Origin of the sequence: Citrobacter sp. Igbk 14 (genome assembly GCF_028069825.1) — a bacterium.
GTDB lineage: Bacteria > Pseudomonadota > Gammaproteobacteria > Enterobacterales > Enterobacteriaceae > Citrobacter.
Genome location: NZ_JANEWM010000025.1, coordinates 1 through 57,671 on the forward strand (window position 1 = coordinate 1; position 57,671 = coordinate 57,671).

General features: G+C 52.3%; 52 protein-coding genes and 1 pseudogene (1 of these 53 running past the window's edge). 35 read left to right on the top strand and 18 right to left on the bottom strand.

Annotated elements, in window-relative coordinates; all coding sequences use genetic code 11:
• Positions 1-224: 224 nt before the first annotated feature.
• A complete protein-coding gene (locus NNN64_RS11675) occupies positions 225-824 on the bottom strand; it encodes a HutD/Ves family protein (protein WP_271441491.1) in 600 nt (199 codons plus the stop codon).
• Entirely contained in the window at positions 821-1,552 is a 732-nt protein-coding gene (gene hutC / locus NNN64_RS11680; protein WP_416348263.1) for a histidine utilization repressor, read from the bottom strand. The genes NNN64_RS11675 and hutC overlap by 4 nt, the downstream gene beginning before the upstream one ends.
• A gap of 330 nt (positions 1,553-1,882) precedes the next feature.
• Here hutC and NNN64_RS11685 point away from each other — a divergent pair, with 330 nt between their 5' ends.
• From NNN64_RS11685 to NNN64_RS11765, 17 genes are all read left to right on the top strand, one after another.
• The gene (locus NNN64_RS11685) at positions 1,883-2,413 is read left to right on the top strand and encodes a Csu type fimbrial protein (protein ID WP_271441493.1); all 531 of its coding nucleotides are present in this window, start codon (positions 1,883-1,885) and stop codon (positions 2,411-2,413) included.
• Between the two features lie 14 nt (positions 2,414-2,427).
• Entirely contained in the window at positions 2,428-3,150 is a 723-nt protein-coding gene (locus NNN64_RS11690; protein ID WP_271441494.1) for a fimbrial biogenesis chaperone, read from the top strand.
• 55 nt (positions 3,151-3,205) lie between these two features.
• On the top strand, positions 3,206-5,491 hold the full coding sequence (locus tag NNN64_RS11695) for a fimbria/pilus outer membrane usher protein (RefSeq protein ID WP_271441495.1): 2,286 nt from the start codon (positions 3,206-3,208) through the stop codon (positions 5,489-5,491).
• 13 nt (positions 5,492-5,504) lie between these two features.
• Positions 5,505-6,473 (top strand): Csu type fimbrial protein, encoded by a 969-nt coding sequence (locus NNN64_RS11700; RefSeq protein ID WP_271441496.1) that lies wholly within the window; start codon positions 5,505-5,507, stop codon positions 6,471-6,473.
• 322 nt (positions 6,474-6,795) lie between these two features.
• A complete protein-coding gene (locus NNN64_RS11705; RefSeq protein WP_005122303.1) occupies positions 6,796-8,070 on the top strand; it encodes a Glu/Leu/Phe/Val family dehydrogenase in 1,275 nt (424 codons plus the stop codon).
• A gap of 396 nt (positions 8,071-8,466) precedes the next feature.
• Positions 8,467-10,329: an STY4199 family HEPN domain-containing protein gene (locus NNN64_RS11710; RefSeq protein WP_271441497.1), complete on the top strand. Its 1,863-nt coding sequence runs from the start codon at positions 8,467-8,469 to the stop codon at positions 10,327-10,329.
• 38 nt (positions 10,330-10,367) lie between these two features.
• Positions 10,368-12,479, top strand: a complete 2,112-nt coding sequence (locus NNN64_RS11715) for a hypothetical protein (RefSeq protein ID WP_271441498.1) — start codon at positions 10,368-10,370, stop codon at positions 12,477-12,479.
• Between the two features lie 275 nt (positions 12,480-12,754).
• A complete protein-coding gene (gene dhaK / locus NNN64_RS11720) occupies positions 12,755-13,825 on the top strand; it encodes a dihydroxyacetone kinase subunit DhaK (protein WP_271441499.1) in 1,071 nt (356 codons plus the stop codon).
• 11 nt (positions 13,826-13,836) lie between these two features.
• Positions 13,837-14,469, top strand: coding sequence for a dihydroxyacetone kinase subunit DhaL (dhaL, locus tag NNN64_RS11725; RefSeq protein ID WP_271441500.1), 633 nt, complete (start codon positions 13,837-13,839; stop codon positions 14,467-14,469).
• Between the two features lie 10 nt (positions 14,470-14,479).
• Positions 14,480-15,910: a dihydroxyacetone kinase phosphoryl donor subunit DhaM gene (gene dhaM, locus NNN64_RS11730; protein ID WP_271441501.1), complete on the top strand. Its 1,431-nt coding sequence runs from the start codon at positions 14,480-14,482 to the stop codon at positions 15,908-15,910.
• A 172-nt stretch (positions 15,911-16,082) separates the two neighbouring features.
• Complete coding sequence (locus NNN64_RS11735; protein WP_271441502.1) at positions 16,083-17,795, top strand: alpha,alpha-trehalase; 1,713 nt, start codon at positions 16,083-16,085, stop codon at positions 17,793-17,795.
• A 207-nt stretch (positions 17,796-18,002) separates the two neighbouring features.
• Complete coding sequence (locus NNN64_RS11740; RefSeq protein WP_271441503.1) at positions 18,003-19,025, top strand: ABC transporter substrate-binding protein; 1,023 nt, start codon at positions 18,003-18,005, stop codon at positions 19,023-19,025.
• A gap of 5 nt (positions 19,026-19,030) precedes the next feature.
• Positions 19,031-20,011: a FecCD family ABC transporter permease gene (locus tag NNN64_RS11745; protein ID WP_442870704.1), complete on the top strand. Its 981-nt coding sequence runs from the start codon at positions 19,031-19,033 to the stop codon at positions 20,009-20,011.
• Positions 20,008-20,769, top strand: coding sequence for an ABC transporter ATP-binding protein (locus tag NNN64_RS11750; RefSeq protein WP_271441505.1), 762 nt, complete (start codon positions 20,008-20,010; stop codon positions 20,767-20,769). The genes NNN64_RS11745 and NNN64_RS11750 overlap by 4 nt, the downstream gene beginning before the upstream one ends.
• Positions 20,770-20,778: 9 nt before the next feature.
• Entirely contained in the window at positions 20,779-21,591 is an 813-nt protein-coding gene (locus tag NNN64_RS11755; RefSeq protein WP_271441506.1) for a class I SAM-dependent methyltransferase, read from the top strand.
• Entirely contained in the window at positions 21,588-22,445 is an 858-nt protein-coding gene (gene modD / locus NNN64_RS11760; RefSeq protein ID WP_271441507.1) for a ModD protein, read from the top strand. The genes NNN64_RS11755 and modD overlap by 4 nt, the downstream gene beginning before the upstream one ends.
• A 23-nt stretch (positions 22,446-22,468) precedes the next feature.
• Positions 22,469-24,439, top strand: a complete 1,971-nt coding sequence (locus NNN64_RS11765) for a TonB-dependent receptor plug domain-containing protein (protein WP_271441508.1) — start codon at positions 22,469-22,471, stop codon at positions 24,437-24,439.
• A 382-nt stretch (positions 24,440-24,821) separates the two neighbouring features.
• Here the strand turns inward: NNN64_RS11765 and NNN64_RS11770 are convergent, their stop codons facing one another.
• Positions 24,822-25,076: a GlsB/YeaQ/YmgE family stress response membrane protein gene (locus NNN64_RS11770; RefSeq protein WP_048212573.1), complete on the bottom strand. Its 255-nt coding sequence runs from the start codon at positions 25,074-25,076 to the stop codon at positions 24,822-24,824.
• A 201-nt stretch (positions 25,077-25,277) separates the two neighbouring features.
• On the opposite strand from NNN64_RS11770, the gene ycgR reads away from it, so the two are divergent.
• Complete coding sequence (gene ycgR, locus NNN64_RS11775; protein ID WP_271441509.1) at positions 25,278-26,012, top strand: flagellar brake protein YcgR; 735 nt, start codon at positions 25,278-25,280, stop codon at positions 26,010-26,012.
• Positions 26,013-26,023: 11 nt separating this feature from the next.
• Here the strand turns inward: ycgR and emtA are convergent, their stop codons facing one another.
• On the bottom strand, positions 26,024-26,635 hold the full coding sequence (emtA, locus tag NNN64_RS11780) for a membrane-bound lytic murein transglycosylase EmtA (RefSeq protein ID WP_040232326.1): 612 nt from the start codon (positions 26,633-26,635) through the stop codon (positions 26,024-26,026).
• A 98-nt stretch (positions 26,636-26,733) separates the two neighbouring features.
• Between emtA and ldcA the strand changes: the two genes are divergently transcribed.
• Both ldcA and NNN64_RS11790 read left to right on the top strand, forming a co-directional pair.
• A complete protein-coding gene (gene ldcA / locus NNN64_RS11785) occupies positions 26,734-27,648 on the top strand; it encodes a muramoyltetrapeptide carboxypeptidase (RefSeq protein ID WP_271441510.1) in 915 nt (304 codons plus the stop codon).
• A gap of 97 nt (positions 27,649-27,745) precedes the next feature.
• Positions 27,746-29,479: a potassium/proton antiporter gene (locus NNN64_RS11790; RefSeq protein WP_271441511.1), complete on the top strand. Its 1,734-nt coding sequence runs from the start codon at positions 27,746-27,748 to the stop codon at positions 29,477-29,479.
• On the opposite strand, the pseudogene NNN64_RS23345 reads toward NNN64_RS11790, so the two are convergent.
• The 3 genes and pseudogenes from NNN64_RS23345 to NNN64_RS11800 all read right to left on the bottom strand — a co-directional run.
• Positions 29,414-29,566, bottom strand: a pseudogene (locus NNN64_RS23345) (hypothetical protein); the annotation flags it as partial. The gene NNN64_RS11790 and the pseudogene NNN64_RS23345 overlap by 66 nt on opposite strands.
• A gap of 15 nt (positions 29,567-29,581) precedes the next feature.
• Entirely contained in the window at positions 29,582-30,652 is a 1,071-nt protein-coding gene (gene dadX, locus NNN64_RS11795) for a catabolic alanine racemase DadX (RefSeq protein WP_271441512.1), read from the bottom strand.
• 12 nt (positions 30,653-30,664) lie between these two features.
• Entirely contained in the window at positions 30,665-31,963 is a 1,299-nt protein-coding gene (locus tag NNN64_RS11800) for a D-amino acid dehydrogenase (protein WP_271441513.1), read from the bottom strand.
• Positions 31,964-32,285: 322 nt separating this feature from the next.
• Between NNN64_RS11800 and NNN64_RS11805 the strand changes: the two genes are divergently transcribed.
• Complete coding sequence (locus tag NNN64_RS11805; protein WP_271441514.1) at positions 32,286-33,818, top strand: SpoVR family protein; 1,533 nt, start codon at positions 32,286-32,288, stop codon at positions 33,816-33,818.
• A gap of 110 nt (positions 33,819-33,928) precedes the next feature.
• On the opposite strand, the gene fadR is transcribed toward NNN64_RS11805, so the two are convergent.
• Complete coding sequence (fadR, locus tag NNN64_RS11810; RefSeq protein WP_005122254.1) at positions 33,929-34,648, bottom strand: fatty acid metabolism transcriptional regulator FadR; 720 nt, start codon at positions 34,646-34,648, stop codon at positions 33,929-33,931.
• A 237-nt stretch (positions 34,649-34,885) separates the two neighbouring features.
• Here fadR and nhaB point away from each other — a divergent pair, with 237 nt between their 5' ends.
• The 3 genes from nhaB to NNN64_RS11825 all read left to right on the top strand — a co-directional run bounded on the left by nhaB (position 34,886) and on the right by NNN64_RS11825 (position 37,554).
• Positions 34,886-36,430: a Na(+)/H(+) antiporter NhaB gene (gene nhaB, locus NNN64_RS11815; protein WP_271441515.1), complete on the top strand. Its 1,545-nt coding sequence runs from the start codon at positions 34,886-34,888 to the stop codon at positions 36,428-36,430.
• A gap of 141 nt (positions 36,431-36,571) precedes the next feature.
• Positions 36,572-37,102 carry a disulfide bond formation protein DsbB gene (dsbB, locus tag NNN64_RS11820; protein ID WP_271441516.1) on the top strand — a complete coding sequence of 177 codons (531 nt, stop codon included), beginning with the start codon at positions 36,572-36,574 and terminating at the stop codon, positions 37,100-37,102.
• 110 nt (positions 37,103-37,212) lie between these two features.
• A complete protein-coding gene (locus NNN64_RS11825) occupies positions 37,213-37,554 on the top strand; it encodes a DUF1971 domain-containing protein (RefSeq protein WP_016153372.1) in 342 nt (113 codons plus the stop codon).
• Positions 37,555-37,583: 29 nt separating this feature from the next.
• Here NNN64_RS11825 and NNN64_RS11830 read toward each other — a convergent pair whose 3' ends face one another.
• The 3 genes from NNN64_RS11830 to NNN64_RS11840 all read right to left on the bottom strand — a co-directional run bounded on the left by NNN64_RS11830 (position 37,584) and on the right by NNN64_RS11840 (position 39,146).
• Positions 37,584-38,030, bottom strand: a complete 447-nt coding sequence (locus NNN64_RS11830; protein ID WP_005122244.1) for a YcgN family cysteine cluster protein — start codon at positions 38,028-38,030, stop codon at positions 37,584-37,586.
• A gap of 93 nt (positions 38,031-38,123) precedes the next feature.
• Positions 38,124-38,783: a fumarylacetoacetate hydrolase family protein gene (locus tag NNN64_RS11835; RefSeq protein WP_271441517.1), complete on the bottom strand. Its 660-nt coding sequence runs from the start codon at positions 38,781-38,783 to the stop codon at positions 38,124-38,126.
• A gap of 69 nt (positions 38,784-38,852) precedes the next feature.
• Positions 38,853-39,146 (bottom strand): YcgL domain-containing protein, encoded by a 294-nt coding sequence (locus tag NNN64_RS11840; RefSeq protein WP_137381645.1) that lies wholly within the window; start codon positions 39,144-39,146, stop codon positions 38,853-38,855.
• Positions 39,147-39,272: 126 nt separating this feature from the next.
• Between NNN64_RS11840 and minC the strand changes: the two genes are divergently transcribed.
• Genes minC through minE form a run of 3 tightly spaced genes read left to right on the top strand, consistent with a single transcriptional unit; the run spans position 39,273 to position 41,086 of the window.
• A complete protein-coding gene (minC, locus tag NNN64_RS11845; RefSeq protein ID WP_202039692.1) occupies positions 39,273-39,980 on the top strand; it encodes a septum site-determining protein MinC in 708 nt (235 codons plus the stop codon).
• Positions 39,981-40,003: 23 nt separating this feature from the next.
• Complete coding sequence (gene minD / locus NNN64_RS11850) at positions 40,004-40,816, top strand: septum site-determining protein MinD (protein ID WP_005122235.1); 813 nt, start codon at positions 40,004-40,006, stop codon at positions 40,814-40,816.
• Positions 40,817-40,819: 3 nt separating this feature from the next.
• The gene (minE, locus tag NNN64_RS11855; RefSeq protein ID WP_003833739.1) at positions 40,820-41,086 is read left to right on the top strand and encodes a cell division topological specificity factor MinE; all 267 of its coding nucleotides are present in this window, start codon (positions 40,820-40,822) and stop codon (positions 41,084-41,086) included.
• Between the two features lie 85 nt (positions 41,087-41,171).
• Here the strand turns inward: minE and NNN64_RS11860 are convergent, their stop codons facing one another.
• Entirely contained in the window at positions 41,172-42,089 is a 918-nt protein-coding gene (locus tag NNN64_RS11860) for a LysR family transcriptional regulator (protein ID WP_137345949.1), read from the bottom strand.
• Positions 42,090-42,192: 103 nt separating this feature from the next.
• On the opposite strand from NNN64_RS11860, the gene NNN64_RS11865 reads away from it, so the two are divergent.
• From NNN64_RS11865 to NNN64_RS11885, 5 genes are all read left to right on the top strand, one after another.
• The gene (locus NNN64_RS11865) at positions 42,193-43,275 is read left to right on the top strand and encodes a tartrate dehydrogenase (protein ID WP_271441518.1); all 1,083 of its coding nucleotides are present in this window, start codon (positions 42,193-42,195) and stop codon (positions 43,273-43,275) included.
• A 257-nt stretch (positions 43,276-43,532) separates the two neighbouring features.
• Positions 43,533-45,134 carry a BCCT family transporter gene (locus NNN64_RS11870; RefSeq protein WP_271441519.1) on the top strand — a complete coding sequence of 534 codons (1,602 nt, stop codon included), beginning with the start codon at positions 43,533-43,535 and terminating at the stop codon, positions 45,132-45,134.
• A 43-nt stretch (positions 45,135-45,177) separates the two neighbouring features.
• Positions 45,178-46,302, top strand: coding sequence for a carnitine monooxygenase, oxygenase subunit YeaW (gene yeaW / locus NNN64_RS11875; RefSeq protein ID WP_271441520.1), 1,125 nt, complete (start codon positions 45,178-45,180; stop codon positions 46,300-46,302).
• Between the two features lie 18 nt (positions 46,303-46,320).
• On the top strand, positions 46,321-47,769 hold the full coding sequence (locus NNN64_RS11880) for an NAD-dependent succinate-semialdehyde dehydrogenase (RefSeq protein WP_271441521.1): 1,449 nt from the start codon (positions 46,321-46,323) through the stop codon (positions 47,767-47,769).
• 59 nt (positions 47,770-47,828) lie between these two features.
• Positions 47,829-48,794 (top strand): PDR/VanB family oxidoreductase, encoded by a 966-nt coding sequence (locus NNN64_RS11885; protein ID WP_271441522.1) that lies wholly within the window; start codon positions 47,829-47,831, stop codon positions 48,792-48,794.
• Positions 48,795-48,842: 48 nt separating this feature from the next.
• On the opposite strand, the gene rnd is transcribed toward NNN64_RS11885, so the two are convergent.
• The 5 genes from rnd to NNN64_RS11910 all read right to left on the bottom strand — a co-directional run bounded on the left by rnd (position 48,843) and on the right by NNN64_RS11910 (position 55,277).
• Positions 48,843-49,958, bottom strand: a complete 1,116-nt coding sequence (gene rnd, locus NNN64_RS11890; RefSeq protein ID WP_137381639.1) for a ribonuclease D — start codon at positions 49,956-49,958, stop codon at positions 48,843-48,845.
• An 84-nt stretch (positions 49,959-50,042) separates the two neighbouring features.
• Positions 50,043-51,728 carry a long-chain-fatty-acid--CoA ligase FadD gene (gene fadD / locus NNN64_RS11895; RefSeq protein ID WP_271441529.1) on the bottom strand — a complete coding sequence of 562 codons (1,686 nt, stop codon included), beginning with the start codon at positions 51,726-51,728 and terminating at the stop codon, positions 50,043-50,045.
• Positions 51,729-51,932: 204 nt separating this feature from the next.
• Complete coding sequence (locus tag NNN64_RS11900; RefSeq protein ID WP_137381866.1) at positions 51,933-52,517, bottom strand: Slp family lipoprotein; 585 nt, start codon at positions 52,515-52,517, stop codon at positions 51,933-51,935.
• A 95-nt stretch (positions 52,518-52,612) separates the two neighbouring features.
• The gene (tsaB, locus tag NNN64_RS11905) at positions 52,613-53,308 is read right to left on the bottom strand and encodes a tRNA (adenosine(37)-N6)-threonylcarbamoyltransferase complex dimerization subunit type 1 TsaB (protein ID WP_271441523.1); all 696 of its coding nucleotides are present in this window, start codon (positions 53,306-53,308) and stop codon (positions 52,613-52,615) included.
• Between the two features lie 58 nt (positions 53,309-53,366).
• Entirely contained in the window at positions 53,367-55,277 is a 1,911-nt protein-coding gene (locus NNN64_RS11910; protein WP_202038440.1) for an ATP-dependent DNA helicase, read from the bottom strand.
• A 141-nt stretch (positions 55,278-55,418) separates the two neighbouring features.
• Between NNN64_RS11910 and NNN64_RS11915 the strand changes: the two genes are divergently transcribed.
• A complete protein-coding gene (locus NNN64_RS11915; protein ID WP_042307863.1) occupies positions 55,419-55,763 on the top strand; it encodes a RidA family protein in 345 nt (114 codons plus the stop codon).
• 6 nt (positions 55,764-55,769) lie between these two features.
• Here the strand turns inward: NNN64_RS11915 and NNN64_RS11920 are convergent, their stop codons facing one another.
• Complete coding sequence (locus NNN64_RS11920) at positions 55,770-55,949, bottom strand: YoaH family protein (protein WP_003020986.1); 180 nt, start codon at positions 55,947-55,949, stop codon at positions 55,770-55,772.
• 83 nt (positions 55,950-56,032) lie between these two features.
• Between NNN64_RS11920 and pabB the strand changes: the two genes are divergently transcribed.
• Positions 56,033-57,394, top strand: a complete 1,362-nt coding sequence (pabB, locus tag NNN64_RS11925; RefSeq protein ID WP_271441524.1) for an aminodeoxychorismate synthase component 1 — start codon at positions 56,033-56,035, stop codon at positions 57,392-57,394.
• Between the two features lie 3 nt (positions 57,395-57,397).
• Positions 57,398-57,671, top strand: the 5' portion of a protein-coding gene (locus NNN64_RS11930; RefSeq protein WP_137381634.1) for a CoA pyrophosphatase. The gene runs 305 nt beyond the window's last position; the window shows 274 of its 579 coding nt (coding positions 1-274); the start codon lies at positions 57,398-57,400; its stop codon lies beyond the right edge, outside the window.

The following is a 57,671-nucleotide window of genomic DNA, read 5'->3' on the forward strand; positions in this document are numbered from 1 at the left end:
TATTTATTCACAAAATCAAGATGGATTTGCAAAACGAAAAACAACAAAATTGCACTTTAGATTAATAAATACAATGAATTAAGCTGAAGACAAAAATGATGGGGAGATGAATGGCATTGATCTTGTTCACAAAATAGCCACAAACTACTGATTAAATTTGCGGCATCAGTCACAAACAAAATACACAATTAATTAACATTTTCAGGGGTGGAACAGGATGAAGATCACTCTTCGATACTGCGCAACTCGATGAATGCCCAGTAACCGGAACCATGAATGCCAAGGTCCAGAACGTCAGAGTGTTGAGGTTGAGGTGGAAGTACTGCGCAATCATAACAATGCAGTTGTAATGGCGGCATGGCGGTTGAAGAGAGGATCAAATTCGACGCGGCACAGAAAATGAGTGTCGTAACGCCGGGGCTGAGTTGGTATTGCGCGTGCGTGTCGACCGTCTGCCAACTCAACGTAGCATCAAAGCGTTCTGGCTGATAAATAAGATTAAAATCCAGAATCGGTCCATCCACTAGTTCGCTGTCCACGCGGCTATTACCGGAGAATGCCCCGGTATCGAAAGCATAAAGCGTCACGCCGGAAGCCGAATCAATGTGCAATGTCATCCCATTGCCGCGCAGTACCGACAGCAGCCGCTGGTATCCCTGATAGCGTGAAAACTCACCGGCCTGTGCCACCTCCGCCATTGAAAGTCGCCACTGAAAATTGTCATCTTCTGGCGGAAAACGCTGAATTTCCCGGGTCATTCCGGCCCCGTTTTTCCACGGCATCAGCCTGTAATCGTCGTAACGCAGCACGTGCCATCCATTCATGACGTGAAATGTCCTTTTAAACGATGGCGAGTTCCCGGGTACAGCAGTCGGGCATAGCTGACATTAACCTGTTGTGACCAGGTCCGGCGGCAAATAAGCAGGCAAGGCTCATGAGGCGCAAGCTGAAGCCACTTGCTTTGCAGCGCAGTGGCCGAAACAGCTTCAACAACATGCTCCCCTTCAGTAAGCGGTGCCAGCCTGTTCAGGTAAATATTCGGTGTTAACTGGGTAAAATCCTGCTGAAGGTACTCCGGCGCTACGTCCGGATTAACAAAACGATCTTCAATCTGAATAGGGATATCATTTTCATAGTGAATGATCGAAGAGTGAAAGATTTCACTTCCGGGCTGCATATTCAGTGCCATAGCCTGCTCTCTCGTGGCACTCACTGTCTGCAACAGCATCACAGAGCTACGATGCTGATGATTTCTCGCCTGTATCTCATCGGCAATATTCTGGATCTCGAACAGCGCTGACTGCCTTTTCGGTTCAGCCACAAATGTTCCGACCCCCTGCAGTCTGACCAATAACCCTTCTGCTGTCAGTTCCCGCAGGGCGCGATTAATCGTCATTCGGCTAAAGCCGAGCAATTGAACCAGTTCAGATTCCGAAGGAACACGATCATTGGGCCGCCACTCACCGCTGTTGATTCTATCCGCGACCATCGCCTTGACTTTGGCATACAGTGGGAGCGGAACGGAGTGCTCAACTGCAAGTTTATGCGACATCAACGTCATTACCTGAATTTCCTTTATCTGGCAAAAAGAGAGCGACTTACCCTCAATCTTAGAGAGAGTTATGCACACTGTATAGCCCACGTCGTTTTTAATTCCGTCCTGAACCCGCTGTGCATACTTTTGAGTAGCACAAAAAAGAAACGGCATACTCACCCGTTGGTATTATTTTTTTGTCGACGGCATCACCTTTTCTCTAAGTAAAATTCATGAGATCAACTGGCGTACGTCTAATACTTATTCTAGGGTTAAATCATGTCTTCTTGTGTCACATTATTGTTTTTTTAAAGCAAAAAATGTGGTTATTTGAAAAAGGTGAAGGATATGGCTCTAGTCTTCGACAAACGCTTAATTCTTTTTTGCTGCGCCTTTTCCATTATTCCGGCGGCAAATGCAGCGTCCACCAACGGGACATTTCAGGTACTGATGACGATCCAAAAAGCGTGTACTGTCACTGCGGGGTCGGCTTCAAATATTACTCTCGGTCCCGTGAATACCACAGCGACAAATACCAGCGCAAGCAACACAATTTCAATTAATTGCTCAAAAACCACCCCCTACTTTATTGGTCTGGCACCTTCAACGGCCAACGGCGGGACACCCACGGGGTCCGGCGCCATGTCCTCTGTCGCAAATGCAGCAAACAATACCGATAAAGTGCCTTATCAATTGAACCAAACATCAGCAACAGGACCGGTCTGGGGGAATACGGCCACCACCACCACGGTAGGAAATGGTGTTGCATCTCAGGGAACAGGGCTTCAGCAGAGTTTTACCGTTTATGCCACCGCGCCAAGCGCGAACTTCACACCTGACGACTATGCCGACACCGTAACGGTAAACGTTAACTACTAAATTCAGGAACACCGATGACAGTAAAACTGCCTGTACAGCAGTATGCCTGCGCATGCCTGTTAGGAGCGGCTGTGAGCGTAAATCCGGCGACAGCCAGCGGATTGCAGGTTGCCCCAGTCACATTAACGCTGCAAGCATCGCAAAATGCCGATGGGATCTGGCTAAGCAATGCCGGAGAAAACGTGCTGAATGCCCAGGTTCGGGTCTTTCGCTGGAGCCAAAGCGCTTACGGCGACAAGCTGTCTCCCTCTCAGGGGCTGGTTATCAGTCCGCCAATGCTGGCGCTAGCCCCTGGTGAACGCCAGTTGATTCGTGTTATTCGCACCGGCCCGCCCTCGGCACATACTGAAGATGCCTATCGGTTATCCATTGACGAATTACCGCCAGCAAAATTACAAAAAAATAAACTTCAGTTTGTACTGCATTATTCCATACCTGTTTTTATTCAACCAACGGCACAGGCTGAAACCCAGGCAAAATTGCAATGGACATTACAGCAACTTGACGGCAAAAAATTTCTTGAAGTCAGAAATCAGGGAAATGGTCATGCGCAATTATCAGCGGCAACCTTTATAAACCATAATGGCGCGAAAAAAGTCATTACGCCGGGACTATTAGGCTACGTTCTTCCGGGCTCAACAATGCGGTGGATATTATCCCCGTCCGCCAGTGATACCCATTATGGCGGTAAAGTTGAAGTAACAATTAATGGCCAAAAAACAGTACAAGATCTCTAAGAGATCCTGGCTTCTGGTAAAATGTTGCTTACTCAATGGAGCATTATTATCTGGAATGGTTTCAGCTTACGCGGACAATAATAACCAGACAAACAGTGGAATTATTGGTGACGCAACACCTCTTGCGGGCATCGATTTATATCTCGACGTGACCCTGAATGGAAACCCTGTCGGATTGGTTCATTTTGGCTATCAGAATGAAAAACTCTATGCTGGCGCAAATACCCTACGACAATTGGGTTTTCGCTTACCGCAAAATACAGCTGCAACCGTCGGTCTGAACGATATTGCCCAACTGAGCATTGACTACAACGTCGAACAACAAACTCTGGCGCTCACTGTGCCGCTCAGTTCCCTTGATCTTGTCACCACGCAGGTGAACCCGACCGGCGAAGCGACACCAATAGCATCAAACTCACGTGGGGCATTACTCAATTACGATGTCTATGCTCAGCAGGGAGATGAAAGCAGCGCCAACACATTTAGCGAGTTGCGCGCGTTTAATGGCTTAGGGGTGTTCAGCACAACCCAACTGACGCAATATTCCACCGCGCCCAACGCAGATAATGCCTTCTACCGTATGGACACCCGTTGGCGCACGTCATTTCCGGATAATATGTTGGCAATAAACGTTGGCGATACCCTGACAAGCTCGCTCACCTGGTCCCGACCGACCCGTATTGGCGGCATCCAGATAGGAACCGATTTTGGTTTACAGCCGTATATGCCAACCACCCCGCTTCCCTCCTATCTTGGTTCTGCCACGCTTCCTTCAAACGTTGAGTTGTACGTCAATGGGGTTAAGTACTACAACGGGGAGGTTCCGGCCGGAAGTTTTCAAATCAACACCATGCCTAATATCAGTGGCGCAGGGACCGGTCAGGTGATGATGACCGACGCGCTGGGCAGAACGACAGTACAAAACTTCTCGTTTTACAACGATCAGCAACTCCTGCGAGAGGGGCTAACAGCCTGGTCAGCGGAATTCGGTGCAGTAAGAGAGAATTACGGTTACGCCTCATTTGATTATGCCAGCGCCCCTGTGTTTAGCGGGACCTGGCGTCGGGGATTCAGTAACACCTTTACTGCAGGTACGCACGCGGAAACCAGCGATGGGCTGATCAACGCAGGTTTCAGCAATGACTGGGTTCCCGGCCCGCGCAGCGGCACAGTGTCCACCGCATTGGCAGCCAGTACGGACTCAGGGAAAAGCGGATTTTTGTACAGTGTGGGTTACCGTTGGTCAGGTGAACAGTTTAATTTCAGCACCAGCACAACGGCGACGTCGGGTGACTACCGTGATGTCGCAACCCATTATGGTGAGCCGCCGCCCTCGCTGAGCAGCAATACGGTGATAGGTTATGCAATGCCGTCTGCCGGCAATGTCAGCCTGAGCTACCTGCAGTTTCGCTATCCGCACGATAGCGCGGTGCGCTACGCCAACGCCAGTTGGTTCAAATCCGTCACCGATAACGTTTCACTCAATGCCGGCTTTAACCAGAATATTGACGACACCCGCGATCGCAGCGTTTACCTGATGGTGACGGTCACCACCAGCGGTAATCTGAGCGCCAGCAGCACCGTACAACGTACCAATAATGAAACCGGCTACCAGATCAATGCCAGCCAAACGCCACCGGGTGACGGCGGCTGGGGATGGAACGTTGCAGCCAGCCAGCAAGCTTCCCGGCAAAGCGGCCAGGGGGAAGTCGGATATTTGGGCCGTTTCGGAAAAGCCTACACCGGATTTAGTCGCCTGCCCGACAACCACTACGGTTATGCTGGCGCGACCGGCTCCCTTGTTGCGATGGGGGGAGGTTTGTTCGCGGCTCGGGAAATCAACAATGGTTTTGCCGTCGTATCTACAGACGGCATTCCGGACGTGCCCGTCAAGCTGCAAAATAACCTTGTCGGTCGCACCGACGATCAGGGTCTGCTGCTGGTCACGTCACTCAACAGCTATCAAAACAATCAAATCAGTATTGACCCTATGGATCTACCCGCCAATATGCGGATCGCCCGTGTTGAAGCCAATGCAACACCGGCGGATCGTTCCGGAACCCTGGTCAGTTTTGGTATCACTCCCGTACGCGCCGCGCAGGTTACTCTCGTTAACGAACAAGGTAAGGCCATTTCTGAAGGCAGCATGGCATATATCACTAACGGCACCGGCCAGTCATCCGTGGTCGGATTCGATGGTATGGCCTGGTTTGACACCCTGGAACAGCACAACAGATTACGCGTCGACACAGATACCGGTAGCTGTGGCGCACAATTCGATTATCCCGCCAATGCAAAGGGGATCGTACAGATAGGCCCGCTGGAATGTCGGTCACAATAGCAGGAGTTCATTCATGAGATTAAGACAGTTACTGTTTATCGCTACACTCCTCCTCTGTCCAGGGATAAGCCATGCGGTAACCTGCTCCGTAAGTAACGTCCAACCCATTAGTTTTGGTGCAGTGGACCCGTTGTCATCATCAGGCGCAACGACCTCAATGACCTTTACCTGGACTTGTGCAAAAGAAGTGACCGACGTACTGGCGGGGATTAACCTCTGTTTTAATATTGGCGCATCGGCCGTCAGCGGTCAGGTGGCAACACGGAATATGTCGTTAAGCGGAACACCTGCCAGAACGTTAAGCTATCAGCTATATCAGGACGCCGGGCACAGTAAGATCTGGGGGAGTCAGTATCAGAGCGGCACCACGTTTCCCATGGTACAACTTAACTTGCTCAATTTGATCCCAGTGACCGGTTCGCTGACCGTATCCGCTCAGCTCGTCACTCCGCAAACCTCTGCGGTCCCCGGAAGTTATCAGGACAGCTATACGGCAGCCACGGCGCTTATCACCCTCAACCCTGGATTAGTTATTCCGCCTTCCACGTGTGGTGATACCGTTGCCGCCAGACTCCCCTTCACCGTATCAGCCACTGTCAGCAAACAGTGCAATATCACATCGGCCACTAACATTAGTTTTACCCCGGTGAAGGCAACTCAGCGCAATGCGACAGCATCAAATACCATCGGGGTGGCATGCACCAATAACACCCCTTATACCATTGGACTACAACCCTCCAACGGCAATACTGCAGGCAGCGGTGTGATGAGCGGAACGGGGGCTAACAGCGATAAAGTCCCTTATCAACTCAGCTCAACGCCAGGACCTTCCGGTACCGTGTGGGGCAACACCTCTCTCAATACCGTTACAGGCACTGGCACCGGTTCTGCTACGCCGTATTCAGTGTATGCCACCGTTCCCAGCGCGAACTATACGCCCGACAACTATGCGGACACCGTCACCATCTCAGTGACTTACTGACGCGCCGCTAAAATGCAATCAAGAAAACACAAATAATTATCATATTGTTTACTTTTAGAGGTACATCATAAATCTGACAAATAGTCATTCTCATGCGCCATGCATATTAAATGCCCGAATCGCTATTTGAACGCAAACATTCGCAAAACAAATAGATAATTATTCACTTAACGCTTAATTCACGTGTTTTTTATATGGCTACCTGGAGGCTGGAGGACAGGCTGTTTCTTGAAAAAAATGTTAAATTTAAGTTTATATGGTGAGATCCACTGTATACCACGGCCAAATTAAGAACATATTACTTTTATAACTAAGGTTTATCATGGATAAGTTATCTTACGCTTCAGATAGCAGCACATCTGCCTGGAATACCTACCTGCAACAAATCGAGCGTGTGGCCCCTTACCTGGGCGAACTTTCCCATTGGGTGGATACTCTGCGCCACCCGAAACGCGCGCTAATTGTCGATATTCCGGTGCAGATGGATGACGGCACTATTCGCCATTTCGAAGGATATCGTGTACAGCACAACCTCTCCCGCGGCCCGGGAAAAGGCGGTGTGCGTTATCATCCTGATGTTGATCTTAATGAAGTGATGGCCCTTTCCGCCTGGATGACCATCAAATGTGCCGCACTGAACCTGCCGTACGGCGGTGCCAAAGGTGGCGTTCGCGTCGACCCATTCTCGCTGTCTGAAGGTGAACTGGAGCGTTTGACCCGTCGCTATACCAGCGAAATCGGCATTATCATTGGGCCGCAAAAAGATATTCCTGCGCCAGATGTCGGCACTAACGGCAAAGTGATGGCATGGATGATGGATACCTACTCCATGAACCACGGCACCACCGTAACCAGCGTGGTCACCGGTAAACCTATCCACCTTGGCGGTTCGTTGGGTCGTGATAAAGCAACGGGTCGTGGCGTATTTGTCAGCGGTCTGGAAGTGGCTCGTCGTGCCAACATCGACGTTGAAGGTGCGCGCGTAGCGGTACAAGGCTTTGGTAATGTCGGCAGTGAAGCGGCTCGCCTGTTCGCCAGTGCTGGCGCACGCGTCGTTGCCATTCAGGATCATACTGCCACCCTGTTTAACACCACCGGGATCGACATGACCGCGTTGACCGCCTGGCAGTTGGAGCACAAACAGATTGCCGGTTTCCCTGGGGCGGAAACTATCGCCAGCGAAGCCTTCTGGAGCGTGGAGATGGATATCCTGATCCCTGCCGCACTGGAAGGACAGATTACCCGTCAACGTGCAGAAATACTGACCTGCAAACTGGTGCTTGAGGGCGCTAACGGCCCAACTTACCCGGATGCCGATGATATGCTGGCAAGCCGCGGTATCATCGTGGTTCCTGACGTCGTATGTAACGCAGGCGGCGTCACCGTCAGCTACTTCGAATGGGTTCAGGACATGGCCAGCTTCTTCTGGAGCGAAGAAGAGATCAACAATCGCATGGATAAAATCATGACCGATGCGATGGTTCATGTGTGGGAGAAAGCGGCGGAGAAATCCTGCTCATTGCGCACTGCCGCCTATATTGTGGCCTGCGAGCGTATCCTGCTGGCACGTAAAGACCGTGGTATTTATCCGGGATAATACGAAGGCCAATACGCCAACGTTTTTGACCGACGATAAACGCCAGTCGTGAGTTACGCCAATAATGCGGCATTATTTGTGGCATTATTGGCGTGTAGTCGCCTGATTCACCCGCCCCGCTTTCTGCGTTTTACTTACCCAATATCTGCGTATTTTGTTAGCCAATAAACATTAAATTCCGTCGCAGCAACCATAATTTGCGTTAAGAACGCATAGCGATGCATTATTGGCCGCAATGTCTACTACCAATATTACGCCCCGCATATATATTGACGAACTGATTAAAAATCCCGAATAATCGTCGAATTATGGCATTCTGGCTGCAGGGAAAGTTGCCTGACACAGTGCGATTAGATCGGGCCGGGAAAACTCAGCGAATAACCACGTGAGAATATAATGGTCGATCATTCATCTGCTTCTGAGCACAACGATTTTACTCGTTGCCTGTCTCTTTTCGACAGCGCATTTCCACAAATCTTATCCCTGCTGGGTATGCCAGTCCCCACGCAGCTCTCGCCTGATACGTTTTATTATTCACTTGATAAAGCCCGAGAGAAATTGGGCAACTGGAACAGTGTAGCGGCTCGATTTAACTATAACGAGCAGGAAATGGCGAGCTTTCTTGCGGCACTTAGAACCTTGAAAAAATGGCTCGTCAGAAATACAGATGGCCAGCCCGCGGACAGAAATCTGACCATTGCCGCGTTGCGTCTTTTGTGGCAGCTCGAATATTTGCGAGAAAAACAACCTCAATTAACTTATTCAACGACGCTGCATAACGAAGGCGAAGAAAAGCAGTTACGTAGTTTGCAGCAGGTACGGGCATTAGAGTTGACCATTCGTAGTTTAATTAATGAAGCGTACAATAACCAACAAGCCCTACTTGAGCACCTAAACAAATTATTTGGTCAGGAACGTGTGAAAAAATGGCTGAACGTTGCCGATCGTGATGACGTATTGAGTGGGACCCTTTTCAGTGAACTCGCCTCACTGTTTATTGATAAAAACGAATATCCCATCCACTATTCTCCGCTTTATCAATATACCCCGTTGCTCAGCTTTGTTAACGATAAACGTACAACACTGAACACCTTTCTTGACGATATTCGCGTAATTCGCAACCGTCTTGCACATCATAAGCGGGTAACCTCCGTCCAAACAACATTGGTGAATTACTATTACCGAGAAATTACTGAGCCGGTACAGGAGGCCTTCGATGAAGGCCGCGTAAAAGTTAACCCTGATCGCTTTTTTGATGACAGCAATGCTGAGGTTGCTCGCTATTTCGAACGGACCAGCCAAAAGATTGAAGATCTCGGCGGCGACGTTCAGGGAATAAAGGATGACCTGGCGGCTCAGGCTCAGGATATTGGTAAAATCAAAATTGAAACGGGCATCATTCGCAAGTATGTAGTCTGGGTGCTGGGCGGTATCGCCGTCCTTATTGTTGGCTCGGTACTGACTTTTGGAACTTCAACCAAGACGCTGGTGAATACGGAGTCCATCCGTAGCGATCTCGGGGAAGTGGGTAAAACGGTTGCCGGTGCGAAAAAAGAAACCAGTAACGATCCGCGTAAAGAACTGGCGAATATCGGCATTGCCTGGGATGAAAAAAATCTTCGCGCCGCTATCGACCGCGGTGACACCCAGGTTGTCAATTTGTTTCTTGCCGGAGGCATGCGCTGGAAACTGTATTATGCCGAAGCCGCATTACAGGAAGATCGCCAGGAAACGTTGAATGCCCTATTACAATCAGCATCGTTGATGGATGAAAAAAACGGTTGTCTCAGAATGGCCGGTAAATTACGTCAGCATGCGAACCACAACAATGGCACGCTGACCCCCATACAGATTCGTTATTTAAAAACATTCTGTTCTTCTGCCAAGGATGTTCAGGGTATTAAAGCAGAACTGGACAGCGCGCTTAATTTTGAGAAAGCCCAGAAGAAAGCTTACGATGAAGAAATGGCCAAAAATGAACCTGCGGGTCGCTGTGAACGCCGTTTGATGGCCGATAATGCGCGTGACTTACTGGCTGACGCGGCGCAGTTTTCACTGCAAAGACCTACCACCTATTCACTCCACGATGTGTTATTGAAAGAACTGAATACGCGTCTGATGTTCGGCACGCTCAACGGGGCAGAGTTAAAAAGCCTGGTTAAGAACTACTGCGTAAAACAAGAAAACCATGAACCCAATATTGCGATTGACGATAACTGGAGTCGCTCACAACGGGTCATTTATAACGTAGTCAAATAATGAGCGATACACCAACACATTCATCGACAGAGAATTATATGTTCGCATTCAACAATGCATGGCCGCAGTTTACTTTCGAGTTAAATCCGTCGCAGCGTGATGCACCGGCAGGCAGCCTGCTGATCGGATTGGGCGACGGCAATGATACGGAAAGCCATAAGGGTGTCGCGCTCAATAACAAAGGATACCGTGCAGGTCACTACAATTCGGTGAGTGAACTGGTGGCAAATGCCGACGATCGTCAATGGACTATATGGCGCAGCAAACTCTCAAGTGTCCAGGGAATACAACGAATCGTTATCGAAGATTTCTCTCTGGATACCTGTTTTACGCTATTGCTGTTTTTGAACCATCTCGATGCCGCTGGTTCGCTGTCGCTATCAACACATCCGTGGCTGGAATACGTCACCGCATGGGAAAGCGGTATTTACCTGGACGGTGATGATACGACGCGTTCTGCCGCGTGCTTGTTATCCGCACTCGCGCATAGCAGCCTGTGCGAACAATCCATGGATGATACTGCCGTTGTTCGCCACAACATGTTGGCCTGCCTGCGCCTGTTGAGCGATATGATAATAGCCAACCCAGACCCCACCGCAGGCATTATGCCCATGCACACGCAATGTTATGCAAGTGCGGTCGCAAGTCTGGCGTATGAGCAACAGATTTACCAACACGTTATCAAGCGTTCGGTGACCTGCCAACTCCTGCTGGACCTCGGCACAGGCCGGCGGCAAACGGTGGTTGATGCACTGTTTATCACCGAAACGCTCCCTTCCGGGATGCTGAAAATTCTCGCCCGCTGCGACAAAGAACGCAGTTGGACGCACAATGGATTTGGGTTGCTGGCCATTTATCGCCCGCGAGAAGTGGGCACGGGCAATGATATCGTTATTTCACTCAACCCCATTCAGGGGACGCGCCTTGATGCCCTGTGGTCCGCTCTGGAACAACGTGAAGATGCGGCCTGGCAAGGGTTACGCCCGCACGATACGCCGCGTTTTCTCGAAAGCTATCGCCTGGCCGGAAGCGATAAATTAATCCCTGGAGCACCGAACCAACCCTGGTACGACGATCAAGGCAGAATGACGCTCATTGCGGCACCGAAGCAGCTTGCGCCCGGAGAACCCGGCTCGAAACTGACCTGGCAACAAGACGTTTTGCCCGCAATCTGGGAAAATTATTTTACCCGTTACCTTGATAACGCCATTGTGCCAATAGCTTTACCCGAACTGGATTGCCGCACAAAGGGTAAATGCATTCGTGTCTATCAGCATCGCATCCCGGAGGGCGGTGATATTACGATCGTCCCGCTGATGCGTATGATCGATACCCCCACCTTCCATGCCTGGCTGGCAGCACAGAGCGATAGCACGCGCGTCGTCCGGAGTCCTGCGGATCTGCCTCCCGCCAGCGAGTACCACTGCCAGTGGTACAGCAATATTCTGGTCGTCGCTCACCGTCATGGCGTCACATTCTTCTGTCGCGAAGAAGAGGATAAACATCTGGCGATACTGATTAAAGCGGCCATTTCAGTCGCGGATGTCAGCCATGAGTATGAAGATTTTCTGGCGAACTCTGGCCAACAGATTGAACAGTGGCTCAAGGATCTGCTCGAATCGCAGCAAATGCACAACCGAAAGGGAAAAATTCGTCGTCTATCTGACTGGTCCGAAATGATGCTGGAAACCAAGGCCCGGGCGCTAAAAGCCATGAATAAAGGTGCTTTAGTCGGCAACGATGCCCTACATAACCAGCTGAGTGACGATCTCTCGCGGCAGTGGGGATTGTCTGAGCAACGCCAGGAGCTCATGGCGCAGATAGAGCAATTGGATCAGCTCATGCGCCAGGCGATTAGTCAGCGTCAGGAAAAACGTCAACGTATTTACGGCGCCCTGTTTTCCGCTTTAGCACTCGGCGCGGCGGCTAACCATATTTGGGAACCGATTAAAGAGATAAAAACAACAAACCTTTATGAATGGCAACTCATGCTATTCAAAGAGCAGCCAGCCCCGGCAATGGACAAATTACAGGCTATTGCTGCAGATGCCGCACGATATGAAGTCTATACCCTGGCTATTCTGCTCATTTTTGGTTTTATTGGTTTTATCTTGTTCTGGTTTTTCGATTTTAATGGCAAAGAAGAGTAAGGAATAACGTTTTATTCACGATGCCGTTAGCATAAACCTTGCCGCATCTCTCACTTCCGCTGTTTTATGCACCAATACGTTTCAATACGGAACATCACCAGATGCTAATGTTCCGTATTGAAACGCCAATCACATCAATTTTCTTTTGACTACCCGTGTGCAAAATTACCTTATCGGCAGCGAGAGGTCGCCGTGGCGCTGTACAAACCGATACCCTACATCAGATGTCTGCCTGAATGTGCAGCCATCTCAGGACTGTCTGCGGAGCATAAACAATGAAAAAATTGATCAACCGTGTTGAAGACGTACTGAACGAACAACTCGCCGGGCTGGCAAAAGCCTACCCTTCTCTGGCACTGCATCAGGACCCGGTGTATGTCACTCGCGCGGATGCGCCAGTGATGGGCAAAGTGGCGCTGCTTTCCGGTGGCGGTAGCGGCCATGAACCAATGCACTGCGGTTACATTGGCCAGGGTATGCTCTCCGGTGCCTGTCCGGGTGAAATTTTCACCTCGCCAACGCCGGATAAAATGTTTGAATGCGCCATGCAAATTGACGGCGGCGAAGGTGTACTGCTGATAATCAAAAATTACACCGGCGACATTCTTAACTTCGAAACGGCAACCGAGCTGCTGCATGAAAGCGGCGTCAAAGTCACCACGATGGTCGTGGATGATGACGTGGCGGTAAAAGACAGTCTGTACACCGCCGGTCGCCGCGGTGTGGCAAATACGGTATTGATTGAAAAACTGGTCGGTGCGGCCGCAGAACGTGGTGACTCACTGGATGCCTGCGCAGCGCTGGGACGCAAGTTGAACAACCAGGGTCATTCCATCGGGATTGCCATTGGTGCGTGTACCGTGCCGGCGGCCGGTCAACCGTCATTCACCCTGCAGGACAACGAAATGGAGTTTGGCGTCGGTATCCACGGCGAACCCGGCATTGACCGCCGTCCATTCTCTTCGCTTGATCAAACGGTGGATGAAATGTTTGACACCCTGCTGGAAAACGGCAACTACAGTCGTACGCTGCGTCACTGGGATCACCTTCAGGGCGCATGGCAGGAAGGGAAAGAAAGCAAACGCGCGCTACAGAGCGGCGATCGCGTGATTGCGCTGGTCAATAATCTCGGTGCGACACCGCTGTCTGAACTCTTCGGCGTGTATAACCGCCTTGAAAGCCGTTGTCAGGATGTCGGTATTGTCATCGAGCGTAACCTGATTGGCTCTTACTGCACCTCTCTGGATATGACCGGTTTCTCAATCACCCTGCTACAAGTGGATGACGAAACGCTGAGCTTATGGGATGCACCGGTTCACACCCCTGCACTCAACTGGGGTAAATAAGGAGATTCATGATGTCCCTCACCAGAACACAAATTGTTAACTGGCTCTATCGCTGCGGCGAAATATTCACCACCGAAAGCGATTTTCTTACCGGCCTTGACCGGGAAATCGGCGATGCCGACCACGGTCTGAATATGCACCGCGGCTTCAGTAAAGTGGTCGAAAAGCTCCCGTCCATTGCGGATAAAGACATCGGCTTTATTTTGAAAAATACCGGGATGGTACTGCTCTCAAGCGTCGGTGGTGCCAGTGGCCCGCTGTTCGGCACCTTTTTCATCCGCGCCGCGCAGGTCACTCAGGCCCATCAAAGCCTGACGGTTGACGAGTTGTATCAGATGATGCGTGATGGCGCGGAAGGGGTCATTAGCCGCGGAAAAGCCGAACCGGGTGACAAAACCATGTGCGACGTTTGGGTGCCCGTCGTCGAATCTTTGCGCCAGTCCAGCGAGCAAAAGCTAAGCATACAGGCTGCTCTGGAGGCGGCAAGTGTCCAGGCAGAAGCCGCAGCGCAAAGTACCATCACGATGCAGGCGCGCAAAGGCCGTGCCAGCTACCTTGGTGAGCGCAGCATTGGGCATCAGGACCCCGGCGCAACGTCCGTTATGTTTATGATGCAAATGTTGGCGCAGGCTTCCAGAGAGTAAGGATAAAACGATGGTAAACCTGGTTATTGTGTCTCACAGCGCCCAACTGGGCGAAGGCGTCGGTGCGTTAGCCCGACAGATGTTAATGGGTGATGGTTGTAAGCTCGCTATTGCCGCAGGCATTGACGATCCTGAGAACCCCATTGGCACCGACCCCATCAAAGTGATGGAGGCCATTGAGTCAGTGGCAGACACAGATCACGTGCTGGTGATGATGGATATTGGCAGCGCGTTACTGAGTGCAGAAACCGCGTTGGATCTGCTCGACCCGACAATCGCCGCCAAGGTGCGTCTGTGCGCAGCCCCGCTGGTTGAAGGTACGCTGGCGGCAACCGTCAGTGCTGCGGCGGGCGCTGATATCGATCGGGTCATCAATGATGCCATGAATGCCCTCGACGCCAAGCGTGAGCAACTGGGTTTACCTTCGTCGCCTGTCGCGAAGACCGCACCAACTGAATTGTCACCCGACGCTGATGCCCATTCGATTGCCGTGACCGTAAAAAACCCCAACGGTATACATGTTCGCCCGGCATCACGGCTGGTCTCCACATTGTCTGGCTTTAATGCCGACATGTGGCTGGAAAAAAACGGCAAGTGCGTCGTCCCTGACAGCCTGAATCAGATAGCGCTGCTGCAGGTGCGTTGTAATGACACGCTGCGCCTGATTGCCAAAGGTGAACAGGCAGACGCGGCGCTGGCTGCGTTTAAACAACTGGCGGCTGAGAATTTTGGCGAGTCCGTCGAAGAAGCATGCACTGAAAGTATCTCAGTACCGGTGCCTGCGCTGGCAACGGGTACGGCCTTTTGCTATACGCCGTTCTCACCGGAAGTCACTCATCGCCCCGCTACGAATGTGCAGGACGAGCAGCAGCGGCTAAAAGCGGCCATTCAACGCACACTCGACGACCTGAGTGATTTAACCGCGCTGGCAGAGGAGAAATATTCCGCTGATATCGCCGCCATTTTCTCTGGTCATCACACGCTGCTCGACGATCCTGAGCTTTTCGATATGGCCTGTGATTTGATGCGCGAAGAACAGTGTAGCGCAGCATATGCCTGGCATAACGTACTGAGCGATCTGAGTCAGCAGTATCTGCAACTCGATGATCCTTATTTACAGGCGCGATACATTGATATTGAGGATTTGCTGTCCCGTACGCTGCAACATTTATCCGGCGAAAGTGCACATATCCCCGCGTTTATTCGACCGACCATCCTGGTCGCCGATGTCATCTATCCGTCTACCGTGCTGCAACTCGACCCGCTCACGATCAAAGGGATCTGTCTGCGAGCCGGTAGTGAAGCCTCCCACCCGGCGATTATCGCCCGCGAGATGGGCTTGTGCTGGGTATGCCAACAAGGCGAAACCCTCGATGCTATCAAGATGGGTGACGCTCTGACTCTGGACGGCATAGCAAATCGGGTGATCCTCGCTGGCTGATACCCACAGCCCACCCTTTATCTGTAAAAGGTGGGCTATTTCACTTCCCCCGACAGGAAATGTCTGTTTATTCGCAAAATGGGGGGCCGATCACGCGCAACGGTCGATCCTGAACTAAGGTTTTCTCATGGTAAATGCCGCAACTTCGGCACGCCGCTAAGGAGATTAACCGATGATAACGCCCGCCATTCGCCACCCAGGCCTGCTCTCAGTGGCGATAAAACTGACGCTCGCAAGCACCTTTTTTGCTCTGGCCCCTTTTACTGCGCACGCTGAGGATTCACCTGCCGCTACGCCTTCTCCTCCTGATATTCTGCTTGGTCCGTTGTTCAATGATGTACAGACAGCAAAGCTATTTCCCGATCAGAAAACCTTTGCCGACGCAGTGCCCAACAGCGATCCGCTGATGATCCTTGCCGATTATCGGATGCAGAAAAATCAGTCTGGCTTTGATTTACGCCATTTTGTGGAAGTGAATTTCACGTTGCCAAAAGAGGGTGAGAAATACGTACCCCCGGCCGGGCAATCACTCCGCGAGCACATTGACGGACTGTGGCCGGTACTCACTCGCTCAACCACCGATGTCGAAAAATGGGACTCTCTGCTGCCGCTACCAGAACCCTATGTAGTGCCGGGTGGACGTTTTCGTGAGATTTATTACTGGGATAGCTATTTTACCATGCTGGGGCTGGCCGAGAGCGATCGCTGGGACAAGGTCTCTGATATGGTGGCCAACTTCGCTTATGAAATTGATTCGTGGGGGCACATTCCTAACGGCAACCGCAGCTACTACCTGAGTCGTTCGCAGCCGCCGTTCTTTGCCTTTATGGTTGAACTGCTGGCGCAGCATGACGGTAACGACGCGCTGAAAAAATATCTCCCGCAGATGCAAAAAGAATACAGCTACTGGATGGAAGGAGGCGAAGCACTTCAGCCCGGTCAACAGCATAAACGGGTGGTCAAGCTGGCTGATGGCACCCTTTTAAACCGCTACTGGGATGACCGCGATACGCCAAGACCTGAATCCTGGGTTGAAGATATTGCCACCGCGAAAAGCAACCCGAACCGCCCTGCCACTGAAATTTATCGCGACCTGCGCTCAGCCGCCGCATCCGGCTGGGACTTTAGTTCGCGCTGGATGGATAACCCCAACCAGCTCAGTACCCTGCGCACCACCAGCATCGTGCCTGTCGACCTCAATGCATTGTTATACAAGATGGAGAAAATGATCGCTCTCGCCAGCAAAGCCGCAGGTGACGATGCCAAAGCAGCGCAGTACGAGGGCTTTGCCAATGCCCGCCAAAAAGGGATTGAAACCTGGTTGTGGAATGACAAAGAAGGCTGGTATGCCGACTATGATCTGAAGAGCCACAAAGTCCGTAATCAGTTAACTGCCGCCGCGCTGTTCCCCTTATTTGTGAATGCGGCAGCGAAAGATCGCGCCAGCAAGGTGGCAGCAGCAACTCAGGCGCATCTGTTGCAACCCGGCGGACTCGCCACCACGTCGGTGAAAAGCGGCCAGCAGTGGGATGCCCCTAACGGCTGGGCCCCATTACAGTGGGTCGCCGCATCGGGATTACAGAACTATGGCCAAAATGATGTCGCCATGGATGTCACCTGGCGATTCCTCACCAATGTGCAACACACTTACGATCGTGAGAAAAAACTGGTTGAGAAGTATGACGTGAGCAGCACAGGAACCGGTGGCGGTGGTGGCGAATACCCGCTACAGGATGGTTTCGGCTGGACCAACGGCGTAACGTTAAAAATGCTCGACCTGATATGTGCGAAAGATAAACCCTGCGACAGCGTACCGGCAACGCGCCCCGCCCCCGCCAGTAACACGCCTTCCGAGGCCAAAAAGCAGACTCAACCGACGTCCTAATCTTCTCGGGTGTCTTAAGCGTCCTCTAAATCCGCGCCTGGTCGCGGATTTTTTGGTGCCATAAATCTCCATTTCAGGTGTATCCATTGCATCTAGCCCTTATGGGGTAGCCCCTGTTTTCATCCGTGTGAAATTGATTCTGAACATGTTTTTATTCGCTGTATATGTAAATATATAGCGATTTTATCACTGTTCAGGATCAACATAATGCCACTGACAAGAAGGATGTTTGCCCAGCTCGTGGCATCTGCGCTGCTGTTACGCCATTTTCCGGCCCTTGCCCAAACACCGCTTACCGTCGCTGTCGGTTCGCCGCCATCACCCGACACAATCCAGCGCGTCGTCAGTGCCGGAGCACCTGCCGATATGCTATTGCTGGCCGTCGCACCGGAAAAACTGGTGGGCTTTTCATCCTTTGATTTTTCTCACCAGGCCGCAGTGCCATTCCATCATGACATTTTGGCGTTACCGAAGTTGGGAAGACTGGCTGGACGCGCCAGCACCCTGTCACTGGAGGCCTTGTTAGCACTGAAACCCGATCTGGTGGTTGACTGCGGCAATGCTGATGAAACCTGGCTTTCCCAAGCCCGGCAGGTCAACGCGCAAACGCACGTTCCGTGGCTACTGATTAACGGCGAGCTCCGACAAACCCCGGCACAACTGCAAGCCGCAGGGGCCGCGCTGGGTATGGCAACACGGGCCTCGGCACAGGCCGCGCTTGCCCGTCAGTTTATTGATGACGCAGATGCGTTTTCGCACTCCCCCGCAGCAAAACTGCGCTTTTATGCCGCACGCGGTGCCAGAGGGCTGGAAACCGGTTTGCAGGGTTCACTGCATACCGAGGCACCAGAGTTACTGGGATTACACAATGTCGCGCAAATCCCGGGACGACATGGATTGACCCAGGTATCCATGGAAAATCTGTTGAGCTGGCAGCCCGATATTATTCTGGTTCAGGATGCAGTTACCGCACAGTACCTGCGAGAAGATCCCGTCTGGCAAGGGGTCAAAGCCGTTGCTGAGCAACGTATTCTGTTTCTCAGCGGACTGCCGTTTGGCTGGCTGGACGCCCCGCCGGGCATCAACCGGTTACTCGGATTACGTCGCCTGCACGCCTGGCTTGACCCCAAAATTGAAACCCACTTTAAGACCGATATGCAACGCTACGCAGAGTTGTTCTGGCACACCTCATTAAGCGATGCACAGTTTCAGAAGCTGGTGACACGCTGATGAGAATGACAACGCTGAGTGTCCTGATGATCGCGGCCATTGCCGTGTGCGTCATCGTCGCAACGGTTTCAGGTGCATACCGCCTGGATGCCCAGCAGGTGATGAACCTCATTGCTGGCCATCCAGGCGTGCCTACACAGGACAAAATCGTCTTCTGGCAGATTCGATTGCCGCGCATTCTGGCTGCATTGCTGCTGGGCGCGGCACTGGCGGGCGCAGGGACCACTTATCAGGGTATGTTCCGTAACCCACTGGTGTCGCCGGATATTCTCGGCGTGGCGGCCGGGGCGGGTTTAGGGGCCTGTACCGCCATCCTGCTGGGTTTACCGATCCTGTTTATTCAACTGTATGCATTTGTCGGAGGCCTGTTCGTGGTGGCGGGCGTGTGGCTCATCACCCAGCGGGTAAAACGCCACGATCCGGTACTCACCCTTGTACTGGTCGGCATTGCGTTGGGTACGGTGTGCGGTGCAGGGATTTCGCTCATCAAAACGCTGGCTGACCCGTATACCCAGCTACCGTCGATTACCTTCTGGCTACTCGGTGGTTTGTCGACCATCACCGCCCATGACCTGTGGTTGTCCGCACCGCTGATCGTGGCCGGTTTGGTGCCGCTGTTGCTGCTACGCTGGCGCATGAATTTGCTCACCCTCTCGGATGATGAAGCCCGTTCTCTGGGTATCAACGTATCCCGGCTACGGCTCTGGCTGATTATCTGCGCCACGCTTATCACCGCCTGTACTGTGGCGATTGCCGGAATTATTGGCTGGATTGGGCTGGTGGTGCCACACATAGGCAGACTGCTTTGTGGGAACAACCACCAACGGCTACTGCCCGTTTCAATGGGGATCGGCGCTATTTTACTGCTGCTGACAGATACCCTTGCCCGTACCCTGAGCAGCACGGAAATCCCGCTGGGGATCCTGACCGCGTTTATTGGTGCCCCCTTCTTCCTGTTGCTTCTGCTCCGGGGAGGCCGACAATGACGCTGCTGACCGTACAACATGCGTCTCTCGGCTACCATTCCCGACACCCTGTCTTGCGCGATGTCTCGTTTAGCGTCGCGCCAGGGTCAATCTGTTGCCTGATTGGCGCCAATGGCAGCGGGAAAACCACCCTGATGCGTACCATTCTTGGCGTTCTTCAACCGCTTGCTGGCCACATTACGCTTGATGGTATCGCGGTGAATCATCTCAGCGACCGTGAACGCGCCGCCGCCATCGCCTGGGTTCCTCAGGCACATGACGGTGCGTTTGCCTTCACGGCTCTGGACATGGTGATGATGGGACTGGCCCCGCAAATGGCGGCATTTGCCGTTCCCGGCGTCAAAGAGCGCGATATCGCCCTTGAACAACTGGACGTGCTGGCGATCCCGCATCTCGCGCCCCGGCGCTGGAACACACTCAGCGGTGGTGAACGCCAACTGGTGTTGATTGCCCGTGCGCTGGCACAACGTCCACGTTTTTTACTGCTGGATGAACCCGCTTCCAGCCTCGATTTTGGTCACCAGATCCGACTGCTCGACACACTGGTCACGCTAAAAGATTCTGGCATGGCGCTGCTGATGTCGACCCACCATCCGTTGCATGCGCGCGCCATTGCCGACAGCGTGGTGCGCGTCGAGCCAGATGGTCTGGTGTCTCAGGGGGGGCCTGAGCACCAACTGGCTGCTGAACGTCTGGCCACCCTGTATCGGGTCACCCCCTCACAAATAGCCCATCACCTCTTTGGCTCACACGATTAAGGAATCACGATGCTCATTGACGACATTGATTTTGCCGACCTGTACCGCAAACAGTTACTTCTGGCGAAGCGAACCGAGAAAAAACCAGAGCACTGGGACAAACGCGCGGAAAAAATGGCAGAGAATTGCGCCTCATTAACCGACAGCTACCTGCTCCAGTTATTGAGCAAGATTGACCTGAAAGGTGCTGAATCACTGTTTGATATGGGTTGCGGCCCCGGAACGGTTGCGCTGGCGCTGGCCAAAAAAATGCCGATCGTTTACGGCGTAGACTACAGCCAGGGAATGTTGAGCGTTGCCGCTCGCCGTGCCGGACAGATGGGCGTACGCCACGTACAGTGGGTGCAGCGCGCATGGGAAGCGCACTGGGACGACTTACCCCAATGTGATATTGCCGTCGCCTCACGTTCGACGCTGGTTGCCGATATGCGCCAGGCCATGACCAAACTGAATAATCAGGCACGGTTACGGGTTTACACCACCCATCTCGTCAGTTCCTCATTTGTATCACCCACTATTCAGCGCGCGTTGGGCCGCGAGGTGATTGAGCTTCCCAACTATATCTATGCACTGAATGTTTTGTATCAGATGGGCATTCACGCACATGTTGATTTTATCCGTGGACCAAACTGCCAGCAGGACAACAGCACCTGGACACGTTTTCTGGAGAACGTGCGCTGGAGCATGGGGGAACTGAGCACAGACGAAATTGAGCGGCTGGAGCACTGGTACCATCAGCAGGACCCCCGCACCATCGCGCCCGCCAGTCGCGACTGGGCGCTTATCTGGTGGGACAGCGTACCGCGGGAGGCGCTGCAATGATCTACGTCTCACAGGCACAAGTCGATGCGCTGCTGCTGGAGGATATTCAGGGCGGCGATTTAACAACCCGGGCGTTGGGTATCGGCGCACAGCCAGGAAGTATGAGTTTTTATCACCGCCAGGGCGGATGCGTGAGCGGAACCGCTGTTGCCAGACAAATGCTGACATCACTGGGTTTGACCGTTACCGACCTTGTGGTAGATGGCGAACGGGCGAACAGCGGACAGTTACTTCTGCGCGCACACGGTAACGCGGCGGCACTACACCAGGGCTGGAAAGCGGTACAGAACGTGCTGGAGTGGAGTTGCGGTGTCTCACGCTATCTCGACAATATGCTGAGCATCCTACGCCAACGCTATCCGGATGGCCAGATTGCCTGTACCCGCAAAGCCATTCCCGGCACGCGTTTGTTGGCGACTCAGGCGATCCTTGCCGCCGGAGGCATTATCCACCGGGGCGGGTGCGCCGAAACCGTTCTGCTGTTTGCGAATCATCGCCGCTTTCTTGCCGATCCGAACGACTGGGCTGCAGCAATCGCGCAACTCCGCGCCCATGCGCCAGAAAAAAAGATTGTGGTCGAAGCCGATACCCCCGATGAGGCACTGGCCGCGCTACATGCAGCCCCTGATGTGCTGCAACTCGATAAGTTTACCCCTGAGCAGGCAGCAGACATCGCTCGCCAGGCTCCTTCTCTGGCCCCCCATTGCACGCTGGCGCTGACTGGCGGCATTACCCTCGCCTCACTGGCGAGTTATCTCGACTGTGGCATCAGGCTCTTTATCACCTCCGCGCCTTACTACGCCCCACCGGCGGATATCAAAGTTAGCCTGAGCCCGGACGCACGTGGCATATAACATTTATAAATGGACTATAAATAATGAATTTCAACAAAAGTTGTCTTTACACAGCCCTGTCGTTTGCTTTCGCGCAAGGTGCTTTTGCTGGGCAGGAAAGCGAAACCATGACCGTCTGGTCTAGTCCGGCCTCCGCCGCAACCACGACGGTTCTCGGCCAGGAAACGATGCAGCAACTGGATAAACAAAACGTGGCGCAGGCGCTAAGCGTCGTTCCCGGCGTCGTGCTGCAAAAATCCGGTAACCGTAATGAGCAACAAGTGAAGGTCCGCGGTTTTGACAGCCGTCAGGTCCCGGTCTTTTTCGACGGTGTTCCGGTGTACATCCCCTACGATGGCAACCTTGATTTAGGCCGTTTTCTGACATCCGATATCGCTTCTGTCGAAGTCTCTAAAGGCTACTCATCTTTGCTACAGGGGCCGAACCAGATGGGCGGCGCTATCAACATCACGACCAAAAAGCCCACCAAGCCAATTGAGGGCTCTCTGGGGTATCGTCAGGGCTGGAGCCGTAGTAAAGACAATGCCCATGATATGCACGCGTCGTTCGGTGCCAGCAACGATCTCGGCTATATCCAGCTCAGTGGTAGCCAGCTAAAACAGGATTTCCTCGGATTACCTCATGGTGTTGATAACCCGGTAGCGGGCAGCAATGGCAAGATGATTAACTCATCAGCCGATGATAAACGCGGCATCGTGAAACTGGGGTTCACGCCACGCGGCGATGATGAGTATGTTCTGACCTACATTAATCAGGACGGTGAAAAAGATAACCCGCCGTATGCCGGAACCAGCAGCCAGAAATCGCGTTATTGGCAATGGCCGCAATATGATAAAGAAAGTTATTACTATCAGGGCACCACGCATTTGGGCGATCGCTTTACATTGAAAAGCCGCCTGTATCGCGACACCTTTGAAAATACGCTGATGATGTACAATTCCCTTGCCGATCTGAAAAATAAGAAAGGCAGCTACAGCCATTATTCTGACTATAGCGACGGCGCAGGTCTGCAGCTTTCCGCTGATATGCGGGAAAACGACCTGCTCTCTTTCGCCGTGAACTGGAAAGACGATGTTCATCGCGAAAAAGGGGCTCCGAATGCCGCTTATGACCGCTACGAAGATCGTACCTGGTCTGTCGCCAGTGAATATCAATGGGCGGCTGCGGATAATGTCGATGTGGTGGCAGGTATCAGCTACGACTGGCGTGACAGCGTAGAGGGGATGAAGCACGAGAAAAACGGCAGCGTTACCCATTATGATGACAACGACCAGTCCGCCTTTAACTGGCAGGTAATGACCAAATACCACTTTGAAAATTCTGACACGTTAGCGCTATCCTACTCTGACAGAACGCGCTTTCCCACGCTGAAAGAACGCTACACCACGTCAAAACCGGCTTATAACCAGATTGCGTTGGTCAACCCGCAGCTAAAACCGGAACGCGCCCGTAGCGTCGATCTCACGTGGAACGGTTCGTTCACCCAGAACTGGGGATTCGAAGCCAGCGTGTATTACAACCGCATTACCGATGCGATTCTGTCCCACAATATTGATGCCGACACGATTCAGAACCAAAACAGTGGTCGGGTGGATTACACCGGCCTGGATGCAGGCATCAAAGGTAAGGTCTTTGACATGCTGGATGTGGGGCTGAGCTACGGTCTTATCCATGCTGACGTTAAACGCAGCGATATCGGCAAGATTACCGACCTGCCAACGCAAACCCTGACCGCCTGGATGACGCTGAAACCGTGGGACCCACTCAGCATTACGCTGTCCGAAGAAGCCCGCTCTTCAAGCTATAGCAATTCTGATGGCTCACAAAAAGCGGCCGGGTTCGCCATTACCCACCTCCGGGCAGATTACACCATCGGACATGGCTTTAGCGTTAACGCGTCGGTCAACAACCTGTTTGATACACAGTACGTCTACAGCGAAGGGTTTATCGAAGAAGGTCGCAATTACTGGGCCGGGGTTGAGTATCAGTTCTGACTTAGCGATACAGAGAAACGGCCCCGTTCAGGGTAATGCTGTTCAGTTAACGCCTCAGTTTCAGAAAGTATCGCCTGTGAGGGTAGAAGTTATGAATATGCACTCTCAGAGAAAGGGTTCCGTTCACCTCATGTTCATCGCTTCTCTGAAACGCCGGCTCCTGTGAACGTGTAAAGGGCGTTCTCCGCCACGCCCTTTACAATCCCGGCTCCCGGCGGGAGCCGGGGATGCAAGGGAGGCGGCGGTGAGCCTCCCTTGCACGTTCACGGGTATCTGCGCTTCAGAGAAATGACACAACTAAGGTGAACGGAACTCTGAGCAAGAATCACATGTTCACCAGACATGCTTAACTGAACGGCATTACTGCTCGGGGGCCGTTTGATTAATCTCGTCGTACCAGTCGGAAAACACCCAGTACTACAATCGCGCCGACCACGGCCACCAGGAAGCTGTGGAGATTAAACCCACTGACATCGCCGCCGATACCAAACATCGTTGCCAGCCACCCACCGACCACAGCACCGACAATACCGAGAATGCAGGTCAGAATAAACCCGCCGCCATCACGCCCCGGCATAATCAGCTTGGCGATAACCCCCGCAATCAGACCAAAAATAATCCAGGCAATAATTCCCATTTTCAGGCCCTCTTTCCAGTGAACGCACACGCAAGACACTCCTGCGCCAGCACGTTAAGTATAGGCAAGCCATCGCTACCTGCTGTTTGCACTCAGACTTAATTCATTGGCTTTGGTAAAAAATTTCATCCATTTGTATTAAGTTCCGTCTCGCGATGCCGATAACCCAACGATAAGCCAGGTATCCAGGAGTCATTAGGTGTGAGTAACTACAATGAGCAGTTCCTGAAGCAAAACCCGCTCGCAGTATTAGGGGTACTCCGGGACTTAAATTCACAGCAGGTTCCACTGCGTATCTCCTGGTCAGGAGGTCAGTTCATCAGCAAAATTCTTGCTGTCAGCCCGGACGAATTGATCATGGATTTTGGCAGTCAGGAATATGAAAACCAGGCCGTGCAACGCGCCAGCCAGATCTCAATTATCGCCGAAACGCAGGGTGCCAAGGTGGAGTTTACCCTCCCGCAACTGACAAAAGGCGAGTATCAACGATTGCCAGCCTTTATCTCATCGTTGCCACCTTCGCTGTGGTTCGTCCAGCGCCGGGAATACTTCCGCATCGGTGCACCGTTACACCCGCCCTATCACTGCAAGGCGAAAATGCCGGACAACAGTATCCTGCATTTTCGCTTATTCGATTTGTCTCTTGGCGGCATGGGCGCGCTATTAGAAGGGGCTACACCGGAGGGGCTAGTCGAAGGTATGCGCTTCTCGCAGGTTGAACTGAATATGGAACAATGGGGCGTGTACCACGTTGATGCCCAGCTCATCTCAATTACCGAGCGAAAAGTGATCGACGGGAAAAATGAAACCATCACCACTCCCCGCCTGAGCTTTCGTTTTCTCAACGTCGGCCCGGCGGTGGAGCGGAATTTACAGCGGATTATTTTTTCGCTTGAGCGCGAGGCTCGGGAAAAGTCGAATAAAGTACGCGAGTAATATCACGCGCGTTACATCGCATCCAGCGCTCGCTGAAGCTTCCAGATATAACGTGGAGCCTGCGGCGCAGGATGGTTATCGACAACATGTTCAAAAAACTCATCCGCGCTCAGATCGTTGATTTTGCTGATGGCTTTTTTCCTGTCAGAGGAGAACGTCCGCAGCAGCGCCCCGGCACCGTTCGCGTATGACACCACCAGCGCATATTGCATCACCTGTGGGTCTTCAATTCCCGCCAGCGGACCGGTTTCAAGAATGCTCAGATACGCCGCCCCCATAGAGATATTGCGCTCTGGATTTTTCAGCTCACTGGTCGACGGCTCTCCGCTCCATCCCATGCGACGATAAACGTCCCGCCCGGAGGTGGAGGCTTTAAGCTGCATCAGACCGATGGCATTAGATTTACTGACTGCATTGGGGTTACCCCCTGATTCAATAGCGATAATCGCCGTAATCAATTGTGGGCTAACGCCCCAGGCCGCGCCGGCTTTTTCACTGATAGGCATCCATTGCATCGCGCGTTTAACCGGAACTTCTGCGTTCCATGGCGGATTTTTGTAATCCTGTTTTGAACTACAGCCCGCAAGTATTACAACCAAAAAAGCAAACCATCTCAATTTCACGTCATCTATCCTTATAGCCGGAACCTGTCGCTGAGGTGACAACGACATACCTACGCGGCATGATATACATTTGGTTTTAGTTGTAGCAAGGAAATGCCATGTCCCGGTTTCACTTAATTGCCCCGTCGGGCTACTGTATCAACCAGCAGGCTGCATTACGTGGGCTTGCGCGTCTTACTGAGGCCGGTCATCAGGTCGATAACACTGCCGTCATCGCCCGCCGCTGTCAGCGTTTTGCCGGTACCGAAGCCGAGCGTCTGGCGGATGTGAATTCACTCGTTGAACTAAAAACGCCTGATACTATTGTGATGGCGGTGCGCGGCGGCTACGGTGCGAGCCGTTTGCTGGCAGATATTGACTGGCGGGCGCTGGCCGTTCGCCAGCAACAGAGCCCACTCCTGCTGTGTGGTCACAGCGATTTCACGGCTATTCAATGCGGGCTGCTGGCGAAGAGTCATGTCATCTCGTTTAGTGGCCCGATGCTGGCAGCTAACTTCGGTGCCGAGGAAATGAACGCCTTTACCGAGCACCATTTTTGGCAGGCTTTGCGCAATGCCGAATTTACCCTCGACTGGCAAGGGCATGGCCCGGATTGCGCTACCGAAGGCACGCTGTGGGGCGGAAATCTGGCGATGCTCATTTCGCTGATGGGGACGCCGTGGATGCCCGCCATTGAGAACGGTATTCTGGTGCTGGAAGACATCAACGAGCACCCGTTTCGCATCGAGCGCATGCTGCTACAACTTTATCATGCTGGGGTCCTCGCCCGCCAGAACGCCATCATTCTCGGCAGTTTTAGCGGCAGTGCGCCTAATGATTATGATGCCGGTTACAGTCTTGATTCAGTCTGCGCGTTTTTGCGTGCCAAATTATCGGTTCCACTGTTAAGCGGCCTCGATTTTGGCCATGAACAACGCACCGTCACCTTACCTTTAGGGGCCAAAGCCGTGCTGAAAAATGATAAAAACGGCAGTCAACTCACAATCTCCGGTCATCCGGTGCTTAAATCGTAAAAAAAGCCTGCCTCAGGGCTAAGTAAAACGCTGTTTCTGTCGTTATTATGTTAGGGTTTATTAATACGAAACAGCGTAATTCAGGAGTAACCGAACGTTGGATGCCGCAGCAATCATTAGCCTTTTTATTTTGGGTTCCGTTCTCGTCACCTGCAGTATCTTGCTAAGTTCATTCTCATCACGTCTTGGTATCCCGATTCTGGTGATTTTCCTCGCTATTGGCATGTTAGCGGGCGTGGACGGTGTTGGCGGCATTCCTTTTGATAACTACCCTTTTGCCTACATGGTCAGTAACCTGGCGTTGGCCGTGATCCTGCTTGACGGCGGGATGCGCACTCAGGCCAGCTCCTTTCGTGTTGCGCTAGGCCCGGCATTATCGTTGGCGACCGTGGGCGTGCTGATTACCTCTGGTTTAACCGGCATGATGGCGGCATGGCTGTTTCATCTGGATCTCATCGAAGGACTGCTGATTGGCGCGATTGTCGGCTCAACCGATGCCGCGGCGGTATTTTCCCTGCTCGGCGGTAAAGGACTTAACGAACGTGTGGGCTCGACGCTGGAAATTGAGTCAGGTAGTAATGACCCAATGGCCGTATTTCTGACCATTACGCTTATCGAAATGATCCAGAACCACGAGACCGGTTTAAGCTGGATGTTCGCCGTGCATATTATCCAGCAGTTTGGCTTAGGTATCGCTATCGGTCTCGGCGGTGGGTACCTGCTCCAGCAGATGATTAACCGTATTTCTCTGCCTGCCGGGCTGTATCCGCTGCTGGCCTTAAGCGGTGGGATCCTGATTTTTGCCCTGACTACCGCGCTTGAAGGCAGCGGTATTCTGGCGGTTTATCTGTGTGGTTTCCTGCTGGGAAATCGCCCGATCCGCAACCGCTTCGGTATTCTGCAAAACTTTGACGGTCTGGCCTGGCTGGCGCAAATTGCCATGTTCCTGGTGCTGGGATTGCTGGTGACGCCATCCGACCTGTTGCCGATCGCGATTCCGGCGCTTATTTTGTCTGCCTGGATGATTTTCTTCGCGCGTCCGTTGTCGGTGTTCGCCGGATTGCTGCCATTTCGTGGTTTCAATCTGCGTGAGCGCATTTTCATTAGCTGGGTTGGCTTACGCGGTGCGGTACCCATCATCCTTGCCGTCTTCCCGATGATGGCGGGTCTGGAAAATGCGCGTTTGTTCTTTAACGTCGCATTCTTTGTGGTACTGATCTCGCTGCTGTTCCAGGGGACGTCGCTGTCGTGGGCCGCTAAAAAAGCCAAAGTCGTGGTACCTCCTGTTGGCTGGCCAGTTTCACGTATTGGTCTCGATATTCACCCGGATAATCCCTGGGAGCAGTTCGTTTACCAGTTGAGTGCCGATAAATGGTGCGTAGGGGCCGCATTGCGTGACTTGCATATGCCAGAGGAAACGCGTATTGCCGCACTGTTTCGTGACAACGTGCTGTTTCACCCATCAGGCAGTACCCGCCTGCGTGAAGGCGATGTGCTGTGCGTCATTGGTCGCGAACGCGACCTGCCCGCCTTAGGCAAGCTGTTCAGTCAGTCACCGCCAGTGTCGTTAGACCAGCGTTTCTTTGGTGATTTTATTCTCGAAGCCAGCGCGAAATATGCCGATGTGGCACTGATTTATGGTCTGGAAGATGGCACCGAGTATCGTGATAAGCAGCAAACGCTGGGTGAAATTGTTCAGCAACTGTTGGGTGCTGCACCGGTTGTCGGTGACCAGGTAGAATTTGCCGGTATGATCTGGACGGTAGCCGAGAAAGAAGATAATGCCGTGCTGAAAGTGGGTGTCCGCGTGGCAGAAGATGAGGATGAATAACGCAGTTGTTTTGGCCGGGTGACGGCTGCGCCTTACCCGGCCTACAAATGTACTGCTTCTGTAGGCCTGAAAGCTGCGCGCCGTCAGGCAACTCTACAAAAGTTACATCGTCACTACCGGTACGCGCAGCGCCAGAGAGCACATTAATTCATAGCCCACCGTGCCCGCCGCTGTCGCCACATCGTCGATTTTAATCTCTTTGCCCCACAGTTCCACAGGCGTTCCTATCCCCGCCTGTGGACATGGTGTCAGGTCAACCGCCAGCATATCCATGGATACCGTGCCGACCGTCCCGGTACGTACACCGTCCACCAGGACAGGTGTCCCACTCGGAGCATGGCGCGGATAACCATCGGCATAGCCTGTTGCCACAATTCCAATGCGCTGATCACCGCTGGCAGTGTAACGGCCACCGTAACCAACCCGGTCACCCGCTTTCAGCGTTTGCACACCGATAATCTCACTGCTCAGCGTCATCACTGGCTTAAGTCCGGTGTTGGCAATGTCCCGCCATTGTCCCGACGGCGACGCGCCGTACAGAATAATGCCCGGACGAACCCAGTCATAATGCGCTTGTGGGTGCCACAGCGTCGCAGCAGAATTCGACAGCGAACGTCTACACTCCAGTCCTTCCGTTGCCTGCGCAATACGCGCCATCGCGTCCTTGATGCCATCCGGATGTTCAGCATCAGCAAAATGCGACATTAGCGTCATCTCACCCACGTTAGGCATTGCCCGCAACTGTTGCCAGACGGTCGCTACTCGCTCTGGTAAGAAACCCAGCCGGTTCATGCCGCTATTCACTTTCAGGTAAATATCCAGCGGCGCGTTCAGCCGGGCATTTTGCAACGCTTTGAGCTGCCAGTTACTGTGGACACAGGTGGTCAGACGATATGTGTCATACACCGTCAGGTCTTCGGCATGGAAAAACCCCTCCAGCATTAAAATCGGTCCTTTCCATCCCCGCTCCCGCAGGGTGATCGCCTCCTCGAGATTGAGCATAGCGAAACCATCGGTCGTTCCCAGTGCCGTCCAAACGCGTTCTATACCGTGTCCGTAGGCATTGGCTTTTACGACCGACCAGACGCGGGAGTCCGGCGCAGCCTGACGCGTAATGGTCAGATTTTGTTTCAACGCCTGCAGGTCAATGCTGGCCAGTATCGGGCGGGTCATCTCGCGTCCTTATTAGTTATGTACGCCATGTAAATGCCGCGGGCGAGACGGGGTAAATCCCGGACTGTAACGCGCCACGCTCAGATCGTCATAAGGTATGGCTGGCGTGCGACCAGAGAGAATATCGCTCAGCAACTGACCCGATCCACATGCCATCGTCCAGCCCAGTGTGCCATGCCCCGTATTGAGCAGCAGATTCTTAAAGCGGGTACGCCCCACCACTGGCGTTCCGTCTGGCGTCATCGGACGCAGCCCGGTCCAGAAGGTGGCTTGTTCAACATGACCGCCGCGCGGAAAGAGATCGCGCACCACCATCTCCAGCGTCTCACGACGTGGTTGTAGTAGCTCGGTATTAAAACCAACAATTTCTGCCATACCGCCAACACGAATTCGCTCATCAAAACGGGTAATAGCGATTTTGTAGGTTTCATCAAGAATAGTGGAAACCGGCGCACCATCATCTTCTGCCACCGGTATGGTTAATGAGTAGCCTTTGAGCGGATACACCGGAATATCAACGATTCCTTTGAGCATCGCTGTGGAATACGAGCCAAAGGCCATAACATAGGCATCGGCTTTGATAACTTCGTCGCCACACTGGACACCATAGATTTGCTCGCCTTCGCTGAGTAGCTTATCGACGGGGGTGTTAAAACGGAATTTTACCCCCGCCTGCTCGGCCATTTTCGCCAGACGCTGGGTAAACAGCTGACAGTCACCGGTTTCGTCATTCGGCAACCGTAATCCCCCAGTCAGTTTGTGCGCGACCTCTGCCAGCGCAGGTTCGACTTCCGCCAGACGATTTGCCTCCAGAAGTTGGTACGGCACACCGGCATCTTCCAGCACGGCAATATCACGCGTGGCGTTCTCATACTGTTGAGCGGTTCTAAACAGTTGTAACGTACCACCCTGACGACCTTCATACTCGATCCCCGTGGTGGCTCGCAGCGCCTTCAGACAATCACGGCTGTACTCCGCCAGACGCACCATGCGCCCTTTGTTTTCCATGTAGTGGCTGGTGTCGCAGTTGCGCAGCATTTGCCACATCCACTTCAGTTGGAACTGCGTGCCGTCGAGGCGTACAGCCAACGGAGCGTGGCGCTGAAACATCCATTTTATCGCTTTTAGCGGTACGCCTGGCGCCGCCCACGGCGCGGCATAACCAGGAGAGATTTGCCCGGCATTCGCCGCACTGGTTTCCAGTGCCGGACCCGGCTCACGATCGATGACGGTGACATCGTGTCCAGCCTGACTTAAATACCAGGCGCTGGTCACGCCAACGACGCCACTTCCCAGTATGACAACTCGCATAGCCACTCCGTTAACAGTAAAAGAACAATCTTCTAATTACATCTTGATAACTCAGTTGAAAATATTATTCAACATATGGCTTTTTTATGGTGATGTATCTCACACATAGCAGTGATTGCAGGGAAGTCTCTGCTTTGGCATCTCCTGCTGCGCGTAAATTTTATCCAGCATAAAATTTTGTTACCTCGACGTTTTTCGACGCTTCGCTAACGTGAAATCGCAAAGAAAAAATTTCTCCTGCAGCACGCTTTTTAACACCATGATCTATGCTTGAAATGAGGTACTCCAGACAGAGAGTGCCGCCAACAATGAGGGTGCGCGAATGGCTACGATTGATTCCATGAACAAGGACAGCACACGGTTAAGCGATGGACCCGACTGGACGTTTGATCTGCTGGATGTCTATCTGGCAGAGATAGACCGCGTGGCGAAACTCTACAAACTGGATACCTACCCGCACCAAATCGAGGTGATCACTTCTGAACAAATGATGGACGCCTATTCCAGCGTAGGGATGCCAATCAACTATCCGCACTGGTCGTTTGGTAAAAAGTTTATTGAAACCGAACGCTTGTACAAACATGGTCAGCAAGGACTGGCCTATGAGATTGTTATTAACTCCAACCCGTGTATCGCGTACCTGATGGAAGAGAACACCATCACCATGCAGGCACTGGTCATGGCGCATGCCTGCTATGGACATAACTCTTTCTTCAAGAATAACTACCTGTTCCGCAGTTGGACAGACGCCAGCTCCATCGTCGATTACCTGATCTTTGCGCGAAACTATATTACCCAGTGTGAAGAGCGTTACGGTGTTGATGAAGTTGAGAAACTCCTCGACTCCTGCCATGCGCTGATGAATTACGGCGTTGACCGTTATAAACGCCCGCAAAAAATCTCACTACAGGAAGAGAAGGCCCGGCAGAAAAGCCGTGAAGAGTATCTGCAAAGCCAGGTGAATATGCTGTGGCGTACGTTGCCGAAGAAAGAGGAAGAGAAGACCATCTCTACCGCACGGCGTTATCCTTCTGAGCCGCAGGAAAACCTGCTGTATTTTATGGAGAAAAACGCCCCACTGCTTGAGTCCTGGCAGCGAGAGGTCCTGCGTATTGTGCGTAAGGTAAGCCAGTATTTTTATCCCCAGAAACAGACTCAGGTTATGAACGAGGGATGGGCAACCTTCTGGCACTACACCATCCTCAATCACCTTTATGATGAAGGCAAAGTCACCGAGCGCTTTATGCTGGAGTTTCTGCATAGCCATACCAACGTGGTATTCCAGCCACCGTATAACAGTCCATGGTATAGCGGGATAAACCCTTATGCGCTGGGTTTTGCTATGTTCCAGGATATCAAACGTATTTGTCAGTCGCCCACCGAGGAGGACAAATACTGGTTCCCAAATATTGCGGGTTCCGACTGGCTGGAAACGCTGCATTTCGCGATGCGTGATTTTAAAGATGAGAGCTTTATCAGCCAGTTCCTGTCACCAAAAGTGATGCGCGATTTCCGCCTGTTCACGGTGCTGGATGATGACCGCCATAATTACCTGGAAATTTCAGCGATTCACAATGAGGAGGGGTATCGCGAGATCCGTAACAGGCTGTCATCGCAATATAACCTGAGCAATCTTGAGCCGAATATTCAAATCTGGAATGTTGATCTGCGCGGCGACCGTTCACTGACCTTGCGTTACATCCCACATAACCGCGCGCCGTTGGATAAAGGACGCAAAGAAGTGTTGAAGCATGTTCATCGGCTGTGGGGATTTGATGTAATGCTGGAGCAGCAAAATGAAGATGGCAGCGTTGAACTGCTGGAGCGTTGCCCGCCAAGGATGAACGGCCTGTAAAATTGATTGCCGGAGGTGGTGTAATACACCTTATCCGGCCTACGATGTAGACGCATTGTAGGCCGGATAAGACGCTTTGGCGTCACCATCCGGCATTGCGCGATTCGCGATTAACGTCCCTGAATAGCTAAATCGCCCGGCAAATTCTTCTGCATACGGTGCCAAATCTCACCACTGTCGTGACCATAGCGGCGCACCGTTTCATAGACCAAATCATGAGCGCCCTGCTCACACAGCTCTGACAGCTTACGGTAGAAGTTCAGCGCCAGGCCGCGTGCTTCCGGGTTGGCAAAGTAATGACGGCCAATACGCGTATAAAGTCCTTTCATACCGTTGAGGATCAAACCGTAAATCGGATTGCCCGACGCAAATGCCAGACCGCGGAAAATGTTGTAGTCCAGATCGGCAAACGCGTCAGCATGGTCAGCAACCTGATTCGCCGTTGCCAAAACGTCCTGGGCTTTATCAGGATGTTGGCGGAATGCGGTGCGAATAAAGATCGTCGAGATGTTGGTACGCACAGACAGCAGGTTATCAATCAACTGCGGAACGCTTTCGTGATCGAGACGCGCCAACGTTTCCAGGATATTCAGCCCGGAGGTTTCCCAGAAGTTATTCACTTTCGTCGGTTTGCCGTGTTGAATGGTCAACCAGCCGTCCCGCGCCAGACGCTGCAATACTTCGCGTAACGTGGTACGTGTTACTCCAATAAGTTCGGAGAGTTCACGTTCAGCGGGCAAAATAGTGCCAGGTGGGAAGCGGTTATTCCAGATACTCTCAATGATGTACTCTTCCGCGAACCCAGCAGGGCTTTGCGCCTTAATGACCATAGTGATAATTCCATTACACAGCAAAACATAGTTACACACATCATACCAGACGGGTTTCTTAGCTGATAGCTGACGCAACGAAGAAAAAGTGGATCAAGGCTTCATTTTCCAGATAACGCTGATACGCAGTCGCTACGATAAGCCACGTGAAGAACTTGCCTGCATCCACTCGTGCCGCTAAGCTTTGCGGTCAAACATAAAAACATGATTTCATTTTTACAGGTAAGGGAAACTGCCATGGAGCTATCATGGGGCCGCGCTATGTGGCGCAATTTTTTAGGCCAGTCGCCGGACTGGTATAAACTTGCACTGCTCGTCTTCTTAATCATTAACCCGCTTATTTTTTTCATCAATCCCTTTATCGCGGGTTGGTTGCTGGTGGCCGAATTCATTTTTACGCTGGCAATGGCGCTTAAGTGTTATCCACTGCTGCCAGGCGGGCTGTTAGCCATCGAAGCTGTCGTCATCGGCATGACCAGCGCCACTCATGTTCGTGAAGAAGTTGCCGCCAACCTTGAAGTGCTCTTGCTGCTGATGTTTATGGTGGCGGGCATCTACTTTATGAAGCAACTGCTGCTGTTTATTTTTACCCGACTGCTGCTCAGTATTCGCTCCAAGATGCTGCTGTCGCTGGCCTTTTGTGTTGCCGCTGCCTTCCTTTCTGCGTTCCTCGACGCATTGACCGTGGTCGCAGTCGTGATCAGCGTGGCGGTCGGTTTTTACGGCATCTACCATCGCGTCGCCTCTTCCCGTCCGGAAGATAACAATTTGCTGGATGACAGCCATATCGACCAGCACAATAAAGCCGTACTTGAGCAGTTCCGTGGTTTTCTGCGCAGCCTGATGATGCACGCGGGAGTCGGCACCGCGTTAGGCGGTGTGATGACCATGGTTGGCGAACCGCAGAACCTGATTATCGCCAAAGCGGCTGGCTGGCATTTTGGTGATTTTTTCCTGCGCATGTCGCCGGTCACCGTTCCGGTGTTGATTTGCGGTCTGCTCACCTGCCTACTGGTTGAAAAGTTACGTTGGTTTGGCTACGGTGAAACATTACCGGAAGCTGTCCGTGGCGTTCTGCAACAGTTTGACGATGAAAGCCGTCAACAACGTACCCGCCTGGATAAAATCAAGCTGATTATTCAGGCTGTTATCGGCGTATGGCTGGTCGTTGCCCTCGCGCTGCATCTGGCAGAAGTCGGATTAATTGGCTTGTCGGTGATTATTCTGGCCACGTCGTTAACCGGTGTCACTGACGAACACGCTATTGGTAAAGCCTTCACCGAATCGCTGCCCTTCACCGCGCTGCTTACCGTATTTTTTTCCGTGGTTGCGGTGATTATCGATCAGCAGCTTTTTGCGCCGATTATTCAGTTTGTCTTGCAGTCTTCTGAACATGCACAGCTGACCCTGTTCTATCTTTTCAACGGCCTGTTGTCGTCAATTTCAGACAACGTCTTTGTTGGCACAATTTACATCAACGAAGCGAAAGCGGCGCTGGAGCACGGGACGATTAGCCTGAATCAATATGAACTGTTAGCGGTGGCGATTAATACCGGAACCAACCTGCCTTCCGTGGCTACGCCAAATGGTCAGGCGGCATTCTTGTTCCTGCTTACCTCCGCACTGGCACCACTGATTCGTCTTTCCTACGGCCGTATGGTGTGGATGGCATTACCGTACACGATCGTCCTGACGCTGGTAGGTCTGTTGTGCGTAGAGTTCACGCTGGTCCCCGTGACCGAATGGATGACGCAAACAGGCTGGTTAGCTACACTTTCATAACAATAAACCGGGTAAATCACTGCCCGGTTTGACTTTTTGCATGATAATTATCCGATTACACAATATTTCAATTGCCGCTAGTGGCGCATAAATTGAATTGGTTTAAACTGCGGTCTCTACGCATGTTGCAGGGAAATTATTATGTTGCGATTTTTAAACCAGTGCTCCCGTGGGCGTGGAGCATGGTTATTGCTGGCGCTCACCGCCCTGGCGTTGGAACTTGTTGCCTTGTGGTTCCAGCATGTCATGCTGCTTAAACCTTGCGTGTTGTGTATATACGAACGTAGCGCATTATTTGGCGTGATGGGTGCTGGTCTGGTGGGCGCAATTGCCCCGAAAACGCCGCTGCGCTACGTGGCGATGATTATCTGGATTTACAGCGCCTGGCGCGGCCTTCAGTTAGCGTATGAACACACGATGATTCAGCTTCACCCGTCACCGTTCATGACCTGTGATTTTGCCGCGCGCTTCCCGAGTTGGTTACCGCTGGATAAATGGCTGCCGCAGGTATTTATGGCTTCCGGTGACTGCGCTGAGCGTCAGTGGTCATTTTTAACCCTGGAGATGCCGCAGTGGCTGTTGGGGATTTTTGCCGCCTATCTGGTCGTTGCAGTGTTGGTGCTGATTGCCCAGCCCTTTAAACCGAAAAAACGTGACCTCTTCGGTCGCTAACAGAACGCTCCTTCGGGAGCGTTTTTTTTTGCCATAATGTCATTGCCTGCGGGCATCTATAAGATGTATATTAAATATATCTTATAGATGCCCCACAAAGGAGATGTCTTATGTCCCATTTACGCATCCCGGCAAACTGGAAAGTTAAACGCTCTACTCCCTTCTTTACGAAAGACAATGTCCCGGCCGCTCTGCTTTCTCACCACAACACAGCAGCGGGCGTTTTTGGGCAACTCTGTGTGATGGAAGGCACTGTAACGTATTACGGCTTTGCCAATGAAGACGCAAAAGAACCTGAAGTAAAAGTGGTCATTAATGCCGGACAGTTCGCGACCAGCCCACCGCAGTACTGGCATCGCGTTGAATTAAGCGACGATGCGCAATTCAACATTAATTTCTGGGTTGAAGATGACAACCATAGTGATGAGATGTATCAGGCGAAAAAGTCTTAATCCTTAACGCCTGTTAATCGATGGGCGGCTTAGTCCGCCCATGAAGGTTTGTTCAATATATGGTCCTGCCAGTCACGCACTTCTGATTCTTTCACCGCGATATGGCGTACTGAAATACGCTCACCGTGCATTGCCGCCTTTGACCCCGTCAGCAATGGGTGCCAGTCCGGTAACCCTTTCCCTTCCGCTAATAAACGATAGGCGCAGGTCATCGGCAACCATTCAAAGGTTGGCAGGTTATCACGCGTGAGTTTGATGCAATCGGGCTCGTATTCGAATCGACGTTCATAATTACGGCACTGGCAGGTTTTGATATTGAGCTGCTTACACGCGACGTTGGTAAAGTAGATTTCGTCAGTGTCTTCATCCATAAGCTTATGCAGACAACATTGGCCGCACCCATCACATAATGACTCCCACTCGGCATCGGTCATTTCATCAAGGGTTTTACTTTGCCAGAAAGGTATGTCGCTCATCAGGGTATCCGCTATTTCACTAAAGCTGCACCTTATAACCAGTCTGGCACGTTGATGCAAGTTTTGCCGCCCGAAATAGGCGGCAAGCAGAGATTACAGCACCCGGGTGGTTAGTGTCTGACCATGGAAACGGATAGCCAGCTCATCACCGCTGTGTAACGGCCCAACGCCTGCTGGCGTCCCGGTCAGTACCACATCACCGGCTCTAAGCGTGAAGAATCGGCTCATGTAAGCAATCAATGGAACAATATGATGGATCATATCCGCCGTAGTGCCCTGCTGGCGCACTTCGCCGTTCACCGTTAATCCGAGCTGAGTATCCTGCGGATCACCGTTAAATTCCGCTACCGGAATAAACCCAGACAGCGGGCAAGAGTTGTCAAAACCCTTCGCTTTTTCCCACGGTTGACCCGCTTTTTTCATTTTGCCCTGGATATCGCGCAGGGTCAGGTCCAGCGCCACACCATAGCCAGCAATGGCTTTGCGTACATGCTCTTCTGTCGCCTGGCGCAGGTTTGCGCCGATCAGCACGGCCAGTTCAACTTCGTGATGAACGGAACCCATATCCGCCGGGATGATCAACGGTTGGCGCAAATCGCACAGCGCAGTTTCAGGCTTAATAAACAACACCGGCTCTTCCGGCGTTGTTCCCCCCATTTCTTTAATATGGTTTGCATAATTGCTACCTACGCAAACCACTTTGCTCACCGGGTAATCCAGCAGAGCACCATGCCAGTTATGATGTTGATACATTACTTTCCCCTAACGTAGTCATAGATTTCAGGTACTGCATCGATGCGACATGCTGCTGCAGGATGCAGTTTAACGTTTAGCGTCTGGTGTATTTTGTTTTACCGCAGATAAATGCTGTTTAAGTAAATCCTCAGGCGGCGGTGGTATTTGTAAATAATAGCCCTGCTCGGTTAGTGCCTGTTTTACTTTTTCAAGATCGGCATTAACCAGTTTTTTACGACCATCAAGCGGTAAAATCATTGCCAGCTTTGGCTGACCAAATCCTTTCATCAGTTCTTCAGGAACACGCGAGAAATCGTCTTTTTTTTCGACATATAAATAGGTCTGGTCACGTTTGCTGCTTCGGTAGATCACACAAAACATATCTTTTACTCTGAATTCACGGAATGGTGGCTTGCCTCAATATAATACTGACTATAACATGCCTTATAGTCTTCGGAATATCACCCCGCACTGGGGATGATAAATAGCAAATTGAGTAAGGCCAGGATGTCAAACACGCCAATCGAGCTTAAAGGCAGTAGCTTCACCTTATCAGTGGTTCACTTACATGAAGCAGAACCCGAGGTTATTCGTCAGGCGTTGGAAGACAAAATCGCGCAGGCACCTGCATTTTTAAAACATGCTCCCGTGGTGATCAACGTGAGTGGCCTTGAAAGCCCGGTGAACTGGTCGGCGCTGCAAAAAGTCATTACGTCCACGGGTCTGCGCATTATTGGTGTTAGCGGATGCAAGGATGCAAAACTTAAGGCAGAAATCGACGAAATGGGGCTTCCTTTACTGACAGAAGGTAAAGAAAAAGCCATTCGTTCCGCACCTGTTGAAGCTCCGGCACCTGCCGCACCGCCACAAAACGTTACTCCCATCACAAAAACACGATTAATAAATGTACCGGTTCGTTCCGGTCAGCGTATTTATGCTCCACAATGTGATCTGATTGTTACAAGTCACGTCAGTGCGGGCGCAGAGCTTATCGCTGATGGCAATATTCACGTTTATGGCATGATGAGAGGCCGTGCTCTGGCGGGCGCAAGCGGCGATCGGGAAGCGCAAATTTTCTGTACCCACCTGACGGCAGAACTGGTGTCTATCGCAGGTGTTTATTGGCTGAGTGATAAAATCCCAGCAGAATTTTATGGCAAAGCGGCACGTCTGCAATTGGCAGAGAACGCTTTGACAGTTCAACCGTTGAATTGATCCCTTTTTAACAAGGAATTTCTATGGCACGCATTATTGTTGTTACTTCGGGTAAAGGGGGCGTTGGCAAAACCACCTCCAGCGCGGCCATCGCTACAGGTTTGGCCCAGAAGGGAAAGAAAACTGTCGTTATTGATTTTGATATCGGCCTGCGTAACCTTGATTTAATTATGGGTTGTGAACGTCGCGTCGTTTATGACTTCGTCAACGTTATTCAGGGCGATGCGTCGTTAAATCAGGCGTTGATCAAAGATAAACGCACCGAAAATCTCTTTATTCTTCCGGCCTCACAGACTCGTGATAAAGACGCGCTGACCCGTGAAGGCGTCGCGAAAGTTCTGGACGATCTGAAAGCGATGGATTTTGACTTCATCGTCTGTGACTCTCCGGCAGGTATTGAGACCGGTGCGTTGATGGCCCTGTATTTTGCCGACGAAGCCATTATTACCACCAACCCGGAAGTGTCTTCTGTACGTGACTCTGACCGTATTCTGGGTATTCTGGCGTCGAAATCTCGTCGCGCTGAAAATGGCGAAGATCCGATTAAAGAGCATCTGCTGCTTACGCGCTATAACCCTGGCCGCGTAAATAAAGGTGACATGCTAAGCATGGAAGACGTACTGGAAATTCTGCGAATCAAGCTGGTTGGCGTGATTCCTGAAGATCAGTCAGTCCTGCGCGCGTCTAACCAGGGTGAGCCGGTTATTCTCGACATCAATGCTGATGCCGGCAAAGCCTATGCTGATACCGTAGACCGTCTGTTGGGAGAAGAACGTCCTTTCCGCTTCATTGAAGAAGAGAAGAAAGGTTTCCTCAAACGCCTGTTCGGAGGATAAGTTATGGCATTACTGGATTTTTTTCTCTCGCGGAAAAAGAGCACAGCGAACATCGCTAAAGAGCGACTGCAGATTATTGTTGCGGAACGTCGTCGTAGCGACGCCGAGCCGCATTATTTACCGCAGTTGAGGAAAGATATTCTCGACGTTATCTGTAAGTATGTACAAATTGATCCTGAAATGGTCACCGTACAGCTTGAACAAAAAGACGGCGATATTTCTATCCTTGAACTTAACGTGACTTTACCTGAAGCAGAAGAGTCTAAATAACGTCTTTTGTAAATAAGTCATGGTTGAAAAAAGGCAGATTATTCTGCCTTTTTTATTTCTGATCATAGTCCGGACTGCCCCCCATTTATTCCAAACTGAACTTCGGGTAGTTCTCAGCAAAATAGCGACGTAAATACTCCACGGTAATACGGATTTTTGCCGACGTCGCCAGACGTGACACATAAACAGCCCAAATATTTGCTGGTTGATAATAGTCAGGCAATATATGAACCAGATGCCCACTGGCGATGTTATCGCAGACATCCCACCATGAACGTAGCGCAATCCCCTGACCATCCACACACCATTGGTGAACAACTTCGCCATGATTGGAGGAGAGCGGCCCCGTCACCTTAATCGAGTGCACGCCCTCTTTGTTACGCATTTGCCAAATGCCAAATGGATGATCGCGCTCTTTAATCACCAGGCAGGGCAACGTGGACAGATCGTTCAGTTGTTTCGGTGTACCGTGCTGTGCCACAAACTCAGGTGATGCGCACAATATTCGATAATTGGTCGCCAGCTTACGTGCGATCAAATTGGGTGCAATGTCATCCCCGATGCGAATATCAAGATCGACACCTTCATTAACCAGATCGACTAACCGATCCTCAACGTCAAACCGCAACTCCAGTTGAGGATACTCTTTTGCCAGCGCTGACAACGCTGGAGCCACGACACGGCGACCAAAACCAAAGCTGCTGATAATACGTAACATCCCCTGCGGGATCTGCCGGACATCAGACAGCTCATCCATCATCTGATCCACATCCTGCAGGATCCGCTGGGCCCATTCGTAGATCCGTTCCCCTTCCTCCGTGATGGTGACGCGCCGTGTTGTACGGTGTAACAGCACTACGTTCAGTGTCTGTTCCAGCAACGCAACACGCTTGCTGATAAAAGCCGGTGAAACGCCCAGCTCCTCGGCAACGGCGGCAAAACCCGCACGACGGGCAACCAGCATAAAGACGCGTAAATCATTTAACAGCGGCAGATTATTCATGATCTGTGTTTTATGTTTCACCAGTTGGAGGGATTAACTATTAATCAGTCAATTATAGGATAAGGGGAAAGTCAATTTTGATGGCGTACAAGTGAGAGCTGCTATGAAGAAAACCTGTCGTATTGCCGCTATCCCCGGAGATGGCATTGGTAAAGAAGTCCTGCCTGAAGGCATTCATGTGTTACAGGCAGCCGCCGAACGCTGGGACCTGTCGCTCAGCTTTGAGCAAATGGAATGGGCCAGTTGCGAGTACTATACGCATCACGGCAAGATGATGCCGGATGACTGGCATGAACAGTTGAAATCCTTCGATGCTATCTACTTTGGTGCCGTCGGCTGGCCGGACACTGTACCGGATCACATCTCACTATGGGGCTCGTTACTCAAGTTTCGTCGGGAGTTCGATCAATACGTCAACCTGCGTCCGGTACGTCTGTTTCCTGGTGTTCCTTGCCCATTGGCGGGTAAGAAACCCGGCGACATTGATTTCTACGTTGTGCGTGAAAACACCGAAGGCGAGTATTCTTCACTGGGGGGGCGCGTAAGCGAGGGTACCGAACATGAAGTGGTCATTCAGGAGTCGGTCTTCACGCGTCGTGGCGTTGATCGCATTTTGCGTTACGCGTTTGAACTGGCACAGAGCCGTCCGCGTAAGACACTGACCTCGGCCACTAAATCAAACGGCCTTGCCATTAGCATGCCTTACTGGGATGAGCGTGTTGAAGCAATGGCTGCCCAGTACCCTGAAATCCGCTGGGATAAACAGCATATCGACATTCTGTGCGCCCGTTTTGTCATGCAACCGGAGCGTTTTGACGTGGTGGTCGCCTCTAACCTGTTTGGCGACATCCTGTCCGATTTAGGGCCAGCCTGCACTGGCACGATTGGCATTGCACCCTCAGCAAACTTAAATCCGGAACGGACCTTCCCATCGTTGTTCGAACCGGTCCACGGTTCGGCCCCGGATATCTACGGCAAGAATATTGCTAACCCAATTGCCACCATCTGGGCTGGCGCGATGATGCTGGATTTCCTTGGCAACGGCGATGCGAATTATCAGGCCGCCCACGATGGCATTCTGGCCGCGATTGAACAGGTTATTGCCAGCGGCCCTAAAACGCCGGATATGAAAGGCAATGCCAGCACTCAACAGGTAGGTGACGCTATCTGCCGGGCACTGCGTTAGAGGTCAAACCACGAAATATGAGCCGCGTCACTGACGCGGTTTTTTTATGTGTTCTGTACGTCAAATAACCTGCGTGAATTCACTTTTTATTATTTCCGTTCCGTGTTTTATTGCTTCACGCATCAGGCAATTGTTTAATTCATGTAAAGAACAAATAATAAAATTGTTAAATATGAAGCGACAAAATCTTACCCTACAGCATGATAACAACGACAGGCTAATGCCAAACGCGGGCGACAATGCCCAGGAGATCATCCATGTTGAGCAACGTAAAGAAAAAAGATGTGCCACTGATAGCCATCAGCCTGGTGGCTATTCTTTTTATCGCCGCCACACTCAGTCTCTTCCCTCAGCAGTCTGCACAAGTAGCGAATACCATTTTTAACGGTGTCACTCGCATGCTGGGTTCTGCCGTTCAGATCCTGGTCCTCATGGCTATGGGGCTGGTTGTCTATCTGGCCACCAGCAAATACGGCAATATTCGCCTCGGTGAAGGTAAAGCAGAATACAGTACGCTTTCCTGGCTGTTTATGTTTATTTGCGCTGGATTAGGCTCCTCCACGCTCTACTGGGGTGTTGCTGAATGGGCCTATTACTACCAAACACCGGGTCTGAACATCGCCCCACACTCACAAAAAGCGCTGGAATTCAGTCTGCCCTATTCCTTTTTCCATTGGGGGATCAGCGCGTGGGCGACCTACACACTGGCCTCGTTAACCATGGCCTACCATTTCCATGTGCGTAAAAACAAAGGGTTGAGCCTGTCCGGGATAATTGCTGCAATCACCGGCGTTCATCCACAGGGCGTATGGGGAAGACTGGTCGATTTGATGTTCCTGATCGCCACCGTCGGCGCGTTAACCATCTCCCTGGTCGTTACCGCTGCAACCTTCACCCGTGGTTTATCAGCGCTTACCGGTTTACCGGATAACTTTACAGTGCAAGCCTTTGTGATTCTGTTCTCTGGCGGCATCTTCTGCCTTAGCTCCTGGATTGGCATCAACAATGGTCTGCAACGTCTGAGCAAGATGGTGGGCTGGGGGGCATTTTTACTGCCATTGGTCGTACTGATTGTTGGCCCAACCGAGTTCATCACCAATAACATCATCAACGCTATCGGCCTGACGACACAAAACTTTTTGCAAATGAGCCTGTTTACCGACCCGCTCGGTAACGGTGAATTTACCCGCAACTGGACAGTGTTCTACTGGCTGTGGTGGATCTCCTACACCCCAGGCGTCGCTATGTTTGTGACGCGCGTTTCTCGCGGGCGCAAAATCAAAGAAGTTATCTGGGCATTAATCCTTGGCAGTACCGTCGGCTGTTGGTTCTTCTTCGGGGTGATGGAGAGCTACTCTATCCACCAGTTTGTCAATGGCGTGATTGATATCCCGCAGATCATGGCAACGCAGGGCGGCGAAACGGCGGTGCAGCAGGTACTGATGTCATTGCCAGCCGGGAAGCTGTTCCTGGTCGCATATCTGGCCATCATGATTATTTTCCTTGCCTCGCATATGGATGCTGTGGCCTACACCATGGCAGCCACCAGCACACGTAACCTACAGGAAGGAGAAGATCCTGAACGTGGCTTACGTCTGTTCTGGTGTGTAGTCATCACATTGATTCCATTATCTATTTTATTCACCGGCGCGTCTCTGGAAACAATGAAGACCACGGTGGTTCTGACCGCCCTTCCCTTCCTCGCCATCCTGTTGGTGAAGGTCGGCGGTTTTCTGCGCTGGGTACGGCAGGATTATGCCCATGTTCCTGCTCACCAAATTGAAAGTCATCTTCCCGAAGCACCGGTCGACGCGCCTGTCACGCCACCGGCCGGGACACTACTCAAAGGCGGCAATTAAACGCCAGTAAAAAACCTCTTACTCACAAATTAAAGGTAATCCAATGAGCAATCTGAGCCCTGAGTTTATTCTGCCGCAAAATTTTTGTGCCAATCCGCAGGACGCCTGGACTATCCCGGCACGGTTCTATACCGACCAGCAGGCTTTTGAACACGAGCAAGAGAACGTGTTTGCCAAAAGCTGGATTTGTGTTGCCCACAGCAGCGAACTGGCGAAGCCAAATGACTATGTCACACGTGAAGTGATTGGTGAGAACATCGTGCTGGTACGTGGTCGCGATAATGTACTGCGCGCTTTCTACAATGTCTGCCCGCATCGTGGTCATCAACTGCTGAGCGGCGAAGGGAAAGCCAAAAACGTGATTACCTGCCCCTACCACGCGTGGGCGTTCAAACTTGATGGCAATCTGGCGCATGCCCGTAACTGTGAAAACGTCGCTAACTTTGACAGTGAGAAGGCTCATCTGACACCAGTACGACTCGAAGAATATGCCGGTTTTGTCTTCATCAATATGGACCCGAACGCCGGTAGCGTTGAAGATCAGCTTCCGGGACTGGCAGCCAAAGTCGTCGAGGCCTGCCCTGACGTGCACGATCTAAAGCTCGCCGCGCGTTTCACTACCCGCACGCCGGCCAACTGGAAAAATATCGTTGATAACTATCTGGAGTGCTACCACTGCGGTCCGGCCCATCCAGGTTTTTCCGACTCAGTACAGGTTGACCGTTACTGGCATACCATGCACGGCAACTGGACGCTGCAATACGGTTTTGCCAAACCCTCTGAGCAGTCGTTTAAGTTCGAAGAAGGTGTTGATGCTGCGTTCCACGGCTTCTGGTTGTGGCCGTGCACCATGCTCAACGTCACGCCAATCAAAGGCATGATGACCGTTATTTATGAATTCCCGGTGGATGCAGAAACCACACTGCAAAACTACGACATCTATTTCACTAATGAAGAGCTGACCGAAGAGCAAAAAGCGCTGATCGAATGGTATCGCAATGTCTTTCGCCCTGAGGATTTACGCCTGGTTGAGAGCGTACAAAAAGGTCTGAAATCACGTGGCTATCGTGGACAGGGACGCATTATGGCGGATACCAGCGGTAGCGGAATCTCCGAACATGGCATTGCCCATTTCCATAATCTGGTCGCTCAGGTGTTTAAGGATTAATCCGCGAAGGAGTTCGTTATGACTGTTTTTCAGACTTCACTTTTTCGCCAGCAGGCGTTTATCGCCGGACACTGGTGTGATGCCGATGACAGTAACACGTTGTCGGTCAGCAACCCGGCAACAGGGGCCGTTCTGGGGCAGATTCCCAACATGGGAACATCGGAGGCGCAACGCGCCATTGATACCGCATCTCAGGCGCTACCGGCCTGGCGGGCAATGACCGCAGCCCAACGTTCTACGTTGCTTAAAGCCTGGCATCATTTAATTCTCGACAACAAAACAGCGCTGGCGCAAATCATGACCGCCGAGCAGGGCAAGCCGCTGGCTGAGGCTGAAGGAGAGATTGTCTATGCCGCGTCGTTTATTGAGTGGTTTGCCGAGCAGGCTAAACGTACTAATGGCGAGATAATCCCCTCGCCTACGGCGGATAAGCGGTTGATGGTGATCCATCAGGGTATCGGAGTCTGCGCGGCAATTACGCCATGGAACTTCCCTGCGGCAATGATCACCCGCAAAGCCGGCCCCGCGCTGGCCGCAGGTTGTACGATGGTAGTAAAACCGGCCAACGAAACACCGTTTACCGCTCTGGCGCTGGCAGAACTTGCACGTCAGGCCGGTATTCCGGCGGGTGTTATCAATGTCGTGACCGGAAAGTCTCGCGAAATTGGTGCAGTGTTCACCGCTGACGATCGCGTACGCAAACTGTCGTTTACCGGCTCTACCGAGGTAGGGCGCGTACTGATGCGTCAGTGTTCCGATTCTATCAAAAAGGTCTCACTGGAGCTGGGCGGCAACGCGCCGTTTATCGTATTTGAGGACGCGGATCTCGACAAAGCCGTTGAAGGCGCGCTGGTGGCTAAATTCCGCAATGCCGGACAAACCTGCGTTTGCGTGAACCGTTTTTACATTCATCAGGCTGTTTATGACGCGTTTTGTGAGAAATTCGTGGCTCGGGTCGCCGCTCTGAAAGTCGGCAACGGTGAGCAACCCGGCGTACAAATCGGTCCGCTAATCAATACCGCTGCCGTAGACAAAGTGCAGTCGCTTCTCGATGACGCGTTGACGCGGGGCGCCACGTTGTTAACCGGAGGTCAGCGCCATGCGCTGGGAGGACACTATTTTACGCCCACCGTCATCGGTAACGTGCAGCCGGGCACGCAGTTGCTCCAGGAAGAGATATTCGGACCGGTCGCCGCGCTGGTGAAGTTTGAAGATGAACAGGATGTGATCCGCCAGGCAAATGACACCATTTATGGACTGGCATCCTACTTCTACAGCAATGATGCCGCGCGCATCTGGCGTGTTTCTGAGCAACTGGAGTATGGCATGGTCGGTATAAACACCGGACTGATCTCGAATGAAGTCGCCCCTTTCGGTGGTGTGAAGCAGTCAGGGTTGGGGCGAGAAGGTTCCGAACACGGTATCGAAGATTACCTGGAAATGAAATATCTCTGCCAGGGGCTGTAACGACAGATTCCGGCGTGGCGGGTAACCCGCGCCGGACAGATTTTTTAGGGAGTGCCGCAATGTCTGAATATCAAATGCGAGAAGTTCAGGTCAGTCAGATTGAAACGATTACCGCGCATGTAAAGCGCTTCACCTTAACGGCTGCCTCAGGCGATCTGTTGCCTGCGTTCCAGGGAGGCAGCCATATTATCGTGCAAATGCGCGATGGCGAAAATCTCTATAGCAACGCGTACTCGTTGATGAGCTCACCGTTGGATACCCGCACCTGGCAAATTGCTGTGCGCCTGGAGGAGAATTCCAAAGGCGGTTCACGATACCTGCATCAGCAGGTCAAACCCGGCGATACGCTGACGATTTCCACGCCCAATAATCTTTTCGCCCTCGAACCGCAGGCGCAAAAGCATCTGTTAATTGCTGGTGGCATTGGTATTACGCCCTTCCTGTCGCAGATCCCGGAACTCGAAAATGCCCAGGCAGAGTGGCAGCTACATTACTGTTCACCCAGCCCGGAAAACTGCGCGTTTCATGATGAACTGAAACAGCACCACCAGGCCGATCGGATTCATCTGCATCTTTCGAGCGAAGGCACACGCCTCGACCTGGCACGTCTGCTTGCCGATGTAGAACCCGGCACCCACATTTATACCTGCGGCCCGGCCGTGCTTAACGATGCCGTAAGAAGCGAGGCCGCACGCCACGGTCTGGATAACAATACGCTGCATTTTGAGCAATTTGCGGTAGAGGATAAGAGCGGTGATGCGTTCACCCTCGTGCTGGCACGTTCCGGACGTGAGTTTGTCGTTCCGCAAGAGATGACTATTCTGCAGGTTATCGAAAATAACAAAGCTGCCAGAGTCGAGTGTCTGTGCCGTGAAGGCGTGTGCGGTACCTGCGAGACGGCGATTCTTGAAGGGGAAGCGGATCACCGCGATCAATACTTTAGCGACGACGAAAAAGCCAGCCAGCAGAGCATGCTTATCTGCTGTTCACGCGCCAAAGGCAAACGCCTGGTGCTAGATTTGTAGAATTTTACCGACCGGATAAGCGATGGCCTACCCGGTCGGCCTGATCGCTTACTGCGGATAGTCCAGCAGCAGCGCCTTGAGGCGGTCGGCCATCAGTTCGCCACGCCAACCGGAAATCAGCTCCGGCAGGGACGCCTGCGGCTTTAATTTCCAGTGCCAGTTTAGCAACTGGTTGATTTGACGACGCGAAGCAAGGAGTTCCACACTAAGATTCTGCTCCGCACTCACGTCGGCCACCAGGGCTTTAATGGCTTTGAATGCCTTGCGATAACCCGGCATATCCATCAGATTCAGCAACGGTTGCGGCAATGCTTCCTCCGGCATTGCCTGCGCTTTCTCGACCAGTGAAATCAGCGTCTTGCCATGGAAGCGAATTTCACTACCTGAGAGGCCCAGGCTATCCAGTTCTCCCAGACTTCCCGGCATATAGCGGGCAACCGCCCACAGATGTTCTTCGCGCACCACGAAGTTCACTGCCAGATCACGCTCACGCGCTTTGCGTAACCGCCAGTCGGCCAGGAGTTGCAGGCAAGCGAGCTGACGGGTACGCAGCTGCCAGGCATTGGTAATTTCTCGCCACGCATCTTCAGGCGCCAGAATTTCCTGACGACGCTGTTGCATCAAACGACATTCGTCCAGCGCAGCGGGCAACCAGCCGGACGCATCCGTTTCTGCCATCAGTTTTGTGGTGATCGGTAATAAATACCAGACATCTGCCGCCGCATACTCGCACTGCCGCTCAGTCAGCGGTCTGGCCAGCCAGTCGGTGCGTGATTCACTTTTATCCAGCGCCACCCCGGTGAATTCTTCCACCATCGCAGCAAAGCCCCACGACAGCGGGCGTCCACAAAAGGCGGCCAGAATCTGTGTATCGATCAGTGGTTGCGGGAGTTCACCGAACGTGTTGAGAAACACTTCCAGGTCTTCACTTCCGGCATGCAGAAATTTAGTGATCGCAGTGTCACGCAGGATATCGCGCAGCGGCGACCAGTCGGTGATCCCTAGCGGGTCAATCAGAGCAACGTGTTTGCCATCAAACAGCTGGATCAGCCCCAACTGCGGGTAGTAGGTACGCGTGCGAACAAATTCTGTATCCAGGGCTATCGCCGGAAATTCACGGACGGCTTCGCACAGCGTGGCTAACGCGTCGTCCGTAGTGATCATTTGATAATTCAAATCGTGCTCTCTTAGGTTTTCGCCAAAAAAAACGCCGGATTATCCGGCGTTTTCTGCTGGCTGTCTTAACGCTCAGCCTTTATTGTCCACTTTGCTGCGGGCTTCGTCACGTAATTCTCGTCGCAAAATTTTACCGACGTTAGATTTCGGCAACTCATCACGGAATTCCACCAGTTTCGGAACTTTGTAGCCTGTTAGATGACGACGGCAAAAAGTAACCAGCGCTTCATCGGTTAACGAAGCATCCTTCTTCACCACAAAGATTTTTACCGCCTCACCGCTGCTGCCCGACGGTACGCCGACAGCGGCCACTTCCTGAACGCCAGGGTGCTGCATGACTACGTCTTCAATTTCGTTCGGATAAACGTTAAAACCCGACACCAGAATCATATCTTTCTTACGATCGACAATACGCAGGAAGCCTTCGTCGTCCATTACTGCGATATCGCCCGTGTGCAACCAGCCATTTTTGACAATTTCATCGGTCGCATCCGGGCGCTGCCAGTAGCCTAACATCACCTGCGGTCCTTTAACACACAGTTCGCCCGGCTCTCCCGGCGGAACCTCATTGTCGTCATCATCCACCAGTTTGACCTCGGTAGACGGAACCGGTAACCCGATACTGCCGCTATGATAGTCGATATCGTGCGGGTTAACGCTTACCAGTGGAGCACACTCGGTCAGACCATAACCTTCCAGCAGATATTGGCCGGTCAGCTTCACCCAGCGTTCTGCCACCGCCTGCTGAACGGGCATTCCGCCCCCTGCAGACAGGTGCAACGACGAAAAGTCCAGTTGCTGGAACTCTTTGTTATTCAGCAACGCGTTAAACAACGTATTGACGCCGGTCATCGCGGTAAACGGGTATTTTGCCAGCTCTTTCACCAGCCCCGGAATATCACGCGGGTTAGTGATCAGCAGGTTTTGCCCACCCAGTTCAATAAACAGCAGGCAGTTCATGGTGAGCGCGAAAATGTGATACAGCGGTAGCGCCGTCACCACCAGCTCTTTACCCGGATGCAGCAATGGCCCGTAAGTGGCATTAACCTGCTCCAGGTTAGCCAGCATGTTACGGTGCGTAAGCATTGCGCCTTTCGCCACGCCGGTGGTACCACCGGTATACTGCAGAAAAGCCAAATCTTCAGACACGACTTCCGGCTTTACATACTGCATGCGGTAGCCGTTTTGCAGCGCACTGCGAAATGAGATGGCATCCGGCAGGTGATATTTTGGCACCAGACGCTTGATATACTTCACGACGAAGTTAACCAGCGTCCCTTTCGCGGTCGACAACTGATCGCCCATACGCGTCAGAATCACGTGTTGAACCGAGGTCTTATCGACCACTTTCTCCAGCGTGTGAGCAAAGTTAGAGACGATGACGATCGCCGACGCACCGCTATCGTTGAGCTGATGCTCCAGCTCGCGTGGCGTGTACAGCGGGTTAACGTTCACCACAATCATGCCGGCACGTAAAATCCCAAACAGTGCAACAGGATATTGCAACAGGTTGGGCATCATCAGTGCCACGCGATCGCCCTTTTTCAGTCCAAGTCCTTGTTGCAAATAAGCCGCAAATGCCCGACTGCGCTCTTCGAGCTTGCGGAAGGTCATCACCTCCCCCATGTTCATAAACGCAGGCTGATCGGCATAGCGCCTTACTGAGTGTTCGAAGAGTTCCACCAGGGATTGATAACGGTCAGGATTGATCTCCGCGGGAACACCTGCGGGATAACGGTTAAGCCAAACCTTTTTCAATACATCACCTCTAAAATGCGTATTCGTCGTCATCACAACCCCAGACAATAAACAAACTGTTAACATAATATTAACTCAGCGTACCAGTTTGTTTATTACACAACGACAAGGTTGCGAAGCACGTCACTATTTATTTTTCTTATATCCACGTTAATGCAGAAACAGCGGACGAGCCGCTGTTTCTTTTACCATTAAAACAAAGAGTTACTCTGTTACTATCGTCTGAACCTGTGCGGGGCCGGGATTGTACCATCCCCATCCGCCGTAGCCACCGTAAGGCCAGCCACGCGCACCGTAGAACCAGGGGTCAATCGGCTGCGGAGGCATCACAATCTGCTGGGTAATATGCCAGCGTTTATAACCAGTTACCTGCATCAGCATGAACTTATACGGTGTACTACCAATTTTTCCGTCCACTGTTCCGCTAATGGGTCCGACTACAGTGACCAGTTGACCACGAAAATCTACCGGGTCTAGGAAGCCGTTAACATCGGCATAAATCCGCCCGCGTGACGCTTCGCCCAGAATCGGTCGTGCCCCGCTATCGAGCGGCATAGTGGCGATCTCCAGTCGGGATTTCCCCTGCTGGTTTTGAATATCCACCACCTTACCGCCAAAACGTGCTTCTTGTCCGACGTACAACTGCGGCGCATTCATCACTCGCACCAGATCCTGCTGCGGTGTCGGGCTCGAACCTTTAATCGCATCCGGGATGGTGACACAGCCGCTTAGCGATAACGCTAATACGCCTGCCAGTACACCTTTCATTAACTGCTTTTGGACCACCATGTTGCGACTCCCTTTTCTTAGCGCCTGCCCCGGCACGTTCAGACAACTGCACATCGGCGGCTGTTCGTATTAACCGGGGGATTTACTACTAAGATTCATTCTTTACCAGGAAGTTTCTTCCACGCCACGGTGTTACGTAAATAAACCGGTTCAGCATGTTCAACAGCCACGGTCTTGCCGCATGCCAGCATTTGCGTCGCGACAGGCAGCATATCTTCTGCAGCTGGAAGCAATACGTCGCCATCGTTCAGCGTCAGACCACTGTCTTTGCCGAGTTCAGGCCAGGCTGGCCAGCCCGTGCCAACGGTTAGCCAGTCGCCAGAAAGCTGCAGCAGGCGATCGTGTACCTGCTCCGGCGTTAGCACCGCTTCTGTCTCTTCGCCGTGCCAGATGCCATCATCATCACGCTGGTATTCAGCCCAGTAAACTTCACCCATACGAGCATCAATCGCTGCCAGCACGCGTATCGCACCGGATTTACGCCAGGCACCCTGTGCCATTGTCATCAGAGTAGAAACCCCGATCATCGGTAAATTCGCCCCTAGCGCCAGCCCCTGAGCGATACCAATACCGATGCGTACACCAGTGAAACTGCCGGGGCCGCGACCAAATGCCAGGGCATCAATATCGGTGAGCGTTAAATCGCCTGCGGCCAGGATCTCCTGGACCATCGGCAAAATTCGTTGGGTATGTTCTCGTGGGCAAAGCTCGAAGTGAGCCTTGATAGTACCGTCATTCCACAGGGCAACAGAGCACGCCTCTGTGGCGGTATCGATAGCCAGAATTCGCATGGGTATTTGTGATCAGATCAATAAATTTGGCGCGCATCTTACCACACTCCGTAACAAATTACTCAGCCGATGGTATCGCAAGAAAGCGAACTGCACGCGCAATATCACGCGTGCGTGGCGCAGGCGGAAGGCTTGCCAGGAAGGTCGCGCCATAAGGTCGCATCACCAGGCGGTTATCACAAATCACCAGCACACCGCGATCGTCAGCATCACGGATCAGTCGCCCTACCCCCTGTTTCAGCGTGATAACCGCATCCGGGAGCTGAACCTCTTCGAAAGGATCGCCACCGCGCAGGCGGCAGTCTTCCATCCGCGCTTTTAACAGCGGATCGTCCGGGGAAGTAAATGGCAATTTATCGATAATCACCAGCGACAGCGTATCACCACGCACGTCTACCCCTTCCCAGAAACTACTGGTGGCAACCAGCAAGGCATTCCCTGCGCTGACAAACTGTTGCAGCAGTTGCCCTTTACTGGTTTCGCCCTGTAAAAGTACGGGAAGCGTCATGGTGGCACGGAATTGCTCTGCCAGATCGCGCATCATTGCATGCGAGGTACACAGCATAAAGCAGCGCCCGTTGTTCGCTTCAATAATAGGGCGCAACATAGCAGCCAGTTGACGCGCCGCGCCCGGCTGGTTGGTTTGCGGCAGATTGCGCGGTACGCACAGCAGTGCCTGACGCGTGTAATCAAAGGGGCTCGGCAGCAGCATCGACTCGGCTTCATCAATGCCTAACCGCGCCGTAAAATGGTGAAGATCGTCGTTTACCGACAATGTCGCGGAGGTGAATATCCAGCACCCCGGCTTTTGTTCCATCACTTCTTTGAATTTGTCGGCCACAGTAAGCGGCGTCAATGCGAGCGTAAAATGCCGGGACGTACATTCATACCAGTAACTGAATCCTGGCTGATTGATCTCTTTCAGGCGTTTTAATCGGGCACGGTACAGCGTGGCGCGCTCAAACGCGGCATCCAGCAGCGCAGAGCGCCCGAGGGACAATTTCGCCACGTCGTAGCACAGCTCCAGGGTGTCATCAAGAAGTAGAAACGCCCGTTGCACACGTTGGTCAGCCAACAGCTCTCGTAGGTTTCCGCGATAGCCGGGCTCGCCGAGCTGTAAGCGAAAGTCCTGCGCGCTTTGCGCCAGACGATCAGCGCATTTTTGTAGCTGCTGGGTGTCTTTCAATTCTGTGCGATACGCAATCGTAATGTCTTTCGCCAGGTCGAGTAGTTGCCGGCTGGAGAGTGATTGACCAAAGTACTGGCTGGCGATATCCGGTAGCTGATGGGCTTCATCGAAGATCATCACATCTGCCTCGGGGATTAATTCACCAAATCCACTCTCTTTCACCACCATATCGGCGAGAAACAGATGGTGGTTGACCACCACCACATCTGCATCCATTGCTTTTTTACGGGCTTTGACGACGAAGCACTCTTTATACAGCGGGCAGTCGCTACCCAGGCAGTTATCGTTAGTGCTGGTCACCAGTGGCCAGGCCTGTGAATCTTCCGCCACGCTGACACAGGTGCTGATATCCCCATCAAGCGTTTGATTTGACCATGAGCGCAGCAGTATGACATCGCTTAACGTTTGTACCGGCAGATCGCCCCCCGCCAGCGCCTGCTGTTCGAGGCGTTCCAGACACAGGTAGTTGGAGCGCCCTTTTAGCAACGCCAGCTTACCGGTGAATTTCAGTGCTTTGGCAACGGTGGGAAGATCGCGACTGTAGAGCTGATCCTGCAACGCTTTAGATCCCGTCGACACGATCACTTTCTTGCCAGCGCGAAGCGCCGGGGCGAGATAAGCGTATGTTTTACCTGTGCCAGTGCCGGCTTCTACAACAAGCGGTTGTGATTTTTCAATGGCATGGCTGACAGCAATTGCCATCTGTCGCTGTGGTTCACGCGGTTTAAAACCCGGTATCGCTTTAGCCAATTGACCGTCTGCTGCAAAATCGTCCGTCACACTGCCCCCTGTTCATTTGAACAGGGATTATGTCAGGCCGGCGGGTCTTTCGCCAGTTGAAGAGGTGACGCGGGCGCAACATTATGGCAGTCTTGGCGCAATCTGAAGCCCATGAAGAAAAATGTAAATAAGGAATGATTTATGACGATTGTGCGCATTGATGCCGAAGCACGTTGGTCTGACGTGGTTATCCATAACAACACGTTGTACTACACCGGCGTACCGGAGAACCTGGATGCAGATGCCTTTGAACAAACTGCAAATACGCTGGCACAAATTGATGCAGTGCTGGAAAAACAGGGTAGCAACAAGTCACGAATCCTTGATGCCACCCTTTTTCTGGCAGACAAAAGTGATTTTGCCGCAATGAATAAAGCCTGGGATGCGTGGGTCGTTGCCGGTCACGCGCCGGTACGTTGTACGGTACAGGCCGGGTTGATGAACCCGAAATACAAAGTCGAGATCAAGATTATCGCTGCGGTTTAAGCAGCGTTACTCGTCTTCATCTTCAAAACGCGCCACGATCCGTTCACCGGTATGGCTGGCGCGTAGCTCTTCAGCAACCAGAGCAATCGCTTGTCCGCTGCTCATCCCCTGCGACATCAGTTCCTGAATACGCTCTACTGCTTTTTGCTGCTGCTCATGACTGAGTGAAGGTAAACCTGCAAACATTGTTAACTCCTGCTAAATTGTCTGCGCTAATTATTTCATGCTACCGGGCAGTTAGCCAGTAGAGTAGCAACGAGTCAGGACTGATGAAGACGTTATCTCCCGCAGTAATCACATTACCCTGGTGTCAGGACGCCGCTGAACGCTATTTTTCGACCTTAAGCCAGCATCCGTGGGCGATGCTGTTACATTCAGGTCATGCCGATCATCCGCATAACCGTTTTGATATTCTGGTCGCCGACCCCTTAGCGACGCTGGTCACGCGTGCTCAGGAGACTGTGGTCAAGGACAGGCAAGGCATTTTGCGCACGCCTGATGACCCGATGACAGTATTACATTCAACGCTAACCGCCCTGGCTATTCAGCCTGAATATCATCCCGACTTACCGTTCCAGGGCGGCGCACTGGGTCTGTTTGGCTACGATCTGGGCCGCCGCTTTGAATCGCTGCCGAATATCGCCGAATGCGATATCGCCCTGCCGGATATGGCCGTCGGTATCTATGACTGGGCGTTGATTGTCGATCACCAGCTACAGACTATATCACTGCTTAGCCATAGCGATGTACATGCCCGTCTGGCCTGGCTTGAAGATCAACTGCCGCCGGTACGCGAGCCCTTTACATTAACGTCGGTATGGCGCTCGAATATGAGCCGTGCGCAATACGGCGAAAAGTTTCGTCAGGTGCAGCACTATCTGCACAGCGGCGACTGCTATCAGGTCAACCTGGCCCAACGTTTTCAGGCGCAGTATCAGGGCGATGAATGGCAAGCGTTTGTGCAGCTCAATCGCGCCAACCGCGCGCCATTCAGTGCGTTTATACGCCTGGAAGACGGGGCGATCCTCAGCCTGTCACCGGAGCGCTTTATCCAACTGGAAAATCAGCATATCCAGACGCGCCCCATCAAAGGCACGCTACCCAGACTGGACGATCCTGATGCCGATCGCCAGCAAGCCGACAAGCTGGCAAATTCGCCAAAGGATCGGGCGGAAAACCTGATGATCGTCGATTTGATGCGTAACGATATCGGACGCGTCGCCGTTCCAGGCTCGGTTAAGGTTCCGGAACTGTTTGTGGTTGAACCCTTCCCGGCCGTACATCATCTGGTCAGTACCATCACCGCACGTTTGCCACAGACGCTGCACGCGACCGATCTATTACGTGCAGCCTTCCCTGGTGGCTCCATTACAGGCGCACCAAAAGTGCGGGCAATGGAAATTATTGATGAGCTGGAGCCACAACGTCGCAACGCCTGGTGCGGCAGCATCGGTTATCTGAGCTTTTGCGGCAATATGGATACCAGTATCACCATTCGCACCCTGACAGCGACCGGCGGGCAGTTGTACTGTTCAGCTGGCGGCGGCATTGTAGCGGACAGTCAGGAAGACGCGGAATATCAGGAAACATTTGATAAAGTGAATCGTATTTTGCATCAACTGGAGAACTGACACGTGGAAAACAGCAGCCTGACGCTTGATGATTTTTTATCACGTTTTCAACTCCTGCGCCCGCAGGTAAATCATGATGCGCTAAACCAACGCCAGGCCGCCGTACTGATCCCTATCGTCCGTCGCCCACAGCCGGGGTTGCTATTGACCCAGCGCTCCGTTCATTTGCGAAAACATGCCGGGCAGGTCGCCTTTCCTGGGGGCGCGGTGGACAGCAGCGATGCTTCGCTGATTGCCGCCGCACTGCGTGAAGCCCAGGAAGAAGTGGCAATTCCGC

Coding starts and splice junctions, on each gene's coding strand:
- NNN64_RS11675 (WP_271441491.1), bottom strand. CDS start 824: ATGAATGGATGGCACGTGCTGCGTTACGACGATTACAGGCTGATGCCG.
- hutC (WP_416348263.1), bottom strand. CDS start 1,552: ATGTCGCATAAACTTGCAGTTGAGCACTCCGTTCCGCTCCCACTGTAT.
- NNN64_RS11685 (WP_271441493.1), top strand. CDS start 1,883: ATGGCTCTAGTCTTCGACAAACGCTTAATTCTTTTTTGCTGCGCCTTT.
- NNN64_RS11690 (WP_271441494.1), top strand. CDS start 2,428: ATGACAGTAAAACTGCCTGTACAGCAGTATGCCTGCGCATGCCTGTTA.
- NNN64_RS11695 (WP_271441495.1), top strand. CDS start 3,206: ATGGTTTCAGCTTACGCGGACAATAATAACCAGACAAACAGTGGAATT.
- NNN64_RS11700 (WP_271441496.1), top strand. CDS start 5,505: ATGAGATTAAGACAGTTACTGTTTATCGCTACACTCCTCCTCTGTCCA.
- NNN64_RS11705 (WP_005122303.1), top strand. CDS start 6,796: ATGGATAAGTTATCTTACGCTTCAGATAGCAGCACATCTGCCTGGAAT.
- NNN64_RS11710 (WP_271441497.1), top strand. CDS start 8,467: ATGGTCGATCATTCATCTGCTTCTGAGCACAACGATTTTACTCGTTGC.
- NNN64_RS11715 (WP_271441498.1), top strand. CDS start 10,368: ATGTTCGCATTCAACAATGCATGGCCGCAGTTTACTTTCGAGTTAAAT.
- dhaK (WP_271441499.1), top strand. CDS start 12,755: ATGAAAAAATTGATCAACCGTGTTGAAGACGTACTGAACGAACAACTC.
- dhaL (WP_271441500.1), top strand. CDS start 13,837: ATGTCCCTCACCAGAACACAAATTGTTAACTGGCTCTATCGCTGCGGC.
- dhaM (WP_271441501.1), top strand. CDS start 14,480: ATGGTAAACCTGGTTATTGTGTCTCACAGCGCCCAACTGGGCGAAGGC.
- NNN64_RS11735 (WP_271441502.1), top strand. CDS start 16,083: ATGATAACGCCCGCCATTCGCCACCCAGGCCTGCTCTCAGTGGCGATA.
- NNN64_RS11740 (WP_271441503.1), top strand. CDS start 18,003: ATGCCACTGACAAGAAGGATGTTTGCCCAGCTCGTGGCATCTGCGCTG.
- NNN64_RS11745 (WP_442870704.1), top strand. CDS start 19,031: ATGACAACGCTGAGTGTCCTGATGATCGCGGCCATTGCCGTGTGCGTC.
- NNN64_RS11750 (WP_271441505.1), top strand. CDS start 20,008: ATGACGCTGCTGACCGTACAACATGCGTCTCTCGGCTACCATTCCCGA.
- NNN64_RS11755 (WP_271441506.1), top strand. CDS start 20,779: ATGCTCATTGACGACATTGATTTTGCCGACCTGTACCGCAAACAGTTA.
- modD (WP_271441507.1), top strand. CDS start 21,588: ATGATCTACGTCTCACAGGCACAAGTCGATGCGCTGCTGCTGGAGGAT.
- NNN64_RS11765 (WP_271441508.1), top strand. CDS start 22,469: ATGAATTTCAACAAAAGTTGTCTTTACACAGCCCTGTCGTTTGCTTTC.
- NNN64_RS11770 (WP_048212573.1), bottom strand. CDS start 25,076: ATGGGAATTATTGCCTGGATTATTTTTGGTCTGATTGCGGGGGTTATC.
- ldcA (WP_271441510.1), top strand. CDS start 26,734: ATGTCCCGGTTTCACTTAATTGCCCCGTCGGGCTACTGTATCAACCAG.
- dadX (WP_271441512.1), bottom strand. CDS start 30,652: ATGACCCGCCCGATACTGGCCAGCATTGACCTGCAGGCGTTGAAACAA.
- NNN64_RS11800 (WP_271441513.1), bottom strand. CDS start 31,963: ATGCGAGTTGTCATACTGGGAAGTGGCGTCGTTGGCGTGACCAGCGCC.
- NNN64_RS11805 (WP_271441514.1), top strand. CDS start 32,286: ATGGCTACGATTGATTCCATGAACAAGGACAGCACACGGTTAAGCGAT.
- fadR (WP_005122254.1), bottom strand. CDS start 34,648: ATGGTCATTAAGGCGCAAAGCCCTGCTGGGTTCGCGGAAGAGTACATC.
- nhaB (WP_271441515.1), top strand. CDS start 34,886: ATGGAGCTATCATGGGGCCGCGCTATGTGGCGCAATTTTTTAGGCCAG.
- dsbB (WP_271441516.1), top strand. CDS start 36,572: ATGTTGCGATTTTTAAACCAGTGCTCCCGTGGGCGTGGAGCATGGTTA.
- NNN64_RS11825 (WP_016153372.1), top strand. CDS start 37,213: ATGTCCCATTTACGCATCCCGGCAAACTGGAAAGTTAAACGCTCTACT.
- NNN64_RS11830 (WP_005122244.1), bottom strand. CDS start 38,030: ATGAGCGACATACCTTTCTGGCAAAGTAAAACCCTTGATGAAATGACC.
- NNN64_RS11835 (WP_271441517.1), bottom strand. CDS start 38,783: ATGTATCAACATCATAACTGGCATGGTGCTCTGCTGGATTACCCGGTG.
- NNN64_RS11840 (WP_137381645.1), bottom strand. CDS start 39,146: ATGTTTTGTGTGATCTACCGAAGCAGCAAACGTGACCAGACCTATTTA.
- minC (WP_202039692.1), top strand. CDS start 39,273: ATGTCAAACACGCCAATCGAGCTTAAAGGCAGTAGCTTCACCTTATCA.
- minD (WP_005122235.1), top strand. CDS start 40,004: ATGGCACGCATTATTGTTGTTACTTCGGGTAAAGGGGGCGTTGGCAAA.
- minE (WP_003833739.1), top strand. CDS start 40,820: ATGGCATTACTGGATTTTTTTCTCTCGCGGAAAAAGAGCACAGCGAAC.
- NNN64_RS11860 (WP_137345949.1), bottom strand. CDS start 42,089: ATGAATAATCTGCCGCTGTTAAATGATTTACGCGTCTTTATGCTGGTT.
- NNN64_RS11865 (WP_271441518.1), top strand. CDS start 42,193: ATGAAGAAAACCTGTCGTATTGCCGCTATCCCCGGAGATGGCATTGGT.
- NNN64_RS11870 (WP_271441519.1), top strand. CDS start 43,533: ATGTTGAGCAACGTAAAGAAAAAAGATGTGCCACTGATAGCCATCAGC.
- yeaW (WP_271441520.1), top strand. CDS start 45,178: ATGAGCAATCTGAGCCCTGAGTTTATTCTGCCGCAAAATTTTTGTGCC.
- NNN64_RS11880 (WP_271441521.1), top strand. CDS start 46,321: ATGACTGTTTTTCAGACTTCACTTTTTCGCCAGCAGGCGTTTATCGCC.
- NNN64_RS11885 (WP_271441522.1), top strand. CDS start 47,829: ATGTCTGAATATCAAATGCGAGAAGTTCAGGTCAGTCAGATTGAAACG.
- rnd (WP_137381639.1), bottom strand. CDS start 49,958: ATGATCACTACGGACGACGCGTTAGCCACGCTGTGCGAAGCCGTCCGT.
- NNN64_RS11900 (WP_137381866.1), bottom strand. CDS start 52,517: ATGGTGGTCCAAAAGCAGTTAATGAAAGGTGTACTGGCAGGCGTATTA.
- tsaB (WP_271441523.1), bottom strand. CDS start 53,308: ATGCGAATTCTGGCTATCGATACCGCCACAGAGGCGTGCTCTGTTGCC.
- NNN64_RS11915 (WP_042307863.1), top strand. CDS start 55,419: ATGACGATTGTGCGCATTGATGCCGAAGCACGTTGGTCTGACGTGGTT.
- NNN64_RS11920 (WP_003020986.1), bottom strand. CDS start 55,949: ATGTTTGCAGGTTTACCTTCACTCAGTCATGAGCAGCAGCAAAAAGCA.
- pabB (WP_271441524.1), top strand. CDS start 56,033: ATGAAGACGTTATCTCCCGCAGTAATCACATTACCCTGGTGTCAGGAC.